The 57,671-nt window shown below is 65.6% G+C and carries 54 protein-coding genes, 2 tRNA genes and 1 pseudogene (1 of these 57 cut by a window edge); 36 read left to right on the top strand and 21 right to left on the bottom strand.

Annotation, left to right across the window (positions count from 1 at the left end; genetic code table 11):
* Positions 1–351, bottom strand: partial view of a peptidylprolyl isomerase gene (locus tag ACWDUA_RS15525; RefSeq protein ID WP_449751914.1) — the 5' portion only. It extends 219 nt beyond the left edge of the window; only the first 351 of its 570 coding nucleotides appear in the window; the start codon lies at positions 349–351; its stop codon lies beyond the left edge, outside the window.
* Between the two features lie 27 nt (positions 352–378).
* On the opposite strand from ACWDUA_RS15525, the gene ACWDUA_RS15520 reads away from it, so the two are divergent.
* From ACWDUA_RS15520 to ACWDUA_RS15510, 3 genes are all read left to right on the top strand, one after another.
* Positions 379–555, top strand: coding sequence for a hypothetical protein (locus ACWDUA_RS15520; RefSeq protein ID WP_449751891.1), 177 nt, complete (start codon positions 379–381; stop codon positions 553–555).
* A gap of 709 nt (positions 556–1,264) precedes the next feature.
* A complete protein-coding gene (locus ACWDUA_RS15515; protein ID WP_449751890.1) occupies positions 1,265–1,834 on the top strand; it encodes a DUF4190 domain-containing protein in 570 nt (189 codons plus the stop codon).
* Between the two features lie 129 nt (positions 1,835–1,963).
* Positions 1,964–2,674, top strand: a complete 711-nt coding sequence (locus ACWDUA_RS15510; RefSeq protein WP_449751889.1) for a cutinase family protein — start codon at positions 1,964–1,966, stop codon at positions 2,672–2,674.
* A 39-nt stretch (positions 2,675–2,713) separates the two neighbouring features.
* On the opposite strand, the gene ACWDUA_RS15505 is transcribed toward ACWDUA_RS15510, so the two are convergent.
* The 11 genes from ACWDUA_RS15505 to dnaA form a co-directional block, all read right to left on the bottom strand.
* Positions 2,714–3,748 (bottom strand): FUSC family protein, encoded by a 1,035-nt coding sequence (locus ACWDUA_RS15505; RefSeq protein ID WP_449751888.1) that lies wholly within the window; start codon positions 3,746–3,748, stop codon positions 2,714–2,716.
* 80 nt (positions 3,749–3,828) lie between these two features.
* Positions 3,829–3,901 (bottom strand) — tRNA-Ala (locus tag ACWDUA_RS15500).
* Positions 3,902–3,966: 65 nt separating this feature from the next.
* Positions 3,967–4,040: transfer RNA gene (locus ACWDUA_RS15495), tRNA-Ile, on the bottom strand.
* 75 nt (positions 4,041–4,115) lie between these two features.
* Entirely contained in the window at positions 4,116–5,042 is a 927-nt protein-coding gene (locus tag ACWDUA_RS15490; protein WP_449751887.1) for a DUF3566 domain-containing protein, read from the bottom strand.
* A 158-nt stretch (positions 5,043–5,200) separates the two neighbouring features.
* Positions 5,201–7,687 (bottom strand): DNA gyrase subunit A, encoded by a 2,487-nt coding sequence (gene gyrA / locus ACWDUA_RS15485; protein WP_449751886.1) that lies wholly within the window; start codon positions 7,685–7,687, stop codon positions 5,201–5,203.
* A 67-nt stretch (positions 7,688–7,754) separates the two neighbouring features.
* On the bottom strand, positions 7,755–9,839 hold the full coding sequence (gene gyrB / locus ACWDUA_RS15480) for a DNA topoisomerase (ATP-hydrolyzing) subunit B (protein ID WP_449751885.1): 2,085 nt from the start codon (positions 9,837–9,839) through the stop codon (positions 7,755–7,757).
* Positions 9,840–10,170: 331 nt separating this feature from the next.
* Positions 10,171–10,755 carry a DUF721 family protein gene (locus tag ACWDUA_RS15475; RefSeq protein ID WP_449751884.1) on the bottom strand — a complete coding sequence of 195 codons (585 nt, stop codon included), beginning with the start codon at positions 10,753–10,755 and terminating at the stop codon, positions 10,171–10,173.
* Positions 10,752–12,155, bottom strand: a complete 1,404-nt coding sequence (recF, locus tag ACWDUA_RS15470; protein WP_449751883.1) for a DNA replication/repair protein RecF — start codon at positions 12,153–12,155, stop codon at positions 10,752–10,754. Before recF ends, ACWDUA_RS15475 begins: the two co-directional genes overlap by 4 nt.
* A 2-nt stretch (positions 12,156–12,157) precedes the next feature.
* Positions 12,158–13,096 (bottom strand): phosphogluconate dehydrogenase (NAD(+)-dependent, decarboxylating), encoded by a 939-nt coding sequence (gnd, locus tag ACWDUA_RS15465; RefSeq protein WP_449751882.1) that lies wholly within the window; start codon positions 13,094–13,096, stop codon positions 12,158–12,160.
* Between the two features lie 52 nt (positions 13,097–13,148).
* Positions 13,149–14,327, bottom strand: a complete 1,179-nt coding sequence (gene dnaN, locus ACWDUA_RS15460; RefSeq protein ID WP_449751881.1) for a DNA polymerase III subunit beta — start codon at positions 14,325–14,327, stop codon at positions 13,149–13,151.
* 838 nt (positions 14,328–15,165) lie between these two features.
* Positions 15,166–16,713 carry a chromosomal replication initiator protein DnaA gene (gene dnaA / locus ACWDUA_RS15455; protein WP_449751880.1) on the bottom strand — a complete coding sequence of 516 codons (1,548 nt, stop codon included), beginning with the start codon at positions 16,711–16,713 and terminating at the stop codon, positions 15,166–15,168.
* Between the two features lie 536 nt (positions 16,714–17,249).
* On the opposite strand from dnaA, the gene rpmH reads away from it, so the two are divergent.
* From rpmH to ACWDUA_RS15410, 9 genes are all read left to right on the top strand, one after another.
* On the top strand, positions 17,250–17,393 hold the full coding sequence (gene rpmH, locus ACWDUA_RS15450) for a 50S ribosomal protein L34 (RefSeq protein WP_449751879.1): 144 nt from the start codon (positions 17,250–17,252) through the stop codon (positions 17,391–17,393).
* A 55-nt stretch (positions 17,394–17,448) separates the two neighbouring features.
* On the top strand, positions 17,449–17,868 hold the full coding sequence (gene rnpA / locus ACWDUA_RS15445; RefSeq protein WP_449751878.1) for a ribonuclease P protein component: 420 nt from the start codon (positions 17,449–17,451) through the stop codon (positions 17,866–17,868).
* A 56-nt stretch (positions 17,869–17,924) separates the two neighbouring features.
* The gene (yidD, locus tag ACWDUA_RS15440) at positions 17,925–18,335 is read left to right on the top strand and encodes a membrane protein insertion efficiency factor YidD (RefSeq protein WP_449751913.1); all 411 of its coding nucleotides are present in this window, start codon (positions 17,925–17,927) and stop codon (positions 18,333–18,335) included.
* A gap of 3 nt (positions 18,336–18,338) precedes the next feature.
* Positions 18,339–19,607, top strand: coding sequence for a membrane protein insertase YidC (yidC, locus tag ACWDUA_RS15435; protein ID WP_449751877.1), 1,269 nt, complete (start codon positions 18,339–18,341; stop codon positions 19,605–19,607).
* Positions 19,608–19,693: 86 nt separating this feature from the next.
* Complete coding sequence (locus ACWDUA_RS15430) at positions 19,694–20,398, top strand: Jag family protein (protein WP_449751876.1); 705 nt, start codon at positions 19,694–19,696, stop codon at positions 20,396–20,398.
* A 135-nt stretch (positions 20,399–20,533) separates the two neighbouring features.
* A complete protein-coding gene (gene rsmG, locus ACWDUA_RS15425; protein ID WP_449751875.1) occupies positions 20,534–21,316 on the top strand; it encodes a 16S rRNA (guanine(527)-N(7))-methyltransferase RsmG in 783 nt (260 codons plus the stop codon).
* Between the two features lie 99 nt (positions 21,317–21,415).
* Positions 21,416–22,375: a ParA family protein gene (locus ACWDUA_RS15420; RefSeq protein WP_449751874.1), complete on the top strand. Its 960-nt coding sequence runs from the start codon at positions 21,416–21,418 to the stop codon at positions 22,373–22,375.
* Positions 22,376–22,452: 77 nt separating this feature from the next.
* Positions 22,453–23,526: a ParB/RepB/Spo0J family partition protein gene (locus ACWDUA_RS15415; RefSeq protein WP_449751873.1), complete on the top strand. Its 1,074-nt coding sequence runs from the start codon at positions 22,453–22,455 to the stop codon at positions 23,524–23,526.
* Between the two features lie 146 nt (positions 23,527–23,672).
* A complete protein-coding gene (locus ACWDUA_RS15410) occupies positions 23,673–24,482 on the top strand; it encodes a hypothetical protein (protein WP_449751872.1) in 810 nt (269 codons plus the stop codon).
* Between the two features lie 193 nt (positions 24,483–24,675).
* Here ACWDUA_RS15410 and ACWDUA_RS15405 read toward each other — a convergent pair whose 3' ends face one another.
* From ACWDUA_RS15405 to sigM, 5 genes are all read right to left on the bottom strand, one after another.
* Positions 24,676–25,833 (bottom strand): peptidoglycan-binding protein, encoded by a 1,158-nt coding sequence (locus ACWDUA_RS15405; RefSeq protein ID WP_449751871.1) that lies wholly within the window; start codon positions 25,831–25,833, stop codon positions 24,676–24,678.
* 215 nt (positions 25,834–26,048) lie between these two features.
* On the bottom strand, positions 26,049–26,387 hold the full coding sequence (gene trxA, locus ACWDUA_RS15400; protein WP_449751870.1) for a thioredoxin: 339 nt from the start codon (positions 26,385–26,387) through the stop codon (positions 26,049–26,051).
* A gap of 55 nt (positions 26,388–26,442) precedes the next feature.
* Positions 26,443–27,438, bottom strand: coding sequence for a thioredoxin-disulfide reductase (trxB, locus tag ACWDUA_RS15395; RefSeq protein WP_449751869.1), 996 nt, complete (start codon positions 27,436–27,438; stop codon positions 26,443–26,445).
* 148 nt (positions 27,439–27,586) lie between these two features.
* On the bottom strand, positions 27,587–28,342 hold the full coding sequence (locus ACWDUA_RS15390) for a hypothetical protein (protein ID WP_449751868.1): 756 nt from the start codon (positions 28,340–28,342) through the stop codon (positions 27,587–27,589).
* A 152-nt stretch (positions 28,343–28,494) separates the two neighbouring features.
* Complete coding sequence (gene sigM, locus ACWDUA_RS15385; protein WP_449751867.1) at positions 28,495–29,064, bottom strand: RNA polymerase sigma factor SigM; 570 nt, start codon at positions 29,062–29,064, stop codon at positions 28,495–28,497.
* A gap of 626 nt (positions 29,065–29,690) precedes the next feature.
* Between sigM and ACWDUA_RS15380 the strand changes: the two genes are divergently transcribed.
* The 9 genes from ACWDUA_RS15380 (at position 29,691) to ACWDUA_RS15340 (ending at position 39,052) form a co-directional block, all read left to right on the top strand.
* A complete protein-coding gene (locus tag ACWDUA_RS15380; protein ID WP_449751866.1) occupies positions 29,691–30,377 on the top strand; it encodes a pentapeptide repeat-containing protein in 687 nt (228 codons plus the stop codon).
* A gap of 779 nt (positions 30,378–31,156) precedes the next feature.
* Positions 31,157–32,077 carry an ABC transporter substrate-binding protein gene (locus tag ACWDUA_RS15375; protein ID WP_449751865.1) on the top strand — a complete coding sequence of 307 codons (921 nt, stop codon included), beginning with the start codon at positions 31,157–31,159 and terminating at the stop codon, positions 32,075–32,077.
* The gene (locus ACWDUA_RS15370; RefSeq protein WP_449751864.1) at positions 32,074–32,997 is read left to right on the top strand and encodes an ABC transporter permease; all 924 of its coding nucleotides are present in this window, start codon (positions 32,074–32,076) and stop codon (positions 32,995–32,997) included. Before ACWDUA_RS15375 ends, ACWDUA_RS15370 begins: the two co-directional genes overlap by 4 nt.
* A complete protein-coding gene (locus ACWDUA_RS15365) occupies positions 32,994–33,815 on the top strand; it encodes an ABC transporter permease (RefSeq protein WP_449751863.1) in 822 nt (273 codons plus the stop codon). Before ACWDUA_RS15370 ends, ACWDUA_RS15365 begins: the two co-directional genes overlap by 4 nt.
* A 1-nt stretch (position 33,816) precedes the next feature.
* On the top strand, positions 33,817–34,917 hold the full coding sequence (locus tag ACWDUA_RS15360; RefSeq protein WP_449751862.1) for an ABC transporter ATP-binding protein: 1,101 nt from the start codon (positions 33,817–33,819) through the stop codon (positions 34,915–34,917).
* Positions 34,918–34,956: 39 nt separating this feature from the next.
* Positions 34,957–36,531 (top strand): thiamine pyrophosphate-binding protein, encoded by a 1,575-nt coding sequence (locus tag ACWDUA_RS15355; RefSeq protein ID WP_449751861.1) that lies wholly within the window; start codon positions 34,957–34,959, stop codon positions 36,529–36,531.
* Positions 36,528–37,505, top strand: a complete 978-nt coding sequence (locus ACWDUA_RS15350) for a C-terminal binding protein (protein ID WP_449751860.1) — start codon at positions 36,528–36,530, stop codon at positions 37,503–37,505. The genes ACWDUA_RS15355 and ACWDUA_RS15350 overlap by 4 nt, the downstream gene beginning before the upstream one ends.
* Positions 37,486–38,424, top strand: a complete 939-nt coding sequence (locus ACWDUA_RS15345; protein ID WP_449751859.1) for a DMT family transporter — start codon at positions 37,486–37,488, stop codon at positions 38,422–38,424. The genes ACWDUA_RS15350 and ACWDUA_RS15345 overlap by 20 nt, the downstream gene beginning before the upstream one ends.
* A gap of 28 nt (positions 38,425–38,452) precedes the next feature.
* Positions 38,453–39,052, top strand: a complete 600-nt coding sequence (locus ACWDUA_RS15340; protein WP_449751858.1) for a TetR/AcrR family transcriptional regulator — start codon at positions 38,453–38,455, stop codon at positions 39,050–39,052.
* 34 nt (positions 39,053–39,086) lie between these two features.
* Here ACWDUA_RS15340 and ACWDUA_RS15335 read toward each other — a convergent pair whose 3' ends face one another.
* Together ACWDUA_RS15335 and ACWDUA_RS15330 are read right to left on the bottom strand one after the other, a co-directional pair.
* Positions 39,087–39,635: an LLM class flavin-dependent oxidoreductase gene (locus ACWDUA_RS15335; RefSeq protein WP_449751857.1), complete on the bottom strand. Its 549-nt coding sequence runs from the start codon at positions 39,633–39,635 to the stop codon at positions 39,087–39,089.
* Positions 39,636–39,702: 67 nt separating this feature from the next.
* Positions 39,703–40,044: pseudogene (locus tag ACWDUA_RS15330) on the bottom strand (hypothetical protein); the annotation flags it as partial.
* On the opposite strand from ACWDUA_RS15330, the gene ACWDUA_RS15325 reads away from it, so the two are divergent.
* Both ACWDUA_RS15325 and ACWDUA_RS15320 read left to right on the top strand, forming a co-directional pair.
* Positions 40,012–40,284 (top strand): hypothetical protein, encoded by a 273-nt coding sequence (locus ACWDUA_RS15325; RefSeq protein ID WP_449751856.1) that lies wholly within the window; start codon positions 40,012–40,014, stop codon positions 40,282–40,284. The pseudogene ACWDUA_RS15330 and the gene ACWDUA_RS15325 sit on opposite strands and share 33 nt — an antisense overlap.
* A 202-nt stretch (positions 40,285–40,486) precedes the next feature.
* Positions 40,487–40,705, top strand: a complete 219-nt coding sequence (locus ACWDUA_RS15320) for a 2Fe-2S iron-sulfur cluster-binding protein (RefSeq protein ID WP_449751855.1) — start codon at positions 40,487–40,489, stop codon at positions 40,703–40,705.
* 451 nt (positions 40,706–41,156) lie between these two features.
* On the opposite strand, the gene ACWDUA_RS15315 is transcribed toward ACWDUA_RS15320, so the two are convergent.
* Complete coding sequence (locus ACWDUA_RS15315) at positions 41,157–41,777, bottom strand: helix-turn-helix domain-containing protein (RefSeq protein WP_449751854.1); 621 nt, start codon at positions 41,775–41,777, stop codon at positions 41,157–41,159.
* A 628-nt stretch (positions 41,778–42,405) separates the two neighbouring features.
* On the opposite strand from ACWDUA_RS15315, the gene ACWDUA_RS15310 reads away from it, so the two are divergent.
* From ACWDUA_RS15310 to ACWDUA_RS15250, 13 genes are all read left to right on the top strand, one after another.
* A complete protein-coding gene (locus tag ACWDUA_RS15310) occupies positions 42,406–43,524 on the top strand; it encodes an acetamidase/formamidase family protein (protein ID WP_449751853.1) in 1,119 nt (372 codons plus the stop codon).
* Position 43,525: 1 nt separating this feature from the next.
* On the top strand, positions 43,526–44,521 hold the full coding sequence (locus ACWDUA_RS15305) for an isopenicillin N synthase family dioxygenase (protein WP_449751852.1): 996 nt from the start codon (positions 43,526–43,528) through the stop codon (positions 44,519–44,521).
* 29 nt (positions 44,522–44,550) lie between these two features.
* Positions 44,551–45,561: an isopenicillin N synthase family dioxygenase gene (locus ACWDUA_RS15300; protein WP_449751851.1), complete on the top strand. Its 1,011-nt coding sequence runs from the start codon at positions 44,551–44,553 to the stop codon at positions 45,559–45,561.
* Positions 45,558–45,983, top strand: a complete 426-nt coding sequence (locus ACWDUA_RS15295) for a VOC family protein (protein ID WP_449751850.1) — start codon at positions 45,558–45,560, stop codon at positions 45,981–45,983. Before ACWDUA_RS15300 ends, ACWDUA_RS15295 begins: the two co-directional genes overlap by 4 nt.
* A complete protein-coding gene (locus ACWDUA_RS15290; RefSeq protein WP_449751849.1) occupies positions 45,980–46,732 on the top strand; it encodes an SDR family NAD(P)-dependent oxidoreductase in 753 nt (250 codons plus the stop codon). The genes ACWDUA_RS15295 and ACWDUA_RS15290 overlap by 4 nt, the downstream gene beginning before the upstream one ends.
* A gap of 137 nt (positions 46,733–46,869) precedes the next feature.
* Positions 46,870–47,907, top strand: coding sequence for a sugar ABC transporter substrate-binding protein (locus ACWDUA_RS15285; protein WP_449751848.1), 1,038 nt, complete (start codon positions 46,870–46,872; stop codon positions 47,905–47,907).
* The gene (locus tag ACWDUA_RS15280; protein WP_449751847.1) at positions 47,907–49,499 is read left to right on the top strand and encodes a sugar ABC transporter ATP-binding protein; all 1,593 of its coding nucleotides are present in this window, start codon (positions 47,907–47,909) and stop codon (positions 49,497–49,499) included. Before ACWDUA_RS15285 ends, ACWDUA_RS15280 begins: the two co-directional genes overlap by 1 nt.
* Positions 49,496–50,593 carry an ABC transporter permease gene (locus ACWDUA_RS15275; protein WP_449751846.1) on the top strand — a complete coding sequence of 366 codons (1,098 nt, stop codon included), beginning with the start codon at positions 49,496–49,498 and terminating at the stop codon, positions 50,591–50,593. The genes ACWDUA_RS15280 and ACWDUA_RS15275 overlap by 4 nt, the downstream gene beginning before the upstream one ends.
* Positions 50,594–50,600: 7 nt before the next feature.
* The gene (locus ACWDUA_RS15270; RefSeq protein ID WP_449751845.1) at positions 50,601–51,848 is read left to right on the top strand and encodes an amidohydrolase family protein; all 1,248 of its coding nucleotides are present in this window, start codon (positions 50,601–50,603) and stop codon (positions 51,846–51,848) included.
* Between the two features lie 3 nt (positions 51,849–51,851).
* On the top strand, positions 51,852–53,447 hold the full coding sequence (locus tag ACWDUA_RS15265; protein ID WP_449751844.1) for an AtzH-like domain-containing protein: 1,596 nt from the start codon (positions 51,852–51,854) through the stop codon (positions 53,445–53,447).
* Positions 53,448–53,482: 35 nt separating this feature from the next.
* Positions 53,483–54,145, top strand: a complete 663-nt coding sequence (locus ACWDUA_RS15260; protein ID WP_449751843.1) for a YoaK family protein — start codon at positions 53,483–53,485, stop codon at positions 54,143–54,145.
* Positions 54,146–54,540: 395 nt separating this feature from the next.
* Complete coding sequence (locus ACWDUA_RS15255) at positions 54,541–54,858, top strand: hypothetical protein (protein WP_449751842.1); 318 nt, start codon at positions 54,541–54,543, stop codon at positions 54,856–54,858.
* Between the two features lie 42 nt (positions 54,859–54,900).
* Positions 54,901–55,536: a hypothetical protein gene (locus ACWDUA_RS15250; RefSeq protein ID WP_449751841.1), complete on the top strand. Its 636-nt coding sequence runs from the start codon at positions 54,901–54,903 to the stop codon at positions 55,534–55,536.
* Between the two features lie 39 nt (positions 55,537–55,575).
* Here ACWDUA_RS15250 and ACWDUA_RS15245 read toward each other — a convergent pair whose 3' ends face one another.
* Entirely contained in the window at positions 55,576–57,090 is a 1,515-nt protein-coding gene (locus ACWDUA_RS15245) for an MFS transporter (protein ID WP_449751840.1), read from the bottom strand.
* Positions 57,091–57,671 lie beyond the last annotated feature (581 nt).

Here is a 57,671-nt window from a genome sequence, read left to right as displayed (position 1 = left end):
CGGACGGTCGAACTGCAGCTCCGGGTGGAACTCGTCCTTGAACTGGTAGCCGGGGCCACCGCGGCCGGTGCCGGTGGGGTCACCGCCCTGGATCATGAAGCCCTCGATGACGCGGTGGAACACCGAGCCGTCGTAGAAGGGACCGGAGTCGGAACCGGCGGCGTTCTTGGCCGCGTAGTCCTTGGTGCCGTCGGCGAGGCCGACGAAGTTGGCGACGGTCTCCGGCGCGTGGTTGCCGAACAGTTCGACCTTGATGTCGCCGCGGTTGGTTGTGATGGTGGCGGTCTGTGTAGATGTGCTCACACTTCCATCCAACCAAATCCTCGAACGGATGTCGGCGAGTAGCACCATCAAGGGCGAACTGGCACCCTGTGTGACATGCCCAAGAAGTACCTGTTGCTCCTCGTCGGTGCCCTGGTCACGACGACCCTATCCGCCCTGGGTGCGGTGATCATCGTGCGACGCAGCCGTACCGAGATCCCGCCGGTCTCGCCGACCGTGCCGCGGGTCGAGGATCTCGAGCCCGTTGTCGAGCCCGACGCCGCGGCGTCCTGATCCGACGTCCGATCCGGGGCACGCATCCGGTGCCGCGGCCACGTCACCGATTCGGGGCGAGACGCCCGGCAGGTACTTTGAACAGGTGAACTCCGATGACAACCGGCCCGTGGACGGCGGCCGCAGCGAAGACGCGGCCGGCGCCGAGCCGACGCCGCGGGGCCCCGAGGCCCCGGCGCCCGGGGCGAGTACTTGGAACGAGCCCGAGGCCGGCAGTCCGTCCGGCAGCGTCTCCGCACCGTGGGAGCGGCGTCCGACGGCACCGGTGAGCGGCGGTCCCGGTGTCGGCGGTCCCGGTGTCGGCGGTCCCGGTGTCGGCGGTCCCGGTGGTCCGTCCGCCCCGGCTGCCTCTCGACCGGCCGGTCCGCCGATCACCGGCGGTGGTCCCCGACCACCGGCGCCCGATGCAGGATCCAACAGTCCCGGGCCGAACGGTCCCGGACCCGGCGCACCGATGTCCAACACCGGCCCAGGTCCGCGGCCGCTGCCGCCCACCGGCCCCAGTGGGCCCCCGCCGGGCGGTCCGGCACCCAGTGGTCCGGGCCCGCGTCCCGGCCCACCGCAGGGCGGGCCCGCACCTTCGCCCCAACCCGGACCGGGTCCCCAGTCCGGCTGGCGTGGGGGTCCGCCGCCCGGTGCCCGGCCCGGTCCCGGCACGCGGATGCCTCCCCCGCCTCCACGCGGCCCGCGGCCGGGTGGAGTGGCCCCGATGAACGCCGGCCGACCGGCCGGGCCGCCTGTCCCGCCACCGGACCCGGAGGCCGGCGAGACCCGCAACCTGACCGCACCGGCCCCCGGGGCGCCCGATGCGCCGACCCGCAGCACCACCGATACACCGCCGCCACCACGACCCCAGGCATACTCGGCGGTCGATGTGGACAAGGCGGCCGAGACCGTTCTGACGCCGGTGGCGCCCGCTGCCACGTCGTCTGCCCCCGCCCTTTCTGCCACCCCGACTTCTTCCCCCGGCGATGCGGCCCGACAGGCCGCCGCCCCCGACGAGGAGGTGTCCGTGGGCGCTCAGCGCGCCGCCGCACGACCCCAAACCCGCACCACGGCACCCACCAACAAGCTGTCGGTGTGGGCGATGGTGCTCTCGGTGCTGGGCTGTACGTCACCGATCGGACTGTTCCTCGGATACCGCGCGCGGAATCAGATCCGGCGGACCCGGGAGTACGGATCGGCGTTCGCCACCGTCGCGATCGTCGTCGGATGGACCTACGTCGTGGCGATCCTGGTCGCGTTGATCGCCTACCTACTGCTGTGGGGCCTCGGTTAGTCCTGTCCGAATCGCTAGACTGCCCGAATTGCGTTGTACCTCAACTACTTTGGCAGCGGTTGTTCGACGTGCTCATGATTCGACCCGTTCGACACCCCGTCGTCACCACCCACCGGTAGCATCTGCGCCATGATGAGGCGCGTCCTGCTGACCCTGTCCGGTCTGATCACGCTGGTGACGGCACTGCTCGTCGTTCCGGCCCCGCACGCCGCAGCAGCGTCCTGCCCGGACGTCGAGGTGGTGTTCGCCCGGGGTACCGCCGAAGACGGCGCGCCGATGGGCCTGACCGGCATCTCCTTCGTCGAGGCCGTCCGTAGTCAGCTGCCGGGCAAGACCGTGGTCGGATACCCCGTGCGCTACCCAGCGAGCGCCAAGTTCGACAATCGTCGCGCGATCATCGACAGCGTCCTCGACGGTGTACGGGATGCCCAGGCGCGGATCACGTCCGTGGCCCGCTCATGCCCGGGGACCGACATCGTCGTCGGCGGGTATTCGCAGGGTGCCGTCGTCGCCTCCTACACGCTCAGCGGCGGAATTCAGCTCGAACCGCAGTATCAGCAGTACTCCGATCAGGTCCCCAAGCCGCTGCCCTCGACGGTCGCCCCGAAGATCCAGGCCGCCGTGCTGTTCGCGCCCCCGTCGGATCGGTGGATACGGGACATCGGGGCACCGCCCATCACCATCGGCGCCCAGTACCGCGCTGACACCGTCTCCTACTGCATTCCCGGCGATGTGGTGTGTGACGGTTCGCCCGTCCAGCAGCCCAACGCACTGCACGTCCTGTACTCGGTGAACGGTGACACGCTCGACGCCGCACGGTACGTCGCGGCGCGGGTCTGACACCAAGTGCGTCTTCGAGCGCCCGTGTGCGGCGCGTGATCATCCCTCCATGTCCGGTGGTCGCTCCACGGTGTGGTCCGCACCGCGGATAGGCGAGGTTCGGTGGTTCTTGTGCCACACGGCCGGCAGCACGCTGGCCACCGCGGCCACCACGAGACCGAGCACGGTCTCGCCGACCCGCTCACCGAAGCGGCCCGCCGCCTGGGCGCCGTCCGGGTAGCTCAGCAACACGATCACCAGGAACGTGGTGAACGTCGGCAGCACGTACCAGCGGCTGCCCCGTGTCCCGGCGATCGCGCACACGACGATCCAGATCACCACTGCGAAGACCCATGGCTCCGGGCCCAACTCGACGAGTCCGGCACCGGCCGCCGCACCCACCAGTACGGATACGAAACGTCCGGCGGTCCGCCAGGTCTGCAGATCGCGATCGGGACGCATCACCAGCAGCGCCGCGGCGCATGCCCATCCGATGTGGTCGAAGTCCAGCAGGTACCCAACCCCGGCGGTGATCACGCCCACCAGACCGCACGTGACACCGTAGGCGACGTCGGGGATCGGCGGTGGCGGACCGTCCGCCGCGGCCGCAGGCAGGCGATCCGGCGGTACCGCGAGCGCGATCAGGAAGGTGAAGGCGCACCCGGCGATGAACAGCAACATCAGGTGCAGCCCGGCCGTGACGCCGTCCAGACTCAACCCGATACCCGTGAGCGGCGGCACCAGCAGGATCAGCAGCATCGACACCCGGGGACGCTGCAAGCGTCCGGCGGTGACCGTGGCCAGCACCGGGAGGACGAAGATCACCACCAGCGCCAGCACCGGAATCGACGTCACCGTAGCGCCCAGGACGATGGGGAGACCGACGATCACCGCGGCGATCAGCAGGACGACCCGATGACGCCGGTCCGGTGGGATTCCGACGATCAGCGCCGGCAGCAACCCGAGCGCGAAGGCCGCACCCTCCTGGACGGATCCGAGCGCCGTGACGATCACTGCCGGAATCGCGGCAACAGCGGCGAGCCCCGCCGGAAGCCACCGCCACACCAACACCGGGTCGTCCGACGGTGCGTTCACGCACTCAATGTAGTTGCGAACAAGGATCGATCGAGCGTCGGATCCGACGGAAGATGCACGAACAGTGCGAGAAGAAGATGTGGAGCCTAGGAGATTCGAACTCCTGACATCTGCCTTGCAAAGGCAGCGCTCTACCAACTGAGCTAAGGCCCCGTGCCGTTTCCGCGTCGCGCGGGTCCGACGTTGGGTGCGTATCGGATGCGAACATCCACTCGCAGTGGGCCTAGGAGGACTTGAACCTCCGACCTCTTCGTTATCAGCGAAGCGCTCTAACCGCCTGAGCTATAGGCCCTTGAACCGAGGACAGACATTACCCCACGGCATGCCGAGAAACCAAAACGACTTCTCGGCAGCCGTCTGACCTGGACTAATCCAGGTCGGCGAGGGTCACCTCGAGACCGCCGACCATGTCGGCGACGATGTTGTAGATGTAGGCGCCGATGGTGGCGAGCGCGGTGATGAGTATGGAATTGATCACACCGAGCAGGGCCGCGTAGCCGAAGACGGATCCCGCACCGATGATGTCTCCCTCGGTGGAGCTGTTGTCGGCGGTGACGAGAGTGCCGAACGAGCTGTTGATCTGCTCCCAGACACCCATCCCGTCGAGGACGAGGTAGAGCACGGCGATGGCGATCATCCAGATGACGAAGCCGATCACGGCCAGCGTGCCGCACACCTTGAACGTGGCCCACGGATCCAGCCGGCGGATCTGGACCGCCGCTCGGAGCCCGGCTCCCCCGGTCGCCGCCTTGCCCACCTGGGCGGGCGCGGGACGGGTGATCGTCTCGGTCTTGGCGTTCGCCGCGGCGGCGGCCTTCGCGACGTCGGCGTGGTGGATCTGGTCGAGATCGGGCAGCTGCTCGTCCGCCGAGGGATCCCGGGTGATCGTGCGGGTGGGGACCTCGGTGAACCGCGGACGCGGCGGCTCCTTGCCGTCGGTCTTGCCGGTCGGCGGAACCGACGGACCCACCTGCGGGGCGTCGAGCTTCTTCACCGGGACCTGGCCGTTGGTGGGTGCTCCCCCACCTGCGGGACCAGCGTTTCCGGGACCGGTGACCGGACTGCTGGACACCACCCCGCGCGGCGGCGGACCGGCGGGACGCTCACCGTTGCCGTTCTTCTCTCCCTCCCCGGTCGGCGGTGCGGCCTCGGCGGGGCCGCGCTGCCACGGCGGCACCAGGGCACCGCGTTGGGGACCGGGCTGCGCGCCGGGGCCCTCGGGGGCGCCACCGGACGCCGGTGTCGCCGGTGACTTCGCCGGCATGGTCGTGTCCGGATCGTTCGGTTGGCTCACTGGTGTTCCCTCACTCGGCGTCTCGCCGCGGCTGCTCATCCGGCAATTCGGCGGACACAAGGCCCGGCGAACCGTCTGGTCCACCCTATCGGTTATGGGCGTCACACAACGCGAGCCACGACCCCGCGCCGGGATCGTGGCTCGCATGTGATGTCAGGTCACTCGGACTCGATGTCCGGTTCGTCGGCATTGCGGGCGATGGCCAGCAGTGTGGTCCCCTCGTCGAGATTCATCAGACGCACACCCTTGGTCTGTCGACCCGCCTTGCGGACCTGCTTGGCCGCGGTCCGGATGACCCCACCACCGGAGGTGATGGCGTACAGCTCCGAGTCGTCGTCGACGATGGTCGCACCGATCAGGATGCCGCGCCGCTTGTCGTGCTGGATGGTCAGCACGCCCTTCCCGCCACGACCCTGCACCGGGTAGTCGTCCATCCCGGTGCGCTTGGCGTAGCCGCCCGAGGTCGCCACCAGCAGGTAGGTGCCCTCGCGGACCACGTTGAGCGACAGCAGCGTGTCGTCGTCGTTGAACCGCATACCCTGCACGCCGGAGGTCTGACGACCCATCGGCCGCAGCGCCTCGTCGTCGGCGTGGAAGCGGATCGACTGACCCTTGTGGCTGACCAGCAGCAGGTCGTCGTCGGCACTGCACAGCTGCGCCCCGACCAGCTCGTCCTCGCCACGCAGGTTGATCGCGGCGATACCGCCGGACCGGTTGGAGTCGAAGTCCTCCAGGCGCGACTTCTTCACCAGACCGTTGCGGGTGGCGAGCACCAGGTACGGCGCGTCGTCGTAGGCCTTGATCTGGATGATCTGGGCGATCCGCTCCTCCGGCTGGAAGGCCAGCAGGTTGGCGACGTGCTGGCCGCGGGCGGTGCGGTTGGCCTCTGGCAGCTCGTAGGCCTTGGCGCGGTACACGCGGCCCTTGGTGGTGAAGAAGAGGATCCAATCGTGTGTGGAGCACACGAAGAAGTGCGCGACGATGTCGTCCTGCTTGAGGCCGGCACCCTGAACCCCCTTCCCGCCGCGTCGCTGGCTGCGATACAGGTCTGTCTTGGTGCGCTTGGCGTAGCCGGTCTCGGTGATGGTGACGACGACGTCCTCGCGGGCGATCAGGTCCTCGTCGGAGACCTCCCCGTCGGCGGCGATGATCTTGGTCCGACGCTCGTCGCCGTACTTGTCGACGATCTCGGCGAGCTCGTCGTGGACGATCGCACGCTGACGTTCCGGGCGGGCCAGGATGTCCTTGTAGTCGGCGATCTCGCGCTCGATCTCGGCCAACTCGTCGATGATCTTCTGCCGCTCCAACGCCGACAGGCGGCGGAGCTGCATCGCCAGGATGGCATCGGACTGGATCTCGTCGATCTCGAGCAGGTCCATCAACCCGGTGCGGGCGGCCTCGGTGTTGGCCGACGCACGGATCAATGCGATCACTTCGTCCAGGGCGTCGAGTGCTTTGACCAGACCGCGCAGGATGTGGGCACGCTCTTCGGCCTTGCGCAACCGGTACCGGGTGCGGCGCACGATGACGTCGATCTGGTGGGCCACATAGTGGCGGATCATCTGGTCGAGGCGCAGGGTGCGCGGCACGCCGTCGACGATGGACAGCATGTTGGCGCCGAAGCTGGTCTGCAGCTGGCTGTGCTTGTACAGGTTGTTCAGCACGACCTTGGCGACCGCGTCACGACGCAGCGTCACCACGATCCGCAGGCCCACACGATCGGAGGAGTGATCCTCGATCTTGCTGATGCCCTTGAGTTTTCCTTCGTTCACCTGCTCGGCGATCGACTGGATCATGTTGTCGGGGTTGACCTGGTAGGGCAGCTCGGAGATGACGATCTGCGCCTGCCCGCCCTTGCCCTCCTCGATCTCGACCACACCGCGCATACGAATCGATCCACGACCGGTGGTGTAGGCGTCCTTGATGCCCTGGCCGCCGACGATCAGGCCCGCAGTGGGGAAATCCGGTCCCTTGATCCGCTCCATGCACGCCGCGAGGGTGCTCTCGTCGTCGGCGTCGTGATGTTCGAGCGCCCAGAAGATGGCGTCGGCGACCTCGTTGAGGTTGTGCGGCGGGATGTTGGTGGCCATACCGACCGCGATACCGCCGGAGCCGTTGATCAGCAGGTTGGGTACGCGGGCCGGCAGTACCGTCGGCTCATTGGTCTTGCCGTCGTAGTTCGGGGTGAAATCGACTGTGTCCTCGTCGATGTCACGCAACATCTGCATGGCCAGCGGGGTCAGGCGGGCCTCGGTGTACCGCATGGCGGCGGGGCCGTCGTTGCCGCGGGAACCGAAGTTGCCCTGACCGTCGACGAGCGGGTAACGCATCGACCACGGCTGGGCCAGACGCACCAGGGCGTCGTAGATGGCCAAGTCGCCGTGCGGGTGGTAGTTGCCCATCGTCTCGGCAACGGGCTTCGCCGACTTCACATAGCTGCGGTCGGGGCGGAACCCGGCGTCGTAGGAGGCGTAGAGCAGTCGGCGATGCACCGGCTTGAGACCGTCGCGCACCTCCGGCAGTGCGCGTCCGACGATCACGCTCATCGCGTAGTCGATGTAGCTGTTCTGCATCTCCTGGCCGAGGTCGACCGGTTCGATGCGATCGCCTTCACCGCCGGCGGGCGGGAGGGTGGTGTCAGTCATCAGAATTCCTTCATGGGTGTTCGCGTCGAATCCGTCTGTGCCGGGAGAGTTCTCCCGGGATCACAGATCAGACGTCAAGGAAGCGAACGTCTTTCGCGTTGCGGGCGATGAAACTGCGTCGGGCGACGACGTCTTCGCCCATCAGGACCGAGAACAGCTCGTCGGCTGCGGCGGCGTCGTCGAGGGTGACCAGACGCAGGGTCCGGGTGGCCGGGTCCATGGTGGTCTCCCACAGCTCGCTCGGGTTCATCTCGCCGAGGCCCTTGTAGCGCTGGATACCGTCGTCGGTGTTGATCTTCTTGCCGGAGGACACACCGGCCTCGATCATCGCATCGCGCTCGCGGTCGCTGTAGGCGTACTCCGGCTCGGCGCCCTTCTGCCACTTGAGTTTGTACAGTGGCGGCTGCGCCAGGTAGACGTGGCCCTGCTCGATGAGCGGACGCATGAACCGGAACAGCAGGGTCAGCAGCAGCGTCGAGATGTGCTGACCGTCGACGTCGGCGTCGGCCATCAGGACGATCTTGTGGTAGCGGAGCTTGCTGATGTCGAACTCGTCGTGGATGCCGGTACCGAAGGCGGTGATGATCGACTGGACCTCGGCGTTCTTGAGGACGCGGTCGATGCGGGCCTTCTCGACGTTGATGATCTTGCCGCGCAACGGCAGGATCGCCTGGTACATCGAGTCACGACCGGTCTTGGCCGACCCACCGGCGGAGTCACCCTCCACCAGGTAGACCTCGCACTTGCTGGGATCGTTGGACCGGCAGTCGGCGAGCTTGCCGGGCAGACCACCGATGTCGGTGGCGCTCTTGCGACGCACCAGATCTCGCGCTTTGCGGGCGGCGAGTCGGGCGTGGGCGGAGTCCACCGCCTTGTTCACGATCATCTTGGCCTCGGCCGGGTTGGCCTCGAACCAGTGCTCGAGGTGCTCACCGGAGGCCTTCTGCACGAAGCTCTTCACCTCGGTGTTGCCGAGCTTGGTCTTGGTCTGGCCCTCGAACTGCGGCTCGCCGACCTTGACCGAGATCACCGCGGCGAGACCCTCGCGGATGTCGTCCCCGGTGAGGTTGGAGTCCTTTTCCTTGAGCAACTTCTTGTCGCGCGCATAGGAATTCACCACGCGGGTCAGGGCCGCACGGAAACCCTCCTCGTGCGTACCGCCCTCGTGGGTGTTGATCGTGTTGGCGAAGGTGTGCACCGACTCGGAGTAGCCGTCGTTCCACTGCATCGCGATCTCGACCTCGTGGCCGGTGCCCTTGCCGGTGAAACCGATGACCGACTTGTGGATCGCGGTCTTGGTGCGGTTGATGTGCTTGATGTAGTCGACCAGGCCGTCGGGGTAGTGATAGGTGCGGGTCTTGGGCTTGGAAGCCGCGACCTTCTTCTCTTCCTCGGTCTTGATCGTCTCGGCGGTGTCGGGACCGCCCTCGCCGGCCTCGGCGTCACCGTTCGGGTCACCGGGGACCTCGACGGCCTTGGGCCGCTTGTCGGTGAGGGTGATGGTCAGACCCTTGTTCAAGAAGGCCATCTCCTGCAGGCGCCGGGCGACGGTCTCGGCGTTGAACGCCGTGGTCTCGGTGAAGATCGTCGGGTCCGGCCAGAACCGGACAGTGGTACCGGTCTTTCGGGTGGGATCCCCCTTCACCAGCCCGTCCGGCTTGGACGCGGTGAACGTCTCCTGCCAGTGGAAGCCGTCGACGTCGACGTCGACCTCCACCTTGGTGGACAGCGCGTTCACCACGGAGATACCGACCCCGTGCAGGCCACCGGACACCGCATAGGAGTCGGAGTCGAACTTGCCGCCGGCGTGCAGCTGGGTGAGGACCACCTCGACGGTGGGGACACCGGTGGCATGCATCGCCACGGGGATGCCACGGCCGTCGTCGATCACCTCGACGCCCCCATCGGCGAGCAGGGTGACGTCGACACGGGTGGCGAAGCCTGCCATCGCCTCGTCGACCGAGTTGTCGACGACCTCCCAGATCAGGTGATGCAGACCACGCTCACCGGTGGAACCGATGTACATACCGGGCCGCTTGCGGACCGCCTCGAGTCCTTCGAGGATGCTGATCGAATCGGCGCCGTACTCCGACGGCTTCTTCTTCGGCTTCTTGGGTCCTGGGCTGCCGGTCTTGTCATTGGTGTCGGCCACGAGGTGCGTCCACTCCTGTTCTGATCTCATCCAGCCCGGCAGGGATAAGGTCGGGATCAGCACACAAAACCGCCCGCACGATCACCAGGACACGCAGGTGGTGAACACCCCGGTGCCGCCGGCCGTCGTGACGGGCCGCTGATCCCCCTGTCGGGACAACTCTCACCATTGTACTGCCTCAGGCACGCACAGAAGCACATCTGGGGCCGCTCAATCGCGCTCAGACCGATTTTTTCAGTCAACTGCCGGTCGGGTCGTGGTCGGTACCCAAAATCTGGCTGAGAAAGTCTCTGGCGGTGAAATCGCCGGGGGCCACCCCGCTGGGACCTACTCAGCCGTAGGTGTCGCGCGGCCCGCGACCGCGCACGTGCCGATCTCCCTTGCGCCACGACGGCGCCTTGGGACCGGTGATCCGCAGCGAGGTGACCATCCCGTCACCCACCGCGGCGGCGATCTTCGCGAGGATCTGCGATTGCACGTATCGCAGCTGGGTGGCCCACGCCGTCGACTCCGCCTGCACCGCCAAGACGTTGTCGCGCAAGGCCGTTGGCTTTGCGTGGGAGGCGATGTCGGATCCGACGATCTGCTCCCACATGCCGAACAGGGTGCCCTCGGCGATCTGGGGTTCCCACCCGCGTTCCCGGGCGATACCGCCGATCAGCCGGCCGAACGGCTGCGGATCCCGGCCGTCGGGCCCCGCGCCGGACCACCGCCGACGACTCCCGCCGGACCGCAGCGGCCGACGCTGTGGCGACGCCCGACCTTGTCCGACCGACTTCCCCGACGCCCGGGCCGCAGCCCGGGCCTCCTCGAGCGCCTTGCGGGCCCGCTCGTAACCGCTGAGCTCACCTCCGGCGGATCCGGCACCCGTGTCGGTGGGCCCATCCGCAGATTCGCCCGTCGTTTCCCCGCTCATGACGACAGTGTCTCGCTCTCCCCTGACATCTCCCCCGGCTCGGCGATCTCGGAATCGAGGGATCCGAGGTCGGATCCCTCGACAGCGGGCGTGCCGGACGAGGATCCGTCAGGGGATCCGACCGGCTCGGCCGATCCCGAGGGCGGCTGTCCCCCAGATCCCTGCACCTCAGATCCCTGCACATCGGGACGGTCGTCAGAGGATCCCTCCTCGAGGGATCCGTGGTCATCGGTCCCGGTGATCACCGAGCGACGCACGCCGTCCTCTTCGAGGAGTTCCACGCGGATGCGGCGTCCGCCGATCTGTTCGGGGATGTCGTCGGCCACGGCAGCGGTGATCAGCAACTGCTCGGCGTCGGCGGTGAACTCGACGAGTTTGCGGCGTCGGGCGGCGTCGAGCTCGGCGAAGACGTCGTCGAGCATGATCACCGGTTCGATGCCCTCGACACGCGTGAGTTCTACCGAACCGAGTCGCAATGCGAGCGCAAAGGACCACGATTCCCCATGCGAGGCAAAGCCTTTCGCGGTCTCCGAGCCGAGGATCAGGTCCAGATCGTCACGGTGCGGACCCACCAGCGACAGTCCGCGGTCGATCTCCTTGTCGCGTACGCGGGCCAGCTCGGCGAGCAACACCGCCGCGATGTGTTCGGGATCGGCGGGCTCGTCGTCGGCCGGGAGCACCGCGTCACCGGCGGACGACCGATACCGCAGATCCGCCGGTCGCGAGTGCGGGGCGATGGCCGCATACGACCCGACGACGTGCGGCCGCAGATCGTTGAGCACATCGATACGGGCCGCGGTGACGGCCGCACCGAGCTCGGCCAGCTGGCTGTCCCACACGTCCAGGGTGCTCAGCACCGATGCACCGTCGGATCCTCCCCGCCGCAGCGCCGACCCGGCGGTCTTGAGCAATGCCGACCGCTGGCGCAGCACCCTGTCGTAGTCGGATCGGGCTGCAGCTAGGCGCGGACCACGTTGTGCCACAAGCTCATCCAGGAATCGGCGCCGATCCGACGGATCCCCGCGTACCAGCATCAGATCCTCCGGCGCGAACAGCACGGTGCGCAACACACCGAGCAGATCACGTGGTCGACGTTGCGGCGAGGTGTTGAGCCAGGCCTTGTTGGATCCCTCGGCGTTGATCTGCAGCGCGGCCGTCAGCTCTCGCCCGTTGTTCTCGACCGTGGCGGTGACCATCGCCGACGTCTTCGACGAGGCCACCAGAGGGGCGTCGTTGCCCACCCGGTGCGAGCGCATCGTCGCCAGGTAGAACAGCGACTCGATCAGGTTGGTCTTGCCGAAACCGTTGCGGCCGGTGATGACGGTGGGTCCCGGCCCCAGCTCCAGATCCACCTGGGGCCACGACCGGAAATCACGCAGGCGCAGTTCCCGGACGAACACGACTACGTGCCGGCGACCGGGGAGCTCGGCGGTGCACCGGACTCGCCGACGGCCTCCCCGGCGATATTGCGCACCGAATGTCCACCGAACTGATTACGAAGTGCCGAAACGGCTTTCAGCGTCGGCGAACCGTCCTGACGGGAGGCGAACCGGGCGAACAACGCAGCCGAGATGACGTTGGCGGGCACCGAGTGACGGATGGCCTCCTCCACCGTCCAGCGCCCCTCACCGGAGTCGGTGGTGTAGTCGGAGATCCCGGAAAGCCCCGGATCCTCCTGCAGCGCCCGGACCAGCAGGTCCAGCAGCCAGGACCGGATGACGGTCCCGTGGGTCCAGGCCCGCAGGGTACCCTCGACGTCGGTGATCAGCGGTTCGGCCGCGAGCAGCTCGTAACCTTCGCCGTAGGCGTGCATCAGGCCGTACTCGATGCCGTTGTGCACCATCTTCGCGTAGTGCCCTGCACCCACCGGACCGGCGTGCACGAAGCCGTCGGCGCGTTCACCCTCCGGACGGAGCGCGTCGAAGACCGGCATCAACCGGGCGATGTCGGCATCGGATCCTCCGGCCATCAGGCCATAGCCGTTCTCCAGACCCCACACCCCACCCGAGACGCCGCAGTCGATGTAGCCGATCCCCTTGGCACTCAACACCTTCGAATGCTCGATGTCGTCGGTGTAGCGGGAGTTCCCGCCATCGACGACGATGTCCCCCGGCTCGAGCAGGTCGGCGAGCTCGGCCACCGTCGATCGCGTCGGATCCCCCGACGGGACCATCACCCACACCGCTCGAGGCGCCTCGAGGGCACCGACCAGGTCTGCCAGAGACGCCACGTCGGATACCTCCGGCCGCGGGTCGTAGCCGAGCACCTGGTGACCTCCGGCGGTGATCCGGGTACGCATGTTCGCGCCCATCTTGCCGAGGCCGATCAGTCCGAGTTGCATCGCAGGATCCTTCGAGATGAGGGGTCGATGGGGCCAGGATATGCGCGGGCGATCAGCCCGGCAGCCGCACCGGCATCAGCAGATAGCTGAACACGCTCTCCGGGGCGACGAAGGCACCCGACTCGTCGGGGACGGGACGCTCACCGGCGGACGGCCGCAGCACTGCGGGCCGGCTCGGCGTGGTGAACCCGAAGTCCACCGACTTGGCGTTGATCGCCGACAGCCCGTCCTGCAGGTACCCCGGGTTGAACGCGATGGTCAGCGGCTCGCCCTGGAACTCCACCGGTAGCTCTTCCTCGGCCTTGCCCGCCTCGTCACCACCGGCGGTGAGCAGCACGGATCCGCCGGAGAACTCCATCCGGACCTGCGCGCCGCGCTCGGCGACGAGCGACACACGCTTGATCGCCTCGATCAGCGGCGCGCTCTCGATGGTCGCGACGGCGGTGTGACTGGCCGGCAGCAGCTGGCGGAACTTCGGGAACTCGGCGTCGAGCAGACGAGTGGTGGTCTGCTTGGTCTCACCCAAGATGCCCAGGATTCCCTCGGCGCCGATCCCGTCACCCGCGCCGAACGCGAGGCGCACCGCACCGGTGCCCTCGGTACCCGCGGTCTTGGCGCTCTCCGACAGCGTCTTTGCCGGGACCAGCACGGCACCGTTGATGTCGGCCTGCTCGGGCTCCCACTCGAGCTCACGCACCGCGAGACGGAAGCGATCGGTGGCCGCCAGCACGACGCTGCTGCCCTCGATCTCGACGCGTACACCGGTCAGCATCGGCAGCGTGTCGTCACGACCGGCAGCGACCGCAACCTGCGAGATGGCCTCGGCGAACAACGTGGCCGGGATGGATCCGGTGACGGTCGGCACATCCGGGAGCTGCGGATAGTCCTCGACCGGCATGGTCGGCAGGGAGAACTTGGCGCTGCCGCAGGCGATGGCGACGCGGGATCCGTCGAGATGCACGTCCACCGGCTTGTTCGGCAGAGCTCGCGTGATGTCGGCGAGCAGACGACCCGACACCAGCACCTTGCCCGGTTCGGCGATCTCGGACGCGATGGATTCCTGGGCGGAGACCTCGTAGTCGAATCCGGAGATGGTCAGGCCGCCGGTGGGGTCGTCACCTGCGGTGAGCACCACGCAACCGAGAACCGGGACCGGCGGACGAGACGGCAGGCTGCGGGCAACCCAGGCAACGGCATCGGAGAACTCGTCGCGCGCGACACGGAACTTCATAACTCGGGGAAAACCCTTCTCTTGAGTTGCGTCGGTCGATCGGGTCGGTGGATCCGACGGTGTTGCGGGTCGTACGACGCCGCGGGACGGTCGTGGATCCGGTGGATGTCTTGCACGGTTCCACAGGATGTTCACGATTGGCGAGTTCCCACTCTAGAACGCCGAGACGGGCGCGGGGGCGGTTGGGGGTCAAGTCGCCACGCCGCGAATCACATGTTTCCGGGGGTCGCGGAGTGGGCCTGTGTACACAGGTTCTTCTTACAAGAAGATCTCTCTAGAGAGAGATCAATGGAAGTAGTAGGACCTGTGGAACCTGTGGAATTCGACGGATCCATGCAGGACACGAGGGATCCGTGGTTGTTGATGGCCGGTGGATGACGGGTGGGTGGAGACGGTTCGGCATGTGGATGGTTTTTGTCATTCACTCTTCGTCCACGCCTCGTGCACAGTGAGGGCCTCGGATCCCCACACATCATCCACAGTTTTGTGATTCGCAAAAGCCCAGGTCGCATCGAATGACGAAAGTCGCCGGATCCGCCTCGGATCCACTCGGATCCACGTCGTGAAGGCTCGCCCGGAGATCGAGGGTTGGGCTGAGATCGAGGGCCGAACATCTGGTGGGCATCATGCCCAGGCGTGCGAGGGCGTGAGGATCTCCTGCGGGATCCTCAGGACGGATCACCGCAGCCGGGCACGGATCCGCGCGCGATGACGAAAAAAAGGGCGCCCCCTTGCTCGCGTGGGCGGGCAAAGGGGCGCAGAGAGGCTCTCAGCGGCCGTTACGGGCATTTCCCGAGGTGGTGCCCCATCTCGAGTTCGGCTCCATCTCGAGTTCGGCTCAGCGGTCGGCGCGCTGCTTGATCCGGGCGGTCAGTTCCTGGACGTGGTCGTAGACCTTGCGTCGTTCGGCCATCTCCTTGCGGATCTTGCGCTCGGCGTACATCACGGTGGTGTGATCACGATCGAAGGTCTCACCGATTTTCGGCAGTGACAGATCGGTGAGCTCGCGACAGAGATACATCGAGATCTGGCGGGCCTGCGCCAACGAGCGGGCCTTGCCCGGGCCACGGAGTTCGTCGACCGAGATGTCGAAGTACTCGGCGGTGATGGCCAGGATGCTGGCCGCGGAGATCTCCAGCGTGCCGTCGTTGGGCAGCAGGGCCTGCAGCACGACGTCGGCCAGGGACTTGTCGAGCTCGGTGTTGTTGAGCGAGGCGAATGCGGTGACGCGGATCAGCGCACCCTCGAGCTCGCGGATGTTGCGTTCGATCTTCGAGGCGATCAGCTCGAGCACGTCGTCGGGGACGGCGATGTTGTCCATCTGCGCCTTCTTGCGCAGGATCGCGATCCGGGTCTCCAGATCCGGCGGCTGGACGTCGGTGATCAGTCCCCACTCGAACCGGGTTCGTAGTCGATCTTCAAGTGTCGCAAGCTGTTTGGGCGGTCGATCGGATGAGATGACGATCTGCTTGCTGGTGTTGTGCAGCGTGTTGAAGGTGTGGAAGAACTCTTCCTGGATACCTTCCTTGCCGATCAGGAACTGGATGTCGTCCACCAGCAGCACGTCGACGTCGCGGTAACGGCGTTTGAACGCCACCCGCCGGTCGTCACGCAGCGAGTTGATGAAGTCGTTGGTGAATTCCTCGGTGGAGACGTACTTCACCCGCATCCCCGGGAAGAGACGTTGGGCGTAGTGGCCGGCCGCATGCAGCAGGTGGGTCTTGCCCAGACCGGACTCGCCCCAGATGAACAGCGGGTTGTACGCCCGGGCAGGTGCCTCGGCGACGGCGACCGCCGACGCATGCGCGAAGCGGTTGGAGGCGCCGATCACAAACGTGTCGAAGGTGTACTTCGGATTGAGACTTGCCGGGGATGCTGCCGGGGTCGGCGTGGCCGGACGCTCGGCGAAGTAACTCGACCAGTCGGCGCCGGCCGGGGCCGGTCCGACCACACCGTCAGCGGCAGGTCGAGCGGGCGGAATGTGGTCACCGACACCGTCGGATCCCCGAACTGGCGCGGGTGGGCTCGCCGGGACCGCGGATCCGGGAGGCTGTGCCTGCGGCGGTGCGGGCGCGTCGGCGGGGATCTGGTCGTCGACCGGCGGAGGGGTGGCGGTTCGCACACCCAGATCGACCGGCTGCCCGAGGTGACGACTCAGCGTGGTGCGGATGGTGTCACGGAGATTGCGTTCGATCTGTTCCTGCACCAGCGGGGTCGGCACGGTGAGCAGGGCGAATCCCTCGGCCAGGGTGAGTGGTTGAACCAGCGACAACCATGCCTTCTGCTGGCGGGTCAGGGGTTCGTGGTCGCCCTGGGCGGAATCGTCGTTGAGTTCGGCGACGACACGTTGCCACACCTCCCCGAACGAGTCACGATCTGACGTCACGTTGGACCCTTCTGCCCGGCGCAGCGGGCCACACTTCTTCACCTTTGCCGGCGACGACGAAATTACCAGTTACCGGTCGACGTGGATGTCACCATGCGGTGGGAGACGACGACTTGTCCACAAACTTATCCCCAGCTGTGGACAAAGAGGTGGATGGGGTCACGAACCGCGGGATTGCAGACTGCATCGACCGCGCGCCGTGAGCGCTCCGACGGACGACGGTAACAGAGGAGTTCTCGGCCACCAAAGACATCCGGCTCGGACTCGTCCGGACGATCGTGTGCACCGTCGTGGCCAGCAGGTATGGTGCTCGTTTGATTTGCGCGGAGGGCTTGAGTAGTCTCGACTGGTCATCCAGGTCGCGGACTTGCGCGGTGGATTGTGCCGTTCTAGCCGGTCAGAGGTCTTTGCCGGGTAGGTCGGCGGGGTCTGCCAACCGGCATCAGCTCGGCACCGCCCCAGGATAAGCAGAGACCAACACAGGATGTGGGAAACGCGCGCAACCGGCGTGCCCACAGCGGACACAAGGAGTCATCGTGGCCAAGGGAAAGCGCACTTTCCAGCCCAACAACCGTCGTCGTTCTCGTGTGCACGGCTTCCGTCTGCGTATGCGGACCCGTGCCGGCCGCGCCATCGTGAACAACCGTCGTACCAAGGGCCGCACGAAGCTCACGGCCTGATCTCGATGCACGCCGCCGGTCGTGACCTCTGGTCCGACCGGCTTCGTGATGCTCGATGATGTCGGCCGGTCATCGGATCTCTCGTGGATCCGACTTTGCCCGCACGCTCAAGAAGGGCGTGCGGGTATCGACGCATGATCTGGTGGTCAGTGTCGCGGTGCTTCCTGCGGCCTGGCCGGATCCCGCGCTCCGTCGTCGTGATGTCGCCATGGTCGGTGGCCCGTGGTTGGGTCTGATCGTCAGCAAGTCGGTCGGATCCGCCGTCGTGCGCCATCAGGTGGCACGTCGCCTCCGTGCAGCGTTCGCGACGGTGATCGACCAGGTGCCGGCCACCGAGTCCTATGTGGTGATCCGTGCCCTGCCCGGGGCTGCGGCACTCGGCAGTCCCGAGCTCGCTGCCCAACTGTCCGAGGCCTTCGGGCGCGGACGGATTCGACGGCTCGCGCCCTCGGCCGACTCAGGGGTCCCGGTATGACCGGCGCCCCGCCCAGCACCCGGCCGTCCGTGACACCGGATCCCTCGTCCGCCGACATGGATTCCACCGCGACGGGCACTGACCGCTGGACAGCGGTGACACGGTTCCTCCATCTGTTCCCGCGACGCAGCGTGATCTTCCTGATCGAGCTCTACCGCACCTGGATCTCCCCGATGCGCCTCCCGACGTGCCGCTTCGAGCCCACCTGCTCGGCGTATGCGGTCGAGGCGCTGACCCGACACGGCTTCTTTCACGGAGGCACCCTCGCGGTGTTGCGACTCCTGAAGTGCGGGCCGTGGCACAAACCTGGATATGACCCGGTCCCCGAGCGTGGGTTCCGGCATCCACCGCAGGATCCGTCGGTCCGCTCCTCCTGGGAGGACGAGGTCGACGACGACGCGGAACAGAATCGTGGTCCATCCGAGGGCGACAGCGTTCGCGCATCTACGGAAGTGAGGGATTTCTAACCCGTGCTGAACTTCATCTACTGGCCGGTCTCCGCGATCATGTGGTTCTGGCATTGGTTGTTCGACTTCATCACGCCCAATTCTCCGGGCGGTGACGGCGTCGCGTGGGCGTTGTCGGTGGTGTTCCTGGTGTTCACCCTGCGCGCGATCCTCTACAAGCCCTTCGTGAAGCAGATCCGCACCACGAAGAAGATGCAGGAGATCAATCCTCAGCTGCAGGCGATCCGCAAGAAGTACGCCAAGGATCGCGTGAAGATGACCGAGGAGATGCAGAAGCTGCAGAAGGAGCACGGGTTCAATCCGCTGCTCGGCTGCCTGCCGATGTTCCTGCAGATCCCGGTGTTCATCGGTCTGTTCCACGTGCTGCGGTCGTTCAACCGGACCGGTACCGGCATGGGTCAGCTCGGCATGTCGCCAGAGGAGACCCGCAACGTCGGCAACTACATCTTCAATGTCGACCAAGTGCAGAACTTCCTCGACGCCCGCCTGTTCGGCGTGCCGCTGTCGTCGTACATCACCGAGCCGAAGACCGAGTGGGCGGCGTTCGTCCAGCCCGGATCGCCGATCGACTTCACCCGTCTGAACATCACGCTGGTCGTCATCCCGATGATGATCATCGCCTCGATCGCGACGCACATGAACTCGCGTGCCTCGGTGGCGCGTCAGCCGGAGGCGGCGCTCGAGAACCCGCAGACCCGCATGATGAACATGCTGGCGCTGTACGTCTTCCCGCTCGGCATCCTGCTCACCGGTCCGTTCTTCCCGGTCGCCATCCTCCTGTACTGGATGAGTAACAACATCTGGACCTATGGTCAGCAGCATCTGGTCTTCGGCAAGATCGAGAAGGAAGAAGAAGAGGCTCGGCTCGCCAAGGCGGAGAAGCTCAAAGCCAACGCGCCGAAGCCCGGCGTGAAGCCGGATCGCTCCAAGAAGGCTACTGCGACCGAGTCCACCGAGGACGAGAATCAGCCGTCGGCGCCTCAGTCGGAACCGAAGGAATCAGGCCTGAAGAAGCTGTCGTTCCTCAAGCGCGGTTCCACCGCTGACGTGCCTGCCACTTCGGCCACGACCGAGGATGAGGCGGATCTGGCCGAATCCGATGATGACGGTGACTCCTCCCCTACCCCATCGGCCAAGCCGCGCCCGGGTCAGAAGCCGGCGAACAAAGCAGGCCAGAACGGTCCGCAGAATCGTCAGGGACAGAACAGGCAGGGACAGAAGAACCGCGGTGGCGGGGGTAAGAAGGGTGGCCGCAAGGGCGGCCGCCGCTGAATCCCGTCGTTGAATGCCCGAGGCGGGATCGCCCGATCGGGGCCGACAGACTTGACAGGTAAGAGCAAGAGTTAGGTGGAACTGAGATGACAGCCGAGACCGCGACCCAAGGCGATCCGGACGTGACCGACGACGTCATCGCCGATGAGTCCGTGACGCACGAGACCGCACCCCGGGAAGCCGAGTCGAGCTCCTCCGAGGTGGCGGCCGGTACCGAGGACTCCTCGACCGAGCAGACCGACGACGACCTCGTCGATGACGAGGCAGAGGCTGACGCGGAGGACGAGGCGGAGTCTGAGGACGACGAAGCCGACGAAGCCGACGAGGAGGATCGCCTCGTCGAGGAGGGTGAGATCGCCGGCGATTACCTCGAGCAGCTGCTCGACGTTCTCGACTTCGACGGTGATATTGATCTTGACGTCGATGGCGACCGCGCCGTCGTGAGCATCGACGGCGGCGACGATCTGGCCAAGCTGGTCGGCCGCAAGGGCGAGGTTCTCGATGCCCTGCAGGAGTTGACCCGTCTGGCCGTGCAGCAGGCCACCGGGGATCGAAGTCGCCTGATGCTCGACATCTCCCGGTGGCGTGCCGATCGTCGCGAGCGTCTGGCCCGGCTCGGCACCGAGGTTGCCGAGCGTGTGCGTGACGGCGGGGAGCGTGAGGCGCTGGATCCCATGACGCCGTTCGAGCGCAAGATCGTGCACGATGCGGTCGCCGCTGTGGATGGAGTCGTCAGTGAGTCCGAAGGTGCCGAACCCAAGCGTAGGGTTATCGTCATCAAGGTCGACTGACCTAGAGATATGCGAGGAGTCCCGGTTTCGACCGGGACTTTCTCGTTTCCGGGCTAGGAAATTACAGTGGTGTGATTAGCGCTGTTTCACGTGAAACGGCGACCCGGGGGAACTGAGAGAGGATCACGGTTTCACGTGGAACATGACGAGAGTTCGGTTGCGGATGAGCGCGACCACATCCCCGATGTCGACCCCTCCCCTCCCCCATCGGCGACGATGGTCTTCGGCGACCGGTTGGATCTCGCCATCCGCTATCGCGACATGCTGGCCACCGCCGGCATCGAGCGCGGGTTGATCGGCCCTCGAGAGGTTCCCCGACTGTGGGATCGACACATAGTGAACTGTGCCGTCCTCGGCGAGGCCATCAGCGAGTCGGCGTCGGTGGTCGATATCGGTAGCGGCGCCGGCCTGCCGGGTATCCCCCTCGCAATTGCTCGTCCGGACTTGACGGTGACACTCGTCGAGCCGCTGCTGCGACGCGCGACATTCCTCGAGGAGGCGATCATCAGTCTCGGTCTCGGTCTCGGTCTTGGCGTGCGCGTGATTCGTGGACGGGCCGAGGAGAAGGTGGTGCGTGCGTCGATCGAACCCGCCGATGTCGTGACCTCTCGTGCGGTGGCGCCGTTGGCGCGACTCGCCGGCTGGTCGGCTCCCCTTATCCGGGTGGGTGGCCGACTCGTCGCGATCAAGGGTTCATCCGCACAGGACGAGATCGAGCGAGATCGGGTTGCGGCTGCGAAGGTCGGCCTGACGGATCTGTCGGTGGTGGTGTGTGGAGCAGAGGTCCTGGAGGTGCCGACCACGCTCGTCCTCGGCACCAAACAAGCCGGGTTCGAATCGAAGTCTCGGCGTAAGCGGGGTGGTGCGGCGGGGGCGTCTGGCTCGTCCGCCACGTCGGACACGAAGTTCAGGAGGTAATTGGTGCGGATCGGTCGCAGAGCGCAGAATAGAAGAGCGTCATCTCAGTCCTCCGAATTTTCCGGGGACGGTCAACTGGACGGGCAAAGGAGTCCCAGCGTGGTCGACAAAGACCAGCACGTTTCACGTGAAACTTCGAGAAAGAACTCGGTGGCTGCGCCGCACAACTCCTTTGATGACACACCGATCGCCGCCGCGGCCGCGCGTGCAAGCCAGGTATTGACCCCGGGCGCGTCAGGCCAGCTCCCCAGTCCGATCGATACCCGCGTGATCACCGTGGCCAACCAGAAGGGTGGCGTGGGAAAGACGACCACCGCGGTGAACCTCGCGGCCGGTCTCGCAGTTCACGGACTGAAGGTTCTCGTCGTCGATCTCGATCCGCAGGGTAATGCGAGTACCGCGCTCGGGATCGACCACCGAGCGCCCGACATCGCGTCGGTCTACGAACTTCTTCTCGGCGAGGTGGGTATTCGCGAGGCCGTCAAGCAGAGCCCCAACCACGAGAACCTCTACTGTGTGCCGGCGACACTCGACCTGGCCGGAGCCGAGATCGAACTGGTTTCCCTCGTCGCACGCGAGAACAGGTTGCGCAACGCCCTCAACGACGAAGCGATCCTCGACTACGGATTCGACTATGTCTTCATCGATTGCCCACCGTCGCTCGGCCTGCTGACGGTCAACGCGATGGTCGCGGCCCGCGAGGTGCTGATCCCGATCCAGTGCGAGTACTACGCCCTGGAGGGTGTAGGTCAGTTGCTCCGGAACATCGAGCTCGTCCAGGCGCACCTGAACAAAGATCTGCATGTCTCGACGATCCTGCTCACCATGTACGACGGCCGTACCAAACTCGCCGATCAGGTCGCCGAGGAAGTGCGACGCCACTTCGGTGACAAGGTGCTCTCCACGATCATCCCGCGCAGCGTGAAGGTGTCCGAGGCACCCGGTTACGCGATGACGATCATCCAGTACGACCCGGGTTCACGTGGAGCGATGAGTTACCTCGATGCCGCACGGGAACTCGCACTGCGCGCCACCACCGCGGAGGCCGTCACGCCCTGAGCGTGTGTGGCGAGTCAACGTGCTGCCACGCCCCTCCCCCATCGACTTCCACCACCGTTCTTCCCGAGAGGAATCCCGTGAGTTCCAAAGAGACCGCACATCGCCGTGGAGGCCTCGGCCGCGGATTGGCGGCCCTGATCCCGACCGGTCCGGCAGACGGTGAGCTGTCGGAGGCACCGCGTCTGGGTGCGGCAGCTGCAGACGTGGTGATCGGCGGAGGAAGCGCTGCGCCGGCCACCACAGCGACCAATGGTGCTGCCGTGAGGGAACCCGCGGCAACACCAGGATCCGATCCGATCCCCTCCCCTGCTGTCGGAACGGTGGACGAGGTCGGCGCGGTCTACCGGGAACTCGAACCGAAGGTCATCCAGCCGAACCCGCACCAGCCGCGGTCGGTCTTCGATGAAGAGGCGATGGCCGAACTGGTGCACTCCATCAAGGAGTTCGGCCTGATGCAGCCGATCGTCGTGCGTCGGCTCGCCGCGCCGGTGGACGGCACCGAGTATCAGATCGTCATGGGTGAGCGCCGCTGGCGCGCGAGCCAGGAGGCCGGTCTCGAGGCGATCCCCGCGATCGTTCGCGAGACCCCCGACGGTGACATGCTGCGGGATGCACTGCTCGAGAACATCCACCGTGCGCAGTTGAATCCGCTCGAAGAGGCCGCCGCCTACCAGCAGCTGCTCGACGAGTTCGACGTGACACACGAAGAACTGGCAAGTCGTCTCGGTCGGTCGCGACCGGTGATCACCAACATGATCCGTCTGTTGAAGCTGCCGATTCCGGTGCAACGACGCGTTGCAGCGGGCGTTCTGTCGGCCGGTCACGCACGTGCGCTCCTCGCTCTCGAGACGGGAAGCGACGCTCAGGAGCTCCTCGCGGCGCGTATCGTTGCTGAGGGAATGTCGGTCCGTGCGACCGAGGAAGCGGTCACTTTGGCGAACCGGGGTGACGGCCCGACGGCCGCGAATCCCGCGGCGAAGCGGAAACAAATGCAGATGCCGGGTTTGCAGGATGTCGCCGAGCGTCTCTCCGACGGCCTCGACACCCGGGTGACGGTGAGTCTGGGCAAGCGAAAGGGAAAGATCGTGGTCGAGTTCGGATCCGTCGACGACCTCCAACGGATCGTCGGTCTGATCGACCCCAAGCAGTGATTTGACGGTGGAATTCTCCCAACCAACCACACGCGGAAGTTACGTCACAGTGACACAACGAAGTGTTCGCACACTACGCATCACCGAAAAGAGTTGCAGCGCAGCAGTTTTGAAATTTCTTGTCGACCCGACTCGGGTGATCTGACATGGATCCCGTGATTTCGCGACTGAGCCTCGAATCGTTCGACTCATTGCCGCCGCACGCACGCCGGTGCATCTTCTGGGAGGTGGATCCGACGACCGCCGCGGCGTCGAGTTCGGCGGGGTGCGGTCCGGAGATCGGCGCCTACGAGAGCGAGTTCGACAAGGAAGCGTGGATCTCCGCCGCGTTGCTCGAATGGGGAGCCTGCGGTCAGGTCGCAACCGACCGTGGCACCGGGGTGGTCGTGGGTACCGCGTTCTATGCCCCGCCGGGGCGTGTCCCGCGCTCGCGCCTCTTCCCCACCTCACCGGTGAGTGCCGACGCGATTCTGCTGACGGCCATCAGCACCGAGCCCGGTTATGAGGAGGTCGCAGTCCCCCTGCTCGATGCCGTGGTGACCGACCTCGTCCGTCGTGGTGTGCGCGCCATCGAATCGTTCGGACTGGTGCGCAGTTCCGGATTGTCACCGGCGTCCGACATCGACTCGGGGATCACACCCCGGCCGCTCCCCGACATCAGCGCATGGTCGGACGAGGAGATCGTTAACGTTGCCCGCGAGATCCTCGACTATCCGCAGGCGGATCTGTGTACCCAGTGCATGATCGATGCGGCGTTCCTCAAGGACTCGGGATTCGACGTCGTGGCGTCCCATCCACGGTTCCCTCGCTTCCGCTTGGAGCTCGATGAAGGTCTCGGCTGGAAGTCCGAGGTGGAGGGAGCACTGGAGAAGCTGGTCGTGATGGCCGCGATCGATATCTCTGGTCGAGAGCGCACGTTTGCGCCGATCGGTCGCCGGCGGGGCCCCAAAGGCTGAGTACGTTCGTGCCAGAGCGGACGGCCGAGGATCATATGGCCGGGCCCCGCTGGAACTGATCCGGTGACGTGCGTAGCGACGAGACGTGTCGAGACCTCGATCGGCGCCTCAGCAATGCGTACACCGACAAGTGATGAAAGAGGCCCGACGGCGAGTGAATCTCGCCGCCGGGCCCTCTCTGTGAAGCGAGCTGTCAGGAGATCTCTTCGGCGGCAAGAAGATCGGCAAAGGTGTAGGTACCTGTGGGTCGGTCGTTCTCACCGAGGAGGTAGAGCCGCTTGACGGCAACCAGGATGGCCTCGGCGATCACGTTGCGGTAGTCGGGATCTCCGAGGATCTCGGCATCGTCGGGATTGGTGATGTATCCGATGTCGATGAGCGTGACGGGCATCCGGGTGACGCGCAACAACTCCCATGTACGTTCATGGCTGCGACAATCGGTCAGCGGCGTCCGTGCGGCCACCTCGCGCTGGATGAATCCGGCAAGGTTGCGACCGATGGTCGAGAACGATCCGTGGCTGTTGCCGAAGTAGAACGTGGCGACACCGTTGGCGGCCGGGTTGGGGTAGTGCCCGCACCGCAGCGAGATCATCAGGTCGGCGTCGATCATGTTCGCGACACGAGCGCGCTCATCGTCGCCGGGCCGTCCGCGGCCGTCGTGGGAGAGGAAGGTCTCCATACCGGCTGCGGCCATCCGACCTTCGAGGCGTGCGGCGAGATCCCACAGCAGACGGCTTTCCAGCTCGGCGGTGGGCCCGTCGGACAGGTCATGCAGCCCCCCGGAGCCGGGGTCGATGACGATGCGCTTGCCGGACAGCTGAGGGCCGGAACGGCGGACGTGTTCTTCTTGGCGGATGGCGTACGGGGAGCCTCCGGTGACGCGGGTGCCGAGGCGTTCGAGCGAACGCAGGGTGGACGGGCCGCAGATACCGTCGGCGGCCAGACCGTACTCGCTCTGGTACAGGCACACGGCGTCGTGGGTGGTCTCGGCGAAGACGCCGTCGACCAAGCCGGTGTAGTAGCCGAGGTTTTGCAATCGGTTCTGCAGGGTGGCGACGTCGTCACCGACCATCGGCGCCGACAGCCGGTACAGCAGCACTCGGGCGCCGAGCTGGTACGACGCCTCGCGCAGCACGCGGTAGGTGGACGGGCCGACGATGCCGTCGACGATCAGTCCCCGCTGCTGCTGGAAGGCGCGGACGCCGTGGTCGATGTCGTCGTCGAAGACGTCAGTGGCGGGTGCGTGTGCGGCGTGTCGACCGCCGGTGGTGTCGAGCAGTCCCTGTCCGGCGAGGATGGCGCGGATCTCGGCGACAGCCGGTCCCTGATCCCCCAGTCGGAAAAGTGGCATGCTCAAACTCCTCAGTCGCGTCGGGCGCGACATCGTCCCCGCCGATCATCGTTGTGTGCCGTTCCCGAGCGGAAATGGCAGGCGATCGGACCACGAGCATTCTTTCAGCTTCGCTCACGTGGACCAAACCGATCTAGATCACATCACCACAACGAACGTCGCCACCAGCGACGATGCCGGTGGCGACGGTCGAGTGTCATTCGAAGAGCTGTGGTTCAGGCCTTCGAACCGACGACGGATTCGAGATCGCGAAGAATTGCGGCCTTGCCCTTGGCGCCGACGATGGTCTTGGTCGGCTTGCCGTTCTCGAACAAGATCATGGTGGGAATCGACATGATCTGGAAGTCGCGTGCGGTGCCGGGGTTGGCGTCGACGTCGACCTTGGCGACGGTGAGCTTCTCGGAGTGATCGGCGGCGATCTCCTCGAGGACCGGGGCGACCATGCGGCAGGGGCCGCACCAGGTGGCCCAGAAGTCCACCAGGACCGGCTTGTCGGAGCCGAGGACGGCCTCGGCGAAGGTGGCGTCGGTGACGGCGACGGTATTGGCTCCCATTGAGCGTTCCTCCTTGTAGAAGTGTGTGTTGGGGGTAGACGTGCGCGTCGGGTCGTCAGTGCACCGCGTCGACGGTGACGACCTCACCATCGATCGGGGTGGCCTCGATGTCACCCTGCTCGGCGAGCCAGCGCTCGGCGTCGATCGCGGCCGCGCAGCCGCTGCCGGCGGCGGTGATGGCCTGGCGGTAGGTGTGATCGACCAGGTCACCGGCGGCGAAGACACCCGGCAGCGAGGTGTAGGTGGTGCGGCCCTGGACGCGCACGTAGCCCTCGGCGTCGAGATCGACCTGACCGCGGACCAGCTCGCTGCGGGGGTCGTGTCCGATCGCGACGAACATGCCGGTGACGTCGATGGTCTCGGTGTCGCCGGAGCGGGTGTCGATCAGTTCGAGACCCGTGACCGAGCCGTCGCCCAGGACCGACTTGATCGCCGAGTTGGTGACGAACCGGATCCTGTCGTTGTTGCGGGCGCGATCGAGCATGATCCGTGAGGCACGGAACTCGTCGCGGCGGTGGATCAAGGTCACGGTCCGGGCGAACTTCGTGAGGAAGGTCGCCTCCTCCATCGCCGAGTCGCCGCCACCGATCACGGCGATGTCCTGGTCCTTGAAGAAGAAGCCGTCGCAGGTGGCGCAGGCGGAGACGCCGCGGCCGAGTAGCTCCTGCTCACCCTCGATACCGAGGTAGCGGGCAGCTGCACCCATGGCCAGGATGACGGCGCGGGCGCGGTGGGTCTCGCCACCGGCGACGACCTCCTTGACCTCGCCGGCCAGTCGCAGTTCCTCGACGTCTTCCATGCGGAGGTCGGCGCCGAAGCGGATGGCCTGCTCACGCATCTCGTCCATCAGGGCAGGGCCCTGGATGCCGTTCTGGAAGCCGGGGAAGTTCTCGACCTCGGTGGTGGTCATCAGTGCACCACCGAACTGCGTTCCCTCGAAGACGACGGGGGCGAGCTCGGCGCGAGCCGCATAGATCGCCGCCGTGTATCCGGCAGGTCCGGATCCGACGATGATCAGGTCGTGGATCTGCTGGCTGTCTGACTGGGTCAATTCGTCCTCCGTGTGCATGGACTCGCAGCCCGCGAGCGGGCGCGTGTACCGGCTTTCAACAACAGGGTATGCGGAGATGTTCCCCTGGTGGAGCCGCCGGTGCCGCTGTGCGGCCCCGGGTCCTCTCTCCGACGGACCGGTCGGCCGCTCACCGGCCGATGACCGTCCGCGACCGGGTTGCGGGGTTGCCGGTGTCACAGTCGTGGCCGACGACCAGGGCCAGGAACCGCCCGGCGGTCCCGGTCGACAGCAGGATCACCACCTGCGGAGCACCATCGATGGTCACCTCCCCTGACCCGAGGACCGCGGTGGTGGCAGGGATGCCGTTGGCCGTGGTGCAGCGCCGAAGCGCCTCGGGGGAGGAGAACGGAGCGCCGTCGGTACGACCGAGTACCGACAACACCGATACCGTGTCGGGTGGGGCTGCCGGTGTCGACACGGATGGTGCCGAGGTACCCGAAGCAGAGTTATTTGCTTGTGGGGCAACGGAATTGGGTTCCGGACGCAGAAGAGCCACGCCGATCCCGACGATCGCCACCACGATCGCGGCAGCCGCACCGAGGACCGCGAACATCCGCCCGGACCGACGTCGTCGGTGATCGGTGAGCGAGGACGATCCGGCGGCGACCTCGGCGCTGATCGCCGCGAGGGTCTGCTGTGTACGGGCATCCACCCAGTCGGGCACCGGCTGCGGGTCGACCGGAACAGACTTCAGGTCTTCCCGGGTACGGGCCAGCGCGTCGAGTACTGCCTGTGCGCCGGGATCGTCGACGATCCGAGCTCGGATGTGCGCACCGGTGCGCTCGTCGAGGACACCGGCGTCGAGGTCGGCGAGAAGTTTCACGGGAAACGGTGGCTCGGGTAGCGGGTCGCCGGAGAATGTTGGTGCGTTCTCATCGTTCATCACTGCCCTCCCGTCGCTGCGCGCGGGTCGTCGCGTCGGATGACGCGGTCATCATGTCACTCTCCCCTGTCGTCACGTGTGCACCTGATCTCTTGGACGCGCGCGGGGGCGTGATCGGTTCCATCCGATCCGGGATTCGTGTGATTCCCGCATCACGGATCACCGGTCTGGAGATGACGGAGGAGGTTGGCGAGTTTCACCCGCCCACGTGAGCACCGTGACTTGATGGTGCCGTGGGGCACGCCGAGCCGCTCGGCAGCTTCGGCGACCGTGTACCCCTCGAGGTCGATCGCCACGACCGCCGCACGCTGGTCCGGCGGGAGCTCGTCGAGCGCCGACTCGATGGTCACCGCGAGATCGACCCGGCCGAATTCGTCCGAGTCGTCCGACAGTGTCAGTGTGTCGTATTCGGGCAGCGGCACCGTCCGCCGACTTGCATTGCGCCGCAAACGATCCAGTGCGGCGTTGACGACGATGCGATGCAACCAGCTCGTGACCTTGGCATCGGCCCGGAAGGTGTGCGCGGTGCGATGGGCACTCAGGAGTGCTTCTTGGAGTGCGTCGGCCGCGTCGTCGGGATTGCCGGTGGTGCGGTTGGCGACCGTCCACAGATAGGACTGGTGGCGGGTGATGAGGATGGTGAAGGCGGTCGGATCGCCGTGGATGTGGGCATGGAGCAGTTGCTCGTCGGTGCGCTGGTCGTGTGTGGTCCCCCCGGACATGGGGATGAGCGTAATGGCTGGTGGGTGGGGATGAGTGGGTGATGGACCGGTGGTGTGGACGGAGCTGTGGGTGGGGGTGTTTGTGTGGATCGGTTGTGGTCGGGCTGTGGCGCTCGTGGGTTGGTTTCGGTAGTGAGTTCAGCCCCGGATGCTGTGGTGAGGTTCACCCCATGGACGCTCCACCGGCGGGTGCCGGGTCGAGCGTCGGTGACTGTGGTGCAGGAGCATCGGCGAGGCTTGTCGGCGTGGTTGTGCTTGCGCACCAGACCGAGGTGTGGCACCTCTCAGAGAGAATTCATTATGTTGAATAGTGCCGGTTGAGGGTGGGGCGGGGCGCAGCGTGGCGCTGTTGAATCAGTCGCCGTCGACGCGTGAACGTTCCTGTCGTTGCGGTCGAGTGATCGGTCCGACTGATTCATGAATCGACCGGTATCCGAGGCCGGTTACCTCTCAGGGTATTCCGAGGCCAGATTCGGAGTAAACGGACCAAGGGGACGTCATCGACAGGAAAGGTCGGAAATGGGATTCGCCGCCACGTCCAGATAGTGTGATGGAACTTCGACTGAACACGAGGAGCACGTCGCTGATATCGTCAGCTCTCATCCTGAATGGGCTGGGAGGGTTCGATGGGTGAAATAGATCAGTTCGGTGAGGAATCGAAAGACGTCCAAGAGTGGCCAAGAGATTCCGGGGCGCGCGCCGCGCTGCAAGATTTCTTCGACCAGAAACGACTATCGCCGATACTGATCTTTGTGCCCACGATGAATGGAGGAAACCTCGACTTCCGTGGTGCCGATCTTTCTGGATTACTCCTTCTAGGTGCCGAATTCTCCGAAGCAAACATCGAGGGCGTGCGATTTGATCGAGGCCTGCTTTCGGGCGCCTGGATGCATCAAGTGAGGGCCCGAGAGGCGATGTTCAGGAGCGCCGTGATGCGAGAAGTACAGTCGGACGCATCCGACTTTTCGTACGCAGTCTTCGACGGAGCGGAACTCAATGGATCCGTATTCATCGCCTCCGACTTCACGGGTGCATCGTTCTGTGGTAGCCACGTCAGTGACGTAATCTTCGATGAATCGAACCTCCGATACGGCGACTTTCGAGGTTGCACTTTCGGAACTCCCGACGGACGCCATTGGGTCAGTCTGCGTCGCGCCAGAATCCACGGAGTTACCTTGGAAGGAGCACGTGGGGTGGTTTCCGGCCCCGTAGATGTAGGCGATGTTCAAGCTCTCATGCTGGACGGCCCTGACCTCGAAACGTGGCTGACTGAGCGAGGAGCACCGGATCTTCGAGTCCACTCGTCCGCATAGCAATACCTGTAGGAGCAGATCACGACCACGTGGATGAAACGTGACGCGTAGTGGAGTGTGATCGGTGGTGGCAAGGATGGGGAGCAACGCGTCAAGAGCGCCGTGTCCAAGACAGGTATCGGCCGTTCTCGATGACGCCAGGTCGTGGCCGGCGATGCGGTCGAGGATCGTCTGGGAGACACGTTCGGCAGTGTCGCGGCTCTGTTGGTGCTGATCGATTCGTCGATCACCGCGCGGAGTCGGCGGTGGTCTTGTTCTCTTCTTCCGGTCCGGCCGTGCCCGTCGTGATCGCGCGTGGGTTCCCTGCCGGGGATGAGGCTGAACGGACCGGCGATCCCCTGTGAATGCACGATCGACGAGGTACAGAACCGGGACCGGGTCGTGGCCCGACGGAACGACGGACGGTACATGAGATCTACAGGGCGACAACACCACTGGCTCGTGATCGGATGTCTCGGACGCGACGCCCCCGGGTGGTGAGCGCCTCGGCACTCGTCGCGGAAACGAACAACGGTCGTCGTGAAAACTACCTGTGACGAACGAAGTCGCCAACGTTAAATCTCCGCACGCGGTCTTGACATGTGACCCAAGCCACCCTTTAATTCTTGACTGATGGGTTAATCAGTTCAGCTTAGGAGGGCGCCATGCGCAGAAACACCTTTGCGGCCGTTGTGGTTTCGGTCGCTGCAGTCACGTTGTCGGCCTGTGCCTCGGGCTCTGCTACAGACTCCAACTCACTCACCGTCACCATGTGGGGAGGCGCCGGTCAGAAGGCCCACGTGGAGTCCTACTTCCTTCCCTGGGCGGAGGAGAACGGCGTCACCATCAAGCAGGATTCGCCCACTGACTACGCGAAAATCGCAGCTCAGGTCAGTGCGAACAAGGTCTCCTGGGGTGTCGTGGAGGTCGAACCCAACTACGCATCCACCGCTTGCGCAAACGGAACCCTGGAGAAGCTGCCGGCCGACGTCGTCGAGGCGGCCAAGTCCGCAGGTGCACCCGCTGAACAACTGAGCGACTGTGCGATCCCGGTGCTGCAGTACACCTTCAGCATCGCCTACAACACCAACACGTTCCCGGATGCCCATCCGACCACGTGGGCCGAGTTCTTCGACACCGAGAAGTTCCCCGGCAAGCGTGGCTTCTGGAAGTACCCGACCGGCGGGATCTTCGAGGCGGCACTCCTCGCCGACGGCGTCGCACCCGAGAACCTCTACCCGCTCGACCTCGACCGCGCCTTCGCCAAGCTCGACACGATCAAGAGCGACATCGTCTGGTACGACACCGGAGATCAGCAGACCCAGCTGGTCGCCAGCGGCGAGGCTCCGCTCGTGCAGGCCTGGAACGGCCGCATCACCCAGGCCGCCGAGGCGGGCGAGCCGGTGGCCAACGAGTACGGCCAGAACCTCATCTCCTACGACCAGGTCGTCGTGCCGAAGGGCTATCCCAACGCGCAGTTGGCCTTTGACTGGATGAAGTGGTTCCTCGCCAACCCGCAGTCCCAGGCCGACGACGCCGTCGCGTCCTACTACGGCCCTGCCACCCCGGCGGGCGTCGAGCTCATGCCCGCCGGCAAGCGCAACGACGTGGCCGGAGGTGCTGCGGTCAACGACAAGTCCGCAGCCGTGATCGACTACTCGTACTGGGCCGAGAACAACGATGCCATCACCGAGCGGTTCAACAGCTGGATCGCCCGATGACGGCCCAGCTCAGCGAAGTGTCACCGCCACAGGTGACCCCGGCGCCGTCACCCGCGGAGGTCAAGGAAAAGCGCCGGTGGCGCAGGGCATTCGCCTTCGACGGGTGGGGTGCTCTCGCCCTTCCGCTGCTGGTGTTCCTGGGACTGCTGTTCGTGGTCCCCATCGTCGCGCTGATCGCGAAGAGCTTCACCGACCCGACGGTCGGATTCGAGAACTACCGGGCGATCTTCGCCGACTCGGTGTACGTGCGGGTGCTGATCAACACCTTCGTCGTCGCACTCACCGTCACCGCGGTCACCCTGGCGCTCGGCTACCCCTACGCCTACGTCATGACCCTGGTGTCGCCGAAGTGGCGGGCACTGATGATGGTGGTCATCCTCATCCCGTTCTGGACCAGCATCCTGGTTCGCAGCTTCGCACTGATCGTCCTACTGCGAGATACGGGTGTGCTCAACACGATTGCGATGAACGCCGGAATCCTCGACGAGCCGATGCCGATCCTGCGCACGCTGCCCGGCGTCATCTTCGGCATGGTCCAGATCGCCTTGCCGTTCATGGTGCTGCCCATCTACGCCTCGATGCGGTCCATCGATCCCCGGCTGTCGCTGGCCGCCCAGGCGCTCGGTGACCGGCCGTCCGGAGCCTTCTGGCGAGTCTTCGTACCGCTCAGTGCTTCCGGGGTCGCGGCGGGAACACTGCTCACCTTTGTGCAGGCCCTCGGCTACTACATCACCCCGGCCCTGCTCGGCGGCCCGAAGAACATGATGATCGGCGAGCTGATCGTCCAGCAGGTCAGCACGGTCCTTCGATTCGGATTCGCCTCCGCACTCGCCGTACTCCTGCTGGTGACCACGTTCGCACTCCTGGCCATCGCCAGCCGGATCGTCGACGTCGAACGCATCCTGATGGGAATATCATGACTCGGATCATCACGCGGACAGCACTTTTCCTCCTCGCTGCGCTCATCGCGGTCTATCTGCTCCTGCCGGTGCTGCTGGTCATCCCGATGTCGTTGGGTGAGAGTTCGTTTCTGACCTTCCCGCCCAAGGGGCTGTCGTTCCAGTGGTTCCAGGCGCTGATCGACGACCCCACCTGGATGCAGTCCGCGGCGTCGAGCTTCTCGGTGGCCCTCGGCTCGGCGGTCCTGTCGGTGGTCCTCGGCACCCTCGCCGCCCTGGCGCTGGTCCGCGGCCGAATCCCCTTCCGGGGAGCCGTACTCGCCGTGCTGCTCGCCCCGCTGGTGGTGCCGTACGTGATCGTCGGCCTGGCGATCTACATCGCCTTCCTCGAGATCGGACTCACCGAGACCCCGCTGGGCTTCATCCTCGTCCACACCTGCCTCGGCGTCCCCTACGTGATCATCAACGTCGTCGCCGGACTGTCGACCGTCGATCGGCGCCTCGAGATGGCGTCGATGAATCTCGGGGCGAGTCCGCTGCAGACGTTCTTCCGCATCACCCTGCCGGCCATCGCACCGAGCATGCTGGCCGGTGGCCTCTTCGCCTTCATCATCAGCTGGGACGAGGTCGTCGTCGCGATCTTCCTGTCCGGGCCCGACATGACCACCCTGCCGGTGAAGATGTGGTCGGGCATCCGCATCCAGATCGACCCGACCCTGGCCGCGGTGTCGAGCCTCATTCTGCTCATCATCGTCGCGGCATTCGCCCTCAGCGGGATCCTCCGCTTCATCCAGAGCCGCCGCGCTCGTCGCCTGACCTCGGCCAACGCAGGAGCCTGACATGACCACCACCGATTTCACCGCGCCCACCACCGCCACCGCCGGCCACGGGTTCATCAACCTCGAGCGCGTCCGCAAGACCTACGGCCCCGCCGTCATCCTCGACGACGTGAACCTCTCCATGCGCGAGGGCGAGTTCGTCACCCTGCTCGGTGCCAGCGGCTCCGGCAAATCCACCCTGCTCAACATCATGGCCGGCTTCGTCAAGGCGGACTCCGGATCGGTCACCGTCGACGGCGTCGACCTCACCCGTGTCCCGCCGCACCGTCGCGGCCTCGGCATGATGTTCCAGCACTACGCCCTGTTCCCGCACATGAGCATCGCCGACAACGTCGCCTACGGCCTGCGGCGCCACGGCTTCGCCAAGTCCGAGATCCCCGGACTGGTCACCGAGGCGCTGACGATGGTGGAGATGGGCGACTACGCCGACCGCCGCCCGAGCCAGCTGTCGGGCGGGCAGCAACAGCGTGTGGCCCTGGCCCGCGCGATCGTCTACAAGCCGCGGGTGCTGCTGATGGACGAGCCGCTGGGGGCGCTGGACAAGATCCTGCGCGAGCAACTCCAGCTCGAGATCCGTCGACTGCACCGTGAGATGGGTATCAACTTCGTCTTCGTCACCCACGACCAGCAGGAGGCGCTGACGATGTCGGATCGTATCGCCCTGCTGCGCAACGGCGAGATCCTGCAGCTCGGAACCCCCGAAGACCTCTATCAGCGCCCCAACTGCCGCTACACCGCCGAGTTCATCGGCGTGTCGAACTTCTTGAGCGGCAAGACGACCCGTGACGGATTCGTCGAGGACGGCACCGGCCGGACCCTCGCCGTGGGGGCTACCGCCGCCGACGGCTCGGCGCTGATGATCCGACCCGAGGACCTGCAGGTGCACGCCGCGGCCGGCGACGTGCCCACCGGGCTCAACCGGGTGACGGCGACGGTCACCGACTGCGTCTACCTCGGCAGCGACCAGACCGTCATGGCGCGCACCGACACCGGCGTGGAACTGGTCGCCCGCACACCCGTCGGGCGTGGCGACGACCGCATCCGAACCGGCATGAGTGTCGAACTCGCCTGGGACAAAGAGGATTCCCGTGTCCTCGACTGATCGACCCGACCCCTCGAACCACAACAAGAAGGTGACTTTGTGATCACGACCGGAGGCGAGGCGCTCGTCCGCGCACTCGCCGCACAGGGAGCCGACACCGTGTTCGGCATCCCCGGGACCCACAACCTCGGTGCGTACTCGGCGCTGGAACGGGATGGCCTACGCCACGTTCTCGTCCGCCACGAGCAGGGCGCCGGTTACGCCGCCGACGGCTACGCACGCTCCACCGGCCGTCCCGGCGTCGTCCTGACCACCACCGGTCCCGCCATCCTCAACGCGATATCCTCTGCGGCACAGGCCTATTCCGACTCGGTCCCGGTGTTCTTCGTCTCGCCCGGGATGCCGTCGAACCACCCGGGCTTCGGTAACGGTCTGCTGCACGAGATCCGGGACCAGACCGCGTCGATGGCCGCCGTCGTGCACCGCGCGGTCCGGGTGTCCCGGGTATCCGAGATCCCCGCTGCCGTGGCCCAGTTGTGGGGCGAGATGATCGACGGACGTCCGCGTCCGGTCTATCTGGAGATCCCGCTCGACCTGTTCGACGTGACCGCCGAGATCGACGACTACCCGCGTGCGGTCACCGCACAGCACGTCGCCACCGACGACGCGATCGAGCGGGCCGCCGCGGCCATCACCGCGGCACAGTCGCCGATCGTGGTGGTCGGCGGTGGTGCGGGCTCGGCGTCGGAGCAGGTGGCCGCCCTCGTCGAACGTATCGGTGCGCCCGTGCTGACCACCACCAACGGCAAGGGCGCGGTCGCCGACGACCATCCCCTGCTCGTCGGTGCGGGCGTCCAACACGCCTGTGTGCGAGCACTTGTCGAATCGTCGGATCTGCTGGTGGCGATCGGAACCGAGCTCGCGCCGGCCGACTGGTGGTACGGACAGCCCGCCATCTCCTCGATGGTGCGACTGGACATCGACCCGGCCGGGATCCACGCGAACCGCGCCGCCGACGTCGCCGTGCTCGGCGACATCGCCGACTCGGCACCCCGACTGGCCCGACGTCTCCCGGCCCGCGACACCGCGACGACCATCGACGAGATCCGCGCGACGATCACCGCCGAGGCCCGGGCCACCGGCGCCACCTGGGGACCGCTGGTCGATGCACTCGTCGCTGCGACACCGCGCGAGACCGTGATCGCCGCCGACAACGCGATGGCCGTCTACTACGGCACCCTGTCCAACTGGCCGCTGCACCGGGCCCGAAGCTTCCTGTTCCCCACCGGCGCAGGAACTCTCGGATTCGGGTTGCCGGCCGGGATCGGCGCCAAGGTGGCCGACCCCGACGCCCCGGTGATCGTGATCCAGGGTGACGGCGGAACCATGTTCACCGTGGCCGAACTCGCGACGGCCGCCGAACTCCGCCTGCCCCTTCCGATCATCGTCGTCGACAACGGCGGATACGGTGAGATCCGCAACGAGATGGCCGACCGGGAAGAACCCGTCCACGCCGTCGACCTCGGCCACCCCGACTTCGTCGCCCTCGCCCGATCCGTCGGCTGTCACGGCGTCAGCGCGCAGGAACCCGACGACGTCGCCGCGGCGGTCGTCGAAGCCCTGAAAGCCGACCGCCCCACCGTGATCCACGTCCGAGAAGGAGCCCGCGCATGACCGCCGTGGACAGCCGCCCGCTCGCGGTCTACACCGACATCGTCGACACCGACCCCCGGCCGGGTATCGACATCCTCGAACGATCCGGCGTCGCCACCCGCGTCATCGGATCCGCCGACCCCGAGGTCATCGCCCGGGAGGGTGCCGGTGCGCACGCACTGCTGCTCGGCTACTCCCCCATCACCGTCGAGATCCTCGACGCCTTGCCGGACGTGAAAATCGTTGCCGCGCAGTCGGTGGGGACCGACATGATCGACCTCGAGGCCTGCCGTGAGCGGGGCATCTGGGTGACCAACGTCGCCGGTGTGGCCACCCAGGAGGTCGCTGGTCACGCACTTGCCCTCACCCTGGCACTCGCCCGCGGGATCGTCGCGATCGACAACGATGTCCGCGCCGGACAGTGGGACGGCACCACCGTGCCGATGCGGCGCCTGTCCAACCTGACCGTGGGAGTGGTCGGCCTCGGCCGGATCGGGGCGGCCTATGCATCCATGGTGGGACCGCTGGTCGAGAGCGTCGTCGGCTACGACCCGATGGGCAGCGCCGACGGCGTCGAGCAGTCCACGCTGGACGAGGTGTTCGAGCGGGCCGACGTGGTGAGCCTGCACCTGCCGTCGACACCGGAGACCGACGGCCTGGTCGACGCGCGGCGGCTGGGCCTGATGAAGCCCGGCAGCATGCTGGTCAACGTGAGCCGTGGCAGCCTGATCGACGAGCAGGCCGTGCTCGACGCCCTGGACAGCGGCCGGCTCGCCGGTGCCGGGCTCGACGTCCTCGCCGAGGAACCGCCGAACCCGGACCATCCACTCATCCGACACGCCCGGACGATCGTGACCCCGCACGCGGCCTACATCTCCGAGGCCACCATGGACGCCTACGTCGAGGTCCAGGCCAGCAACGTCGCCCTCGTCCTGACCGGTGACGATCCGACACACGTCGTGCTGGAGGGCACTCGTGGTCGGACGAACCGCTGAGCGAGGTCTGACGGGTTCGTCGCCCACCGGCGGCGGCGCGGCATGGGCGGCACCGCTCGTGCTCGTCGCCGTCGCCGCGGCGTGGGGGCTCTCGATCGGGATGTCGAAAGAGCTCGTCGACAAACTGCCCGTCGCCGACTACCTCGCGGTCCGGTACACGATCGGCGTGGCGATCCTGATCGCCCTGTGCCCCCGGGCGGTGAGGGGAATCCGGGGCCCCGAGCTCCGCCACGGCGTGGTCCTCGGCCTGCTGTTCGGGCTCGCGCAGTTCATCCAGTTCGAGGGTCTGTCACGGGCATCCATCGTGGTCGCCTCGTTCCTGGTGTCGCTGTATGTGGTGTTCACCCCGATGCTGCTGGCGATCGCACGTCGACGCCGACCCTCACGGGTCACGGTGATCGCGGCCGCGGTGTCGCTGGCGGGCGTCGCGTCGATGGCCGTCCGCGGATGGTCGTTCGGGATCGGCGAGGCACTCACGGTGCTGTCGGCACTGATCTATGCGCTGCACGTCATCTGGGTGGCCCGCTGGGCCACCGCCGGGAAGGCCATCGCCATCTCGGTGGTGCAACTGGCGGTGCTGAGTCTGGTGTTCACCGTCGCCGCCCTGCCCGGCGGGTTCTCGCTCCCGACGGGCGCCGACTGGCCGGCGATGATGTACCTCGCGACGATCGCCGGCGTCGCGATCGTGGCCCAGGTGTGGGCGCAGACCCGGATGAGTGCGGAGTCGGCGGCCATCATCATGGTGCTCGAACCCGTGTGGGCTTCGGTGTTCGCCGTGGTGTTGTGGAGTGAATCGCCCGATCTGCGCACTATCGTCGGAGGTGCGCTCGTCGTGGCGGCATCGGTGCTGGTGGTCGTCGCGTCGGCACGAGTTCGACCCGGGGACAGAACCAGCCGCGAGACCCTTAGCTGTTCATGACGTCGACGAACGACACGAGGAGAAGAGTATGGCGAGGCCCAATGTGGAGGCTGTTCGCAAGGAGCAGATCCTTCGGTCGGCTCTGCAGCAGCTTTCCGAGCGGGGTGTGGTGGGGCTGCGGGTGTCCGACGTCGCCAAGGGCGCGGGGGTGTCCGGTGGGATCGTCCACTACTACTTCGACACCAAGCTCGACCTGATCCGGGCGGCGTTCGAGGAGAACGCGTCCCAGTCGCTGGAGCGCCGCGCGGCCATCTTCGCCGACGAATCCGCCGATGTCCGGACCACGCTGTACGACCTCATCGACACCTACCTCCCCGCGGACGAGACCACCCGGGAGTCGTGGCGGGTCTGGATCGAGTGGTGGGCCGCAGCGCTGCGCGACGAGGCCCTCGCCGACGTGCACAACGGCGCCTACGAGGTGTGGGCGCAGCGCATGCAGGCGGTGTTCGATCGTGTCGACGGGGCCGACCCGGAGACCTCCCGCACCAGCGCCCACACCCTCATGGCACTGCTCGACGGCCTGACCATCCAGGCGCTGATGGGCTCGTCGGTGATGTCGATCGATCACATGCGGCAGCTGTGTCGGCATACCGTGGATCTCCTGCTCGGGGAGTCCAGAGGTACGTAGGACCGGTGGATACCGGGCTCAGAGCACACCGAACTCACGAACCGTCGATGCCAGTTCGTCCGGGGGGCGCCGTGCATGATGACGCCGTCGACGCCGAGGTCGAACTGGGCGCGAACCCCGGTGGCCGCACATGCGAGCCAGTCATCGGGGATGACCTCACCGAGCCGTTCGAAGGTCTCGGTGTCACCGACGGCGTCGGCTCATCCGGAGAGACCGGCGACCGCGTCGGATCCCGAAACCTCGTCAAGAGGACCGGATCCCATCGGTTCGTGGACACCAGGAGGTCACCGTAGAGCTGGAGGTAGGTGGCCGGTCTCCCGACAGTCCTTCGTAGCCGTGTCGTCTCGTCGAGCTCATCGCTGACGGTGGCGAAGCACGCCCACACCTGCACGGTGTCGGGGTCGCGTCCGGCTCGTGCGGCCGACTCCTTCACGGTCTGCACCGCCCGCGCCGCGGTCTCGTCGGAGAAGAAGGTGCGAAGCACGACGGCGTCGTAGGACCGCCCGGCCATGGCGAGGGCGGCGGGTCCGAAAGCTGTTGTGGCGAGCGGGATGTTCTCGTCGAAGGTCGGGTCGAGTTGCATACTCGGGAAGTGGCCCGGTGTACGCGGAGATCCTCTCACCTCGCCACAGCCGTCGCATCAGATGGGCCAACTCCTCGAGTTGGGCGGTGGTCGTCTGATCCAGGCCGAGGCCGGCGATCTGTGGTCGCAGTCCGCGGCCGACGCCGAGGGTGAACCGTCCGCGGGTCAGCGATGCATGGTGGTGGCGAATGCGGCCGTGACGGCCGGATGACGGGTGTTGATGTTGGTGGCAGCGGTCATGATTCGGATACTCGCCGACTCGCTCGCCCAAAAGACCGTGACCGTGGACGGGGCGTGTCCTGGGACCTGACCCTGATCCTGGACACGTTGAATCCCGCCAGTCGGCGACAACGCCACCGCCGGCCTGACGTTGCACATGATCCCGCCATCGGGTGTGTTCACGCCGCATGCCTGGGATCATCCGCTGCACCTATTCGCCGCCGGCAGTGGCATCACTCCGGTGATGTCGATCCTCCGATCGGCGCTCGGAGAACACGACGGTCCGGTCACGTTGTTGTACGCCAACCGGGACCGTGAGTCGACGATCTGGCACTTCGGTACCCGACAGACTGACCGTTGTCCACTGGCTCGAATCCGAACGCGGGCTGCCGGCCGCTGTCGGCGACGTCATCACCGACGGAACCGGTGAAGCCGTCATCTGTGGTCCAGCGCCGGTCATAGACCTCGTCGAACAGGTCGTGTGTGACCGGGGAGTGCCCCACGACAGTATCCACGTCGAGCGACATGTCTCGCTGACCGGCGATCGGTTCATCCTTGCCGCACACCATGAGAGCGCTGGCGTAGAGGTCAGCGTGTCGATCGACGGAACCGTGCAGACAGTCCGGTGTGGGATGAACACGGTGCTCCTCGACGCTCTGCTCGCCACCGACATCGACGCCCCGTACTCGTGCCGCGAAGGCGATCGTGGGTCGTGTGTGGCTCGGCTGACCGCGGGAGAAGTCGACCACGGCAACGGAATAGCCCTCGAACCCGAGGACATCGACGATGGCTACCTACTCACCTGCCAGGTCACCCCGCAGGGCAGCGACATCGCGATCGAGTTCGACTGAACCCGGCACCGGACGACCCCCCGTGGGATGCCCGGGGCGATACGTTCGTCGCGATGGGCCATGCCGTCGGTGACCCTGTGTAAGACCCCGCATCGCAACTCGGTGTTGGCGGACTCTGTGCGGTGAGCGGCGTGAGACCGATGGCGGACGGGGTGCGTATCAGTGCCAAGCATGGCGTGAACTGGCGATCGGGGCTGCCGAGTCTTGGGTGATGAGGGCTTGGGTGGACCCGCGCCGATCATGCCGCGGCAATCACCGGTGTCGAGCCGTGATCGCTGCCTTTCCACCGTGGGAGCGCTTGGGTGGAATGCCGAGTCCGGGGCGCCCTCGGGTCCAAAACGAGGTGATAGAGGCGATATTCACCGCCTCTACCCGGTCTCCATTCGGGGGTCACATCCGGCGTCTCGGCGGATGCGTGTTCGGCAGGGAGTCCGAAACTCTTCTGCGCACCTCAGACTTGCCCGGCGACGAATTGGGGCGGCTGCTGGTTGAGCGCAGGCTCGCGGCTGTCCACGTTCTCCTGGATCAGAAGAACGCAGATCGGTTCGCGGGTCACCTGGCGCCATCGGTGCCTGAGTCCAGAGCCGTACTGGAGGGCGTCGCCGCCATGTAAGTCGAACACACCATGTCCGGCCACCTCCATCTCGCAGTGACCGTAGGCAACGTACATCACCTCTGCGCCGGGATGAGTGAAGTAGTCTCCGAACTCGGTTGGTCCAGAGCGATATTCAACCGGCACAAACGGCCATGACCCCCGGACCAGAGCTCGGGCCATACCTCCGCCGTGTGGCACTTCTATCCCACTCGCGCCATGGATCATCCCCACTCGGTCATCGGCACCACCGTTGAGCGCCATGAGCGAGTGCGCCGTTGTGCCCAGCGTGTCCGCCAAGCTCGTCAGTGATCGCATGCTCGGTCGGGCCAACCCGCGTTCGATCTTGCTGAGAAACGAGTGTGTCAGCCCGGTGGAGCGCTCGAGATCTTTGAGGGTGAGTCCCTGGGACTTGCGCCGGCTTCGGATCGACTCGCCCAACGCTTGCAGCAGCTCGACTTCCCGGTCGTCGCTACTCACCGTCAGACTCCTTCACCCAGATTGAACGCTGCCCGATCAACCGAAGCCGACGGGCTGTCCACCCAACATAACCGACCACTGGCCGCGAGAATCTCGAGGGTTGTCGTGACCCGCGTGGCGTGCAAGTCCGATACCTGGCTGGGGCCGTTGTGGATCACCGGCAGATCGGACCATGTGTGATGTCAGGGCCGCCAGATGTCCTCCTCGGTCTCGTGCCCTCGTGGAGGATAGCTCGGCAATGACGGGCAGCGTGCTCGAAAAAAGAAGTGTGACTTGATATTCCGGTGATCAGTGCGTACTTGAGCGGTGGCGGGCCCGGTGGTGACCAGCTGGCGGGCGACTTGTGTGGGCATGAAACAGATCTGCGGGCACGTCGAAGCCGTTCGGGTGACATCCCTTCGGTCGTCGGTCCGGAGGACGGCGCCGATCACGTCGGCCAACTGTCATACGCAGTACGAGTCGGTACACGACCGACCGCCGGCGGCTCGGTCCGGTTCGGGTCGGTTCAGCCGAAAATACAGACGAGACAGTCGATTCGATGGTTTACAAACTCGAAACCTATCGATACGACCGGGTAACGTACGAGGTGCAATGTTCCTGTCATGACCATTCCGAGGGAGGCCCGGCATTGACCGCGGCCCACACGAACGCCGCGCTCGCCGACATGGTCGGGCATGTGCGCGCAACATCCGACACGGTGATGTGGGGCCGGTTGCCCGCGCCGTCCGACTCTCCGGTTGCGACTGTGAACTCCGGAGACCTGCTCCGGCTCGACACCCTCAGCCACGAGGGCGCCCTTCCCGATCAGGGCTCGGATCCGTTGGGCTTCTTTGCACGTCACGGCCTGACCGACGTCCTTCCAGACCTGGTCGAGTGCGCGCAGAATCTTGACCGCGACCCGATTGCCGACGGCCCACACTTCGTGACCGGACCAGTCGCAGTCCGGGGAGCAATGCCCGGAGATCTACTCAGAATCGACGTCGTCTCACTGCACCGACGGTGTGACTACGGAGTCGTATCGAACCGCCACTACAAAGACATCTTCGCGGCTGAGCCGGCATTGCGGTCGTTCACCCCCCGGGAGTTGTCCTATGAGGTCGTGCACGTGACCGCACGCGATCACCGGGAGTTCGCGGCCATGCCCGGGTTCCCGGATGTCGCCCTGGAACCCTTCCTGGGAATCATGGGTGTCGCCCAACCCGGAAACGAACGGCCGCATTCCGGTCCGCCCGGTTCCTTCGGTGGAAACCTCGACCTGACGTACCTCACCGAGGGCTCGACACTGTTTCTGCCGATACAGGTCGAGGGTGCGCTGTTCTATGTCGGCGACCCCCATTTCGTGCAAGGCAATGGCGAGATAGCCTCAACTGCGCTCGAGGCCCCCCTGACGGCGACAGTGAGGCTCTCGCTGGTGCCCAGCGGGGCCACCGAAGGGCGCGTCAGCGGACCGGTGGCGCTGTCGAACGACAAACTGGTCATCTGTGGTCTCGATCGTGACCTCGGACGTTCGGCTCGACTGGCAACGGCGCAGACCCTGACCCTGTTCGAGGGCTGTGGACAGTCGTCCCAGGAGTCCCTGCTGTGGTTGAGCATGGCCGGAGATCTCGAGGTGACCCAGGTGGTCGACGGAGTGATCGGGACACACATGGTTTGTCCCGCAGAGGCTTTCGCTCCGCTGATCGAGAACTGGGCACCCGACCTCTCCTTCTGCACCGTCAACCCCGACAACACTCTGGAAGGCAACTGACATGACACTGCTCGACGTGCCGGTCATCGATTTCGAACCCTTTCTGAAAGGAGGGGAAGTGGAGAGACGCCGGGTAGCGAAAGAGGTGGATCAGGCATGCCGGGACATCGGCTTTCTGGTGATTCGTGGACATGGCGTCGACACCGAACTGATCGAGAACACGCGGGACATCTCGCGGCGGTTCTTCGAGCTTCCCATCGATGCCAAGCGGGCCGTCGGACGGCCCGCTCCCGATGTGTCCCGGGGGTATGTGGGTGTGGCAGGAGAATCGATCGGCCGCTCGCGCGACGCCGCCTATACCGCCGGAGATCTCAACGAGAGCATGATGATCGGCCCGGTCGACATCCCACCGCCGGCCTACTCCACCTCGGACGCAGCAGGACAGCACTTCGCACCCAACATCTGGCCCGAGCAACCCGAGGGCTTCGAGAAGATCTGGACCGCGTACTACCGGGCGATGTCGGATCTCGCTGCAGCGCTCATGCGGTCATTCGCCTTGGCCCTCGGCGAGGATGAGCACTTCTTCGACAGCCGAATCGACCGACACATCAGCCGACTGCGGGTGCGCAACTATCCTGCGCCGGTGACGCCGCCCGAGCCAGGCCAGATTCGCGCCGGTGCGCACTCGGACTACGGCAGTCTGACCATTCTGGCGACCGAAGACTCGCCCGGGGGTCTGCAAGTGTGCAATGCCGCCGCCGAATGGCGCGATGTGCCCATCGTTCCGAACTGTTTCATCATCAACATCGGTGATCTTCTCGCGCGCTGGACCAATGACCAGTGGGTGTCCACCCTGCATCGAGTCGTGAACCCACCCCTCGGCGAGGGCCCCACCAGCCGACGGCAGTCCCTGATCTTCTTTCACAATCCCAACTACGACGCCGTGATCGAAGCCATTCCGTCGTGCGTGGTACCGGGAGAACCCGCCAAATATCCGCCGACGACGTCGGGTGACCACCTCCGAGAGCTGTTCATCAGAACCCAGAACCAGACGTAGCTTCACCCAACCCCGAAAGGTGTAGATCCATGACACTTCTCGATGTTCCCCTCATCGACATATCCGCGTTTCGCGACGGCACCGATGCCGACCGCAGACGGGTCGCCGCAGACGTGGACCGCGCCTGCCGCGACATCGGATTCCTCATCATCACCGGTCACGGTGTCGGGCCCGATCAGATCCGGCGGGTCTATGACACCAGCAAGGAGTTCTTCGCACTTCCCGATGAGGAGAAGCTCCTGGCCGCGCGCCCGGACCCGTCGCACATTCGTGGATACAGCGGCTTCGGTACGGAGGCGCTGGCTCAGCTCGAGGACGAAGCCGCGCCACCAGATCTCAAAGAACTCTTCGATGTCGGCCCCTCGAACGTTCCCCACGACGACCCGTACTTCAGTGTGGAATCGGCCGGCGCGACCTTTGCGCCCAATGTGTGGCCGGCGCGTCCCTCGGCACTGGAAACCGAACTCACCGAGATGTTCTCGACGATGAGCAACACGGCACACCTGCTCGGCACGGTGTTCGCCTCCGCACTGAATCTCGATCCCGACTACTTCCTGCCCAAGACCGACAAACACACGAGCATCATGCGCGTCAACCGGTATCCGAAGCAGGAAATACCAGCCTTGCCGGGGCAGCTGCGCACCGGCGCACACACCGACTACACCGCGTTCACAGTGTTGTGGCAGGAAGAAGTGCGATCGGGTGGGCTACAGGTCCTGAACAAGGCCGGCGACTGGGTCGATGTCCCCTATATCCCGGACTCGTTCGTCGTGAACATCGGTGACTCGCTGGCCCGCTGGACCAATGATGCCTGGGTATCCACGATGCACCGCGTGGTCAATCCAGCCCGCGACGAGGCCGCCAACCATGATCGAATCTCGATCGTGTTCTTCTTCCAGCCGAACTACGACGCTGTCATCGAGTGCCTGCCGACCTGCAAGAGCGACACGCAGCCCGCCAAGTACGCCCCTATCCGCAATGGCGAATATCTTGCCATGAAATTCGCGCAGCAACAGATCGTGGAAGAAGACATCGCGTGACCATCGCCAGCCAATCAAATCCCACGCTGAATTGGGTGAACATCTTCGCCAGAAACCTCGAAGATCTTCCTCGTTTCTACTCGGAACTCTTCGGGCTCAACGAGATCGAGTACATGCGGAATTCGGTGTTCTGTGGCTACTCGACCGGTGCGAGCGCATTGGGATTTCTTGCACCCGAGGTCTATGACGTCCTCGAACTGGAAGCCTATCGTGATCAGTCCGGCGCTGGATTTCTGCTGAACTTCGAAACCCACTCGGTCGAGGAGGTCGATCGTCTCGTCGGAGTGGCCGTCACCGCAGGTGCCACCCTGATCAAGGGTCCGTACGAAACCGGATACGGTTGGTATCAGGCAGTGCTGACCGACCCCGAGGACAACATCTTCCGGATCAACAAGATCCTCGAACCGCGCGAGGGCCCGTGACCGGACCACTACACGGAGCAACTGCGATAGTCACCGGCGCCGGCCGCCCAAACGGTATCGGAGCGGCCGTTGCACGCAGGTTCGCCCGTCAGGGTGCTCGGGTGATGATCACCGACATTCTCGCTGAAGGCGCACGGACAGCCTCCTCTCTTGCAGCCGAGGGTCTCGAGGTCGGCTTCATCACCCACGATGTCGCCGATGAAGCCGACTGGGCGACGGTCATCGCCCGGTGTTCGGACCGCTTCGGTCCGCCGAACGTGTTGTGTAACAACGCCGGCATCTACAACGGTACCCCGATCCTCGACGAGGACCTGGAACGCTGGAACAGGACCATCGAGCTCAATCTGACCAGCGTGTTCCTGGGGATGCGTTCGGTCATACCGACCATGCGTGACCACGGCGGCGGATCGATCATCAACATCTCCTCGATCTGGGGTCTGGTCGGCGCCGAAGGTGGCGCCGCGTACCACGCCAGCAAGGGTGGTGTGACCGTGCTGACCAAACATGTGGCAGCTGCACACGTCGCGGACAACATCCGGGTCAACTCGTTACACCCCGGTGGTGTGGATACCACGATCATGACGCAGTCCGGTCCGGACAACGCACAGCAGGTCGCGGCGCGCACACCCATGAGGCGTTTGGGTACCCCTGACGAAATTGCCTCTGCAGCTGAGTATCTCGCGTCACCAGGCGCGTCCTACGTTACCGGTGTCGCACTGCCCGTAGACGGCGGATACACAGCCATGTGACAGGCGCCGTCTTCCTCGGCGCACTGCCAGCACATTCCCGCACGACCCGGCAGCAGGTGCCGGCCCTCGAGGTCGGCGCCCGATGCCCCGTGCATCGCTTGCGAAGAACCCCCACTCGCCAGATCAAAGGCCTTGTCATGCCCAATTCCAGAAATCCACGCAGACTGCTGGCCACAGCCGCAGCGGTCCTCACACTCTCGCTCGGCTCGGCACTTGTCGCATGCTCCGGCGACACCGGAAGCGATTCCTCAGCCCGAATCGCGTACTTCACCATGGGGCTGAGCAACTCCTACCTCACGTCTGCAACCGATGCCTCGAAGAAGGTGGCCGATGATGAGGGTGTCGCCATGGATGTGTTCAGCGCTGACTTCGACTCGGCGAAGCAACTGACCCAGATCCAGGACGCCGTCTCCAGCGGCAAGTACAAGGCACTGGTCGTGGAATCGATCGATGGGCAGACGGTGTGCAAGTCGTTGACCGATGCCGCCGAGACGATGGTGGTGGCGATATACAACACGCCGATCTGCGGTGATCTCGAAAACCTCTACACACCAGGAACATTGGGATTCTTCGGGCGAGATGAGGCGGAGTCGGGAAGGCTGTTCGCCGAGTACACCGCCAAAGCCCTGCCACAGGGCGGCCACGTCGCCTACGTCCCCGGCCCCAGCGAGAGCTCGATCGTCCAGCTCACGTCGAGGTCGTTCGCCAACGCACTCAATGCTCATCCTGACATCACGGTGGCGGCAACGGTTCCCGGAAACTGGGACTCCGCACAAGGGCTGTCCGCAACCCAGGACATCCTCCAGTCGCACCCCGATATCGACGCGATCGTGTACGGCGACGACAACTCTGCAGCGCCGTCGGTGAAGTGGCTGGTCGACAACGGAAAGCTCGGATCGATCAAGATCATCTCGCTGGGCGGTTCGTCGACGGTGGTCGACATGATCAAGTCCGGTCACGCGTATGCGGACATCGCGGGCTTGCCGGTCGAAGAGTCCACCCGTGCAGTCCAGGCCGCCATCCAGACGATCAAGGGGCAGCCCGTGAATGTGCCGGGATGGGATGCGGCATCGCACGTTTACAACGTGCTCAAAGACCCGATGTTCAACGGCGGAGATCCGGTCATCACCGCCGCGAACGCCGACGGCTTCACCGCGGTCTGGAGCGTCGGCTGATGTCTGCACCGGCGAGTACGCGCGAAGCGCAGTCGGACCCGGTCCTGTCGGCCCGTGGCATGGTCAAACAGTATCCCGGCGTGCGTGCCGTCGACGGTGTCGATCTCGATCTGCGACCGGGCGAGATCCATGGCCTCGTCGGCGAGAACGGGGCGGGCAAGTCGACATTGATCAAGCTGCTCACCGGTGCAGTCGGATCCGACGGTGGATCGATCCGGGTTGACGGACGGCATGTCACCTTCCACGGGCCCCGAGACGCACTGGCCGCCGGAATTGTCGCGGTCCACCAGGAGCCCAGCCTGGTGCCACGCCTGTCACCGGCCGCGAACGCCTTCCTTGGTGCACCGCTGTGTCGATTCGGAGTACTGCGCCGGCGAGAAATGAACAAGCGGTTCAGCTTGCTGGGTCGCGAACTGAATCTCGACCTTCCCGACCGGGGTGTGTGCGGGTCCTTGTCCGTTGCCACCCAACAGCAGATCGAAATCGTCCGGGCACTGCAGCGGAATGCTCGCATCCTCGTGCTCGACGAGCCCACTGCCGCGCTCGGACAGTCCGAGCGCGCGACCCTGCTACGCACGATCACCTCGCTCAAGGGCCGCGGCGCCGCGGTCCTGTACATCAGCCACCATCTCGACGAGGTACTCGAGATCTGTGATGCCGTGACGGTGATGCGTTGTGGTCGCCGGATCACCACGGCGCCGGTGGGGGCACTGAACCACGCCCGGCTCGTCGAAGCGATGGTCGGCCGCGCCGTTGTACAGGTTCAGCGGCGCAGCACGGACGGTGCTCGGGGCCACGAGCGACACGGTGCCGGTTCTCGGGTTGCCCCTCGCCTCGCGGTCACCGGCGTCCGTTCCGCACACGTCAATATCGACCACTTCGGTGTCGGTGCGGGAGAAATCGTGGGACTTGCGGGCCTGGTCGGGTCCGGGCGCAGCTCCTTCCTCAGACTTCTGGCGGGGTGGCCTCCAGATCACGGCACGATGCATATCGATGGCCGACCGGTCACGTGGCCGGCCTCGCCGGCAAAGGCTCAGGACCATGGCATCGCACTGGCACCAGAAGACCGTAGGACGCAAGGCCTCATCCTGGGGATGACCTCGTCGGAGAACGTCCTGCTTCCCGCGCGACGATCGATCGCTGCGGCCGGGATCGTCCGGATGCGCAAGAGGTCAGCGGCACGGGTGGCGGACCTGGCCGCGGCGGTCCAACTGGCTCCGGCCAAGATCGGAGTCCGGACCCGGACGCTGTCCGGTGGAAACCAGCAGAAGGTGGTGCTGGCCAAACTCCTCGGAACCCGGCCTCGAATCCTTCTCATCGATGAACCGATGCGCGGTATCGACGTAGGTGCCAAGGCCGAGATCTTCGACGTCATCGCTGCCGCAGCGGCCGCGGGAGCCGCAGTGATCATCGCCTCGGAGGAGACTGATGACCTTCTCGCCTTCTGCGATCGCGTGCTGGTCATGTGGCAGGGACAGCTGATCGTCCCCGACACCGACGCCACCGACGCCGAATCGGCCGTCTACAACGCAATGCTCGGCATACGGGGACACCACCAATCACACTCATCACCGGCGGAGACGATTTCATGAACATTCTCAACAGCGCAGCAGGATCGACGGCAGCGGGATCGATAAGGGCGCTGACCTCCGGACGCACGGGACCGACGTTCAATCGCTACGGGATCCTGGTCCTGCTGGTCTGTGTCGTCATCCTGGCCTCGGTGCAGAGTGACTTCCTGTCGCCGACCAACCTCGCCAACATCGTAGAGCAATGGGCTCCGGTCGCCCTGATGGCCATGGCGATGACCTTCTGTCTCATCGGCGGTGGCTTCGATCTGTCGGTCGGTGCCACCTACGCGTTGGGCGCCACGGTCAGCGCTTCGGTGGCGCAGACCCAGCATGCCGGTGTGGCGATGGTGGTGGCCCTCATGGTCGGTGCCGGCATCGGTCTCGCCAATGGCCTTGCTGTGACCAAGATCAAGATCAACCCACTGATCGCCACGCTGGGAATGTCTCTGATCGTCGGAGGGGCGGCCCTGCTCATCTCCGATGGCGAAACCTACACCACCGATTCATCGCTGCTCTCGTGGCTCGCGTCGGGATCGATCGGCCCGCTCCCGGTGCCGCTGTTGCTGCTCATCTGCACGGCGGTTGTGGCAACGTTCGTCCTCACGCGAACAACCTACGGTCAGTCGCTCTACGCCACCGGCGGCAATGAGAGCGCGAGCTATCTCTCCGGCATTCCCGTTGATCGTGTTCGGATCTGGACCTATGTGATCACCGGAATCGCCGCTGCTGCCGCAGGTGTCCTCTATGTCGGCCGAGTCGGGTCCGGTCAGGCGAACATCGGTGACGGAATCGAACTCCAGGTCATCGCCGCCGCCCTCATCGGCGGCGTGTCACTCCTGGGAGGTGAAGGCGCGATCTGGCAGGCACTCTCTGGGGTGGCGCTGCTCGCCGTGCTCCAGAATCTGTTCAACCAGAACAGCATCAACGCCTACTGGCAGTCGATCGTGCAAGGGCTCATCATCTTGTTCGCCGTCGGCGTCGATGCGGTGAGTCGCGGTGATCTCCCGGCCACGTGGCGCAGTCGTATCCGGGGGCTGCTCGCGGTCACCGATTCACCGGCCGCTGGGACTGCCCGTAGCCGACCCACCACCACCGCCTCCGGACCACAGAGATGAGAACGCCATGTACGACACAGCTATTCGTCGTGTCAAACTCCCCGAAACCCCGGGTACCCACCTCGGTGTGCTCAACGACATCGGAATCGTCAACGGCAAGATCGTCGCCATCGCTCCATCACTGGGCGCTGCCCACGAGAACATCGAGGCCGATGGACTGCTGGTGATTCCAGGACTTGTGGACACGCACCTGCATCTCGACAAGTCCCGGACCGCGAACCGGTGTCATCTTGCCACTGGTTCTCTGCATGAGGCCATCAGCGAGACGGGGCGCATCAAGGCAGCGTTCACCGAGGACGACATCTATGCGCGGGCCGAACGCACTCTGCAGGAATGCATCACACAGGGAACCATGTACATCCGCAGCCAGGTCGAAGTCGATTCCACGGTCGAGTTGCGCAGTTGGCGAGCGATCCGCCAACTCGCGGCAGACTACCGATGGGCTGTCGACATCCAGTGTTGTGTCTTCGCACAGGAAGGCCTGACCAACTCCCCCGAGGGCGACGAGTTGCTCGTGCGTGCGCTCCACGAAGGCGCGAACGTGATCGGCGGCGCGCCGTACGCCGATCCCGATCCGGGCGGCCAGCTCGATCGTGTGTTCGAGCTCGCTCGTGACTTCGGCGTGGACATCGATCTGCACCTCGACCTCGCCGAGACGGTCGAGGGCATGCAGCTCGAGGACACGTGTCGACGGACCATTGCGGCCGGGATGCAGGGCCGGGTCACCGTCGGACATGTCACCCAGATGTCGCTGCTCCCCTTGATCGAACGCGAACGACTCAGTGATCTCGTCGCCGAGGCGGGTATCAGCTTCACCGTCCTTCCGGCCACCGATCTGTTCTTGATGGGTCGCGTTGCCGATGCTGCCCGGCCTCGGGGGGTGCTTTCCCTCGATCCGCTCCTCCACCGCGGTATTGCCTGCTCGATCGCCACCAACAACGTCTTGAATGCATTCACTCCCTATGGCGACGGCTCGCTCCTGAGGATGGCCAATCTCTACGCCAACATCACCCACCAGGCGAGCCCCGCTCAGCTGCACCGGTGCCTGGAACTGGTCACCACCTCCGCCGCGGACCTCATGCACCTGTCCGAGTACGGACTTGCGCCGGGATCGGTGGCCGACCTCATCTGCCTCGAAGCAGACACCGCTGCCGATGCAATAGCCCGGCTCAGCCCACCACGGTGGGGCCTCAAACATGGTCGACAGACCTTCGTCCGCCCGGCGGCCCAGTTGACCATTCCCACGAGGATCTGACATATGCGACCACCCGTGACCCTGCAGAACTCCGTTGATTCAGATGTCCTGGAGGCATTTTGGCGCTACGACGACGCCCTGCTCAGTGATGATGTGGCGGCGATGGGGGCACTGTTCGAGGATTCGGCACACACCCTGCGAGTCGATGGCACACGCATGCTCGTCGGACATCAGGAGATCACCGAATTCCGCTCGAGTAGAGCACATCCCGCCACCCGGCAGATCCTGCATGCCCACGCCCGGACGATCGCAGCTGACACCGTGTTGATCGCTGCGGTGACACATGCCCCCGACCGCATCGACCTGCGCGGCTACCAGACCCAGGTCTGGCAGAAATGTGGCGAGCGGTGGGTGATCATCGCTGCGCACCTGACCGCTCCGTCGCACACCGCCAGCTTTGCCACGCAGGCTGCCGCCGATACATCGATCTGGCGTTGCGTGGGCGCGCCGCTCATGTCGGCAACGAGACCCGGACCGCTCAGCAGCGTGGGCATGGCGGTCAAGGACGTGTTCGCTGTCGCCGGATTCCCGGTGGGTGCGGGCAATCCGACATGGCTTGCCGAAGCCCCGGTCGCCGAGGAGTCCGCCGACGCTCTCGCCATCCTGTTGGCATCAGGCGCCCACGTGACGGGTATTGCCCGCACCGACGAGTTCGCCTACAGCCTCGACGGGATGAATCACTACTACGGCACACCACCGAACCGGGCCCACCCCGACTCGATACCCGGGGGATCCTCGAGTGGTTCGGCCAGTGCCGTCGCCGCCGGTCACGCTCAGCTGGGGCTCGGGTCCGACACCGCCGGCTCGATCCGCGTCCCGGCCTCACTGCAAGGTCTCTTCGGACTGCGTACCACCCATACGGCAATCAGCACCGCCGGAATGCTGCCGCTGGCGCCGAGCTTCGATACCGTCGGACTCCTTGCGGCAGACCCGGACGTCTTGGTCCGGGCCTGTGGTCTGCTCGTACCATCGGCGTCGCCGGGTGCAGCCGTCGCTACCCTCACCGTGCCGGCACTGAATTCCATCGCAGCCCCCGAAGTCCGGTCCAGCTTCCACCATCATGTGGACCGGTTGACCGCACAGGGGGTCTTCCCCCCGGTCACCGCCGTCGACATCGATCCCTCGACGCTCGACAGCTGGATGAGAGCGTTCCGCGTGGTGCAGGGCGCCGAAGCCTGGAAGCAGCACGGCGCGTGGATAACCGAGCATCCGCACGCACTCTCGGATGGCGTGGCCGAACGCTTCCGGACAGCGGCCGAAGTGACCGCCGAGCAAACTGCGGCCGCCCATGCCCGCCTCACCGAGGCGAGGTCGTTCCTCACCGAACTCACTCGCAATGCCTACCTGGTCCTTCCGACCTCTCCCGATGGGGCACCACGCCGAACGAGCTCGGTACGGTTTCGAAGCATCTTTCGCACCGCCACACTTCGACTGACCACCCTGGCCAGCGTCGCGGGTCTGCCTGCCGTCTCGATTCCCCTCCTGCACAGTGGCGATGGCAAACCCGTCGGCCTGAGCGTCCTCGGAGCTCCGTACGCCGACCTGAAACTGGCCGAACTCGCCCAGGTGTCGATCGACGAGGATGTCCGCGTCCGATGAGATTTCCACGATCAGCGACGGACCATCCTGACCGGGTGTATCTGACCGTGATGATGATCCTGACGTTTGTAACCGGGATGGTGGATGCCGCAGGGTACTTGGGGCTCGACAAGGTGTTTGTGGGCAATATGACCGGAAACGTCGTCATCCTCGGCATGGGTGCCTCAGGTACCGATGGCCTGCCCGTGCTCGGGCCGACCGTCGCACTGGGTACCTTTGTCGCGGCGGCATACGTGACACGGACATTCCTCCGTGACCAACCGGCCGGTTGGACCCGCCGCAACTCCTGGTGCCTGGCGGCGAACACGGTCATCTTCGCGGGCTGCGCCATCGCCGCACTGACCGTGCACCACACCTCAGCGCAGATCGTCGAAGCGGCCGCCAGCGCCTTCGCCATGGGAAACCAGGCGTATCTGGCGCGGCGGGCGAACGTCAAAGACATGACGACGGTTGTCGTCACCTCCACCCTGGTGATGCTCGCAGGCGAATCCACTTCACTGCGCGACCGGCGTCTGGCGGCCGTTCTCGCCATGGCGCTCGGTGCGGTGGCGGGCGCACTCGTGCTCACCCACGTTCACCTGGCGGGGGTCTTCCTGGTCGCGGGCCTACTCACGGTGGGTGCAGCGATCCTCGCCCATCGTCGGCACGTGACGGACGTCGGAGATCGTCGTCGGGCTTCGGAAACCGTCCTCACGTGAGTCAGGGATTCCGGATGACCCGGTGACCGGTTCAGCTCGACATGATCACCCGCACGATGTACCTACTCCACGTAGTGCACCCTGACGGCGAGCACCGGAATCGGACCCAGCAGCATCTGGCGCACCCTGTCGAGGACGGCCTTTCCGCGGCCAACCACCGCGGGGCGACCTCGTCGGCACTTCTCGGCATGGTCGGCACCGTCATGGACTCCCCTGACCCTGGCTCGCGCATCCTGGCGAGTGACCCGTGCCGAGGGAAGTGCCCCACCGTGGACGATCCTGGTGGGCGGGATGCGGGTGGCAGCAAAATCTACGCGATCACGCCGATGTCTTGCCTCACTCATCCGACCAGGATCAAGTCAGCAGATCGATCCACCACGTCGAGAGAAGACATCATGAAGAAGAACGCGGTACGAGCACTGACCTTCGGCGGGATCGCCGTCCTCGCCGTCCTCGGTGCCGCCGCCACCGCGGGCACCGCGGCGGCCGATCACGTCGACCAGCCGAAGCCCAGCGGCCCACCGTGGAGCGAGTCGCGCGACGGCCTGACCTACTGCTTCGAGGGTTTCTGCGACAACTGGGACAAGCTCGACAACTATGTGTGTACAACCGGGGCACCGACGGCCCTGGTCTGCGACGCGATCATGGTGGGGGTGCGCGTACTCCCCCCGATGAACATCGGTGACCTCGTCCCACACAACATCGTCAAATAGAAACGCCCACCGCGTATTCCGTCCAGGAAGTGATCAGAAGTCATGTCCGACACGAAAGACAAGAACCTCAACCCGCTGGCGATCTTCGCCGGCTTCATCCCCTGGATCGCCTTCGCCATCGTCGCCTCACGGCTGGCCGCCGACGGTGTCGCCTGGAGTGCCTTGCTGTCGGCGACGATCAGCCTCGCGTTCATCATCTACAACCGCCGCACCGGCGGCCCCACACAGATGGACATCTACTCGCTGGTCCTGTTCGGGGTGATCGCCGTGGTCGGCTTCATCGGCGACCACGCCGTCGATGACTGGCTGTACGAGTGGGGGCGTCCGCTGGTCGGGGTGATCCTGGGCCTGACACTGCTGGTGTCGTCGCCGGTCCGTCCGTTCACCGCCGAGTACGCCAAGCGGTCGACGCCCCGTGAGTTCTGGGACTCGCCGCTGTTCCGCCGGATCAACCTGATCCTGTCCGCGGCATGGGGTGTGGTGATCACCCTGATCGGTGTGTCGGGAGTCCTCGTCACCGTGTTCGACGCCCATGCGACCGGAACCGACAGTGCTCACCTGGTGGACTTCTTCCTCAACTGGGCGGTCCCGATCGGGCTGATGGTCTGGATGGTGCACTTCACCAACAGCTATCCCGATCGCGCCCGTGCCGGCTATCTGGCGCAGCACGCCGGGTGACCGGGGGATCAAACGTGGGGCCGGTGGTCGCGGGGAAGGTCAGACCACCGGCGCCGCTGTGGCCTGCTCGGGCTCATCGGGTGCGCCGATCGGCCTGCGCACATTGATCAGGACACCCGCCTCGAGTGCCACCCCGGCCAGGATCGCCGCGGCGACGTAGAACCCGATGCTCTGTCCGTGCACCATCGCCTCCGCCTGGAGCGCCGCGACGTCGGCAGGCCCGTGGACCGAGGAGATGTGGTCGGTGACGTAGGCGGCGGCCACGTTGACGGCGATGGTGTTGAGCAGTGCGGTGCCCACCGCGCCACCGACCTGCTGGGAGGTGTTGACCATCGCCGAGGCGACACCGGCATCGCGGGGTTCCACCCCGTAGGTGGCGAGGTTGATCGAGGTCATGAACACGGTGCCCATGCCGGCGCCGAGTAGCAGCAGTGCAGGGAACACCACACTCCAGTACCGGGTGGACTCCGCCGAGATCTGGCTCAGCAGCAGCATCCCGCAGGCACCGAGCAACGCACCGGGCACCAGCAGATACCGCGGGGGGACGCGGGTGATCAGCCGCGCTGCGATCTGGGTGGAGCCCACCAGCATGCCGACGACCATCGGGAGGAAGGCGACGCCGGCACTCAGCGGCGAGTAGTGGTGTACCACCTGCATGTAGAGCGTGAGGAACAGGAACGACCCGAACATCGCGATCACGGCCAACGCGACGCTCAGATACGCGCCGCCGCGTGCCCGGTCGGCGACGACGCGCAATGGCAGCAGCGGATGCCGGCTGCGGGTCTGCCAGAAGACGAAGGCCGCCAACAGCACCACCGCGGCGATCAGGCAGGAGATGGTGCCCGTGTCGCCCCACCCCTTCTCGGCGGCCCGACTGAATCCGTACACCACCAGGGCGAGTCCGGCGCCACCCAGGATCACGCCCGGAATGTCGAGTCGGGGTGTGTGGTCGTCAGCGCGAGGTGGCTCCTTGATCTCGACGATCGCCCCGAACAGGGCGACCACGGCGAACACCACGTTGATGTACATGGTCCAGCGCCAGTCCAGGAACTGCGTGAGCAGACCGCCGAGCAGCAGACCCACCGCGGCACCGCCACCGGCGATCGCCCCGAAGATGCCGAAGGCGCGGGCCCGCTCCTGCGGGGCGGTGAACATCACGGTCAGCAACGAGAGTGCGGCCGGGGCCAGCAACGCACCGAAGGCGCCCTGCAATGCCCGGGCACCGAAGAGCATCGCCTCGTTGACCGCGGCACCGCCCAGTGCGGACGCGAACGCGAAGCCGACCAACCCGGTCATCAAGGCACGCCGGCGACCCCACAGATCGGCGATGCGGCCACCGAAGAGCAGCAGGCCACCGAACGCCAGGGCATAAGCGGTGATGACCCACTGCTGATTGGCGGTGCTGATACCGAGATCGGCCTTGGCGTCCGGAAGCGCGATGTTGACCACGGTGCCGTCGAGCACCACCATCAGTTGCGCCAGGCAGATGAAGATGAGGGCCTTCCAGCGGCGCGGGTCGGGGTCGGCGGATGGCAGCACAACGGGATCGGACATTCGTCGACTCGCTTCTGTGGACGGAGCGTGCCGTTTCAGCGTACGCCGTCTCGGAAGCCGGTGAGATGTGCTCTGCCTCTGTGGATTTCAGTATCGGAAGAAGAGGGCAAATGGTGCGAAGTCGGCGCAGATCTGTTCCGGTCGCCGGCAGCCGACCGCCGAACGCAGCCATCTCCGAGGTGGTCACGTCGAGATGCCCGGCCGTCGGAGATTTCGACACGCCTCGTCGCTGCGCTCCTCGTCGGCTCAATCGGCGTGGGGGTCGCGGTTCGTCGTCGGCTCGATTGGCAACAGCGGCATCCCGCATGGTGGTTGAGCAGGTCGTCCTCGCGTAGCGAGGTCGCCCGTCTGTCGAAACCTCTGTGGGCTGCTGCTGGAACGCACCCCCTCTTCGAGGTGCTCGCCGGCCGAGGTCGGCCGTCGGAGGTTTCGACACGCCTCGTCGCTGCGCTCCTCGTCGGCTCAATCAGCGTGGGGAACACGCCTCGTCGTCGGCTCGATTGGCAACAGCGGCATCCCGCATGGTGGTTGAGCAGGTCGTCCTCGCGTAGCGAGGTCGCCCGTCTGTCGAAACCTCTGTG

It is taken from the genome of Gordonia sp. NPDC003376 (assembly GCF_053589235.1).
The sequence above is the reverse complement of the archived record's forward strand: the minus strand, read 5'-3'. Positions and strand labels throughout refer to the sequence as shown.

Coding starts and splice junctions, on each gene's coding strand:
- ACWDUA_RS15520 (WP_449751891.1), top strand. CDS start 379: ATGCCCAAGAAGTACCTGTTGCTCCTCGTCGGTGCCCTGGTCACGACG.
- ACWDUA_RS15515 (WP_449751890.1), top strand. CDS start 1,265: ATGAACGCCGGCCGACCGGCCGGGCCGCCTGTCCCGCCACCGGACCCG.
- ACWDUA_RS15510 (WP_449751889.1), top strand. CDS start 1,964: ATGATGAGGCGCGTCCTGCTGACCCTGTCCGGTCTGATCACGCTGGTG.
- gyrA (WP_449751886.1), bottom strand. CDS start 7,687: ATGACTGACACCACCCTCCCGCCCGCCGGCGGTGAAGGCGATCGCATC.
- ACWDUA_RS15475 (WP_449751884.1), bottom strand. CDS start 10,755: ATGAGCGGGGAAACGACGGGCGAATCTGCGGATGGGCCCACCGACACG.
- gnd (WP_449751882.1), bottom strand. CDS start 13,096: ATGCAACTCGGACTGATCGGCCTCGGCAAGATGGGCGCGAACATGCGT.
- dnaN (WP_449751881.1), bottom strand. CDS start 14,327: ATGAAGTTCCGTGTCGCGCGCGACGAGTTCTCCGATGCCGTTGCCTGG.
- rnpA (WP_449751878.1), top strand. CDS start 17,449: ATGATGTCGGCCGGTCATCGGATCTCTCGTGGATCCGACTTTGCCCGC.
- yidD (WP_449751913.1), top strand. CDS start 17,925: ATGGATTCCACCGCGACGGGCACTGACCGCTGGACAGCGGTGACACGG.
- ACWDUA_RS15430 (WP_449751876.1), top strand. CDS start 19,694: ATGACAGCCGAGACCGCGACCCAAGGCGATCCGGACGTGACCGACGAC.
- ACWDUA_RS15410 (WP_449751872.1), top strand. CDS start 23,673: ATGGATCCCGTGATTTCGCGACTGAGCCTCGAATCGTTCGACTCATTG.
- ACWDUA_RS15405 (WP_449751871.1), bottom strand. CDS start 25,833: ATGCCACTTTTCCGACTGGGGGATCAGGGACCGGCTGTCGCCGAGATC.
- trxA (WP_449751870.1), bottom strand. CDS start 26,387: ATGGGAGCCAATACCGTCGCCGTCACCGACGCCACCTTCGCCGAGGCC.
- ACWDUA_RS15390 (WP_449751868.1), bottom strand. CDS start 28,342: ATGAACGATGAGAACGCACCAACATTCTCCGGCGACCCGCTACCCGAG.
- sigM (WP_449751867.1), bottom strand. CDS start 29,064: ATGTCCGGGGGGACCACACACGACCAGCGCACCGACGAGCAACTGCTC.
- ACWDUA_RS15380 (WP_449751866.1), top strand. CDS start 29,691: ATGGGTGAAATAGATCAGTTCGGTGAGGAATCGAAAGACGTCCAAGAG.
- ACWDUA_RS15370 (WP_449751864.1), top strand. CDS start 32,074: ATGACGGCCCAGCTCAGCGAAGTGTCACCGCCACAGGTGACCCCGGCG.
- ACWDUA_RS15365 (WP_449751863.1), top strand. CDS start 32,994: ATGACTCGGATCATCACGCGGACAGCACTTTTCCTCCTCGCTGCGCTC.
- ACWDUA_RS15360 (WP_449751862.1), top strand. CDS start 33,817: ATGACCACCACCGATTTCACCGCGCCCACCACCGCCACCGCCGGCCAC.
- ACWDUA_RS15350 (WP_449751860.1), top strand. CDS start 36,528: ATGACCGCCGTGGACAGCCGCCCGCTCGCGGTCTACACCGACATCGTC.
- ACWDUA_RS15340 (WP_449751858.1), top strand. CDS start 38,453: ATGGCGAGGCCCAATGTGGAGGCTGTTCGCAAGGAGCAGATCCTTCGG.
- ACWDUA_RS15335 (WP_449751857.1), bottom strand. CDS start 39,635: ATGCAACTCGACCCGACCTTCGACGAGAACATCCCGCTCGCCACAACA.
- ACWDUA_RS15325 (WP_449751856.1), top strand. CDS start 40,012: ATGATCCCGCCATCGGGTGTGTTCACGCCGCATGCCTGGGATCATCCG.
- ACWDUA_RS15320 (WP_449751855.1), top strand. CDS start 40,487: ATGAACACGGTGCTCCTCGACGCTCTGCTCGCCACCGACATCGACGCC.
- ACWDUA_RS15305 (WP_449751852.1), top strand. CDS start 43,526: ATGACACTGCTCGACGTGCCGGTCATCGATTTCGAACCCTTTCTGAAA.
- ACWDUA_RS15300 (WP_449751851.1), top strand. CDS start 44,551: ATGACACTTCTCGATGTTCCCCTCATCGACATATCCGCGTTTCGCGAC.
- ACWDUA_RS15285 (WP_449751848.1), top strand. CDS start 46,870: ATGCCCAATTCCAGAAATCCACGCAGACTGCTGGCCACAGCCGCAGCG.
- ACWDUA_RS15280 (WP_449751847.1), top strand. CDS start 47,907: ATGTCTGCACCGGCGAGTACGCGCGAAGCGCAGTCGGACCCGGTCCTG.
- ACWDUA_RS15275 (WP_449751846.1), top strand. CDS start 49,496: ATGAACATTCTCAACAGCGCAGCAGGATCGACGGCAGCGGGATCGATA.
- ACWDUA_RS15270 (WP_449751845.1), top strand. CDS start 50,601: ATGTACGACACAGCTATTCGTCGTGTCAAACTCCCCGAAACCCCGGGT.
- ACWDUA_RS15265 (WP_449751844.1), top strand. CDS start 51,852: ATGCGACCACCCGTGACCCTGCAGAACTCCGTTGATTCAGATGTCCTG.
- ACWDUA_RS15255 (WP_449751842.1), top strand. CDS start 54,541: ATGAAGAAGAACGCGGTACGAGCACTGACCTTCGGCGGGATCGCCGTC.
- ACWDUA_RS15250 (WP_449751841.1), top strand. CDS start 54,901: ATGTCCGACACGAAAGACAAGAACCTCAACCCGCTGGCGATCTTCGCC.
- ACWDUA_RS15245 (WP_449751840.1), bottom strand. CDS start 57,090: ATGTCCGATCCCGTTGTGCTGCCATCCGCCGACCCCGACCCGCGCCGC.